At 59.3% G+C, this 57,671-nt stretch carries 36 protein-coding genes and 1 pseudogene (1 of these 37 only partly in view); 13 read left to right on the top strand and 24 right to left on the bottom strand.

Annotated elements, in window-relative coordinates; all coding sequences use genetic code 11:
- A protein-coding gene (locus tag ACODTO_RS07225; RefSeq protein ID WP_139642750.1) for a hypothetical protein crosses the window boundary here: on the top strand, positions 1 to 201 show its end. 288 nt of this gene lie to the left of the window's left edge; the window shows 201 of its 489 coding nt (coding positions 289–489); its start codon lies off the left edge, out of view; the stop codon is at positions 199 to 201.
- Between the two features lie 167 nt (positions 202 to 368).
- On the opposite strand, the gene ACODTO_RS07220 is transcribed toward ACODTO_RS07225, so the two are convergent.
- Positions 369 to 1,001 carry a response regulator transcription factor gene (locus ACODTO_RS07220; protein WP_139642753.1) on the bottom strand — a complete coding sequence of 211 codons (633 nt, stop codon included), beginning with the start codon at positions 999 to 1,001 and terminating at the stop codon, positions 369 to 371.
- Positions 1,002 to 1,689: 688 nt separating this feature from the next.
- On the opposite strand from ACODTO_RS07220, the gene ACODTO_RS07215 reads away from it, so the two are divergent.
- Entirely contained in the window at positions 1,690 to 2,418 is a 729-nt protein-coding gene (locus ACODTO_RS07215; RefSeq protein ID WP_464708910.1) for an EthD domain-containing protein, read from the top strand.
- A 273-nt stretch (positions 2,419 to 2,691) separates the two neighbouring features.
- Here the strand turns inward: ACODTO_RS07215 and ACODTO_RS07210 are convergent, their stop codons facing one another.
- The 19 genes from ACODTO_RS07210 to ACODTO_RS07120 all read right to left on the bottom strand — a co-directional run bounded on the left by ACODTO_RS07210 (position 2,692) and on the right by ACODTO_RS07120 (position 25,113).
- On the bottom strand, positions 2,692 to 3,825 hold the full coding sequence (locus ACODTO_RS07210) for an FAD-dependent oxidoreductase (RefSeq protein ID WP_139642764.1): 1,134 nt from the start codon (positions 3,823 to 3,825) through the stop codon (positions 2,692 to 2,694).
- 356 nt (positions 3,826 to 4,181) lie between these two features.
- The gene (locus ACODTO_RS07205; protein WP_489106153.1) at positions 4,182 to 5,651 is read right to left on the bottom strand and encodes an NAD-dependent succinate-semialdehyde dehydrogenase; all 1,470 of its coding nucleotides are present in this window, start codon (positions 5,649 to 5,651) and stop codon (positions 4,182 to 4,184) included.
- A 16-nt stretch (positions 5,652 to 5,667) separates the two neighbouring features.
- Entirely contained in the window at positions 5,668 to 6,684 is a 1,017-nt protein-coding gene (locus tag ACODTO_RS07200; protein ID WP_139642768.1) for a dihydrodipicolinate synthase family protein, read from the bottom strand.
- A gap of 27 nt (positions 6,685 to 6,711) precedes the next feature.
- Complete coding sequence (locus tag ACODTO_RS07195; protein ID WP_489106152.1) at positions 6,712 to 7,722, bottom strand: ornithine cyclodeaminase family protein; 1,011 nt, start codon at positions 7,720 to 7,722, stop codon at positions 6,712 to 6,714.
- A gap of 99 nt (positions 7,723 to 7,821) precedes the next feature.
- On the bottom strand, positions 7,822 to 8,781 hold the full coding sequence (locus ACODTO_RS07190; RefSeq protein ID WP_241801811.1) for a LysR family transcriptional regulator: 960 nt from the start codon (positions 8,779 to 8,781) through the stop codon (positions 7,822 to 7,824).
- 26 nt (positions 8,782 to 8,807) lie between these two features.
- Positions 8,808 to 9,593 (bottom strand): cyclase family protein, encoded by a 786-nt coding sequence (locus tag ACODTO_RS07185; RefSeq protein ID WP_464708914.1) that lies wholly within the window; start codon positions 9,591 to 9,593, stop codon positions 8,808 to 8,810.
- Positions 9,580 to 10,587 (bottom strand): NAD-dependent epimerase/dehydratase family protein, encoded by a 1,008-nt coding sequence (locus ACODTO_RS07180; protein ID WP_489106151.1) that lies wholly within the window; start codon positions 10,585 to 10,587, stop codon positions 9,580 to 9,582. Before ACODTO_RS07180 ends, ACODTO_RS07185 begins: the two co-directional genes overlap by 14 nt.
- Positions 10,578 to 11,570: a fumarylacetoacetate hydrolase family protein gene (locus ACODTO_RS07175; RefSeq protein WP_489106150.1), complete on the bottom strand. Its 993-nt coding sequence runs from the start codon at positions 11,568 to 11,570 to the stop codon at positions 10,578 to 10,580. The genes ACODTO_RS07180 and ACODTO_RS07175 overlap by 10 nt, the downstream gene beginning before the upstream one ends.
- Positions 11,567 to 12,139, bottom strand: a complete 573-nt coding sequence (locus ACODTO_RS07170; RefSeq protein ID WP_489106149.1) for a cupin domain-containing protein — start codon at positions 12,137 to 12,139, stop codon at positions 11,567 to 11,569. Before ACODTO_RS07170 ends, ACODTO_RS07175 begins: the two co-directional genes overlap by 4 nt.
- A gap of 79 nt (positions 12,140 to 12,218) precedes the next feature.
- Positions 12,219 to 13,172 (bottom strand): PDR/VanB family oxidoreductase, encoded by a 954-nt coding sequence (locus ACODTO_RS07165; RefSeq protein ID WP_489106148.1) that lies wholly within the window; start codon positions 13,170 to 13,172, stop codon positions 12,219 to 12,221.
- A complete protein-coding gene (locus ACODTO_RS07160; protein WP_464708917.1) occupies positions 13,172 to 14,224 on the bottom strand; it encodes a Rieske 2Fe-2S domain-containing protein in 1,053 nt (350 codons plus the stop codon). The genes ACODTO_RS07165 and ACODTO_RS07160 overlap by 1 nt, the downstream gene beginning before the upstream one ends.
- 48 nt (positions 14,225 to 14,272) lie before the next feature.
- Complete coding sequence (locus ACODTO_RS07155; protein ID WP_489106147.1) at positions 14,273 to 15,475, bottom strand: MFS transporter; 1,203 nt, start codon at positions 15,473 to 15,475, stop codon at positions 14,273 to 14,275.
- 123 nt (positions 15,476 to 15,598) lie between these two features.
- Positions 15,599 to 18,133 carry an efflux RND transporter permease subunit gene (locus tag ACODTO_RS07150; RefSeq protein WP_489106146.1) on the bottom strand — a complete coding sequence of 845 codons (2,535 nt, stop codon included), beginning with the start codon at positions 18,131 to 18,133 and terminating at the stop codon, positions 15,599 to 15,601.
- Between the two features lie 4 nt (positions 18,134 to 18,137).
- Entirely contained in the window at positions 18,138 to 19,241 is a 1,104-nt protein-coding gene (locus ACODTO_RS07145; RefSeq protein ID WP_489106145.1) for a WD40/YVTN/BNR-like repeat-containing protein, read from the bottom strand.
- Positions 19,242 to 19,311: 70 nt separating this feature from the next.
- The gene (locus ACODTO_RS07140; protein ID WP_139642797.1) at positions 19,312 to 20,676 is read right to left on the bottom strand and encodes a DUF1329 domain-containing protein; all 1,365 of its coding nucleotides are present in this window, start codon (positions 20,674 to 20,676) and stop codon (positions 19,312 to 19,314) included.
- 12 nt (positions 20,677 to 20,688) lie between these two features.
- On the bottom strand, positions 20,689 to 22,368 hold the full coding sequence (locus ACODTO_RS07135; RefSeq protein WP_489106144.1) for a DUF1302 domain-containing protein: 1,680 nt from the start codon (positions 22,366 to 22,368) through the stop codon (positions 20,689 to 20,691).
- A 125-nt stretch (positions 22,369 to 22,493) separates the two neighbouring features.
- Positions 22,494 to 23,618: an FAD-dependent oxidoreductase gene (locus ACODTO_RS07130; RefSeq protein ID WP_489106143.1), complete on the bottom strand. Its 1,125-nt coding sequence runs from the start codon at positions 23,616 to 23,618 to the stop codon at positions 22,494 to 22,496.
- Between the two features lie 178 nt (positions 23,619 to 23,796).
- A complete protein-coding gene (locus tag ACODTO_RS07125) occupies positions 23,797 to 24,159 on the bottom strand; it encodes a Rieske (2Fe-2S) protein (RefSeq protein ID WP_139642806.1) in 363 nt (120 codons plus the stop codon).
- Between the two features lie 15 nt (positions 24,160 to 24,174).
- On the bottom strand, positions 24,175 to 25,113 hold the full coding sequence (locus ACODTO_RS07120; protein ID WP_139642809.1) for a VOC family protein: 939 nt from the start codon (positions 25,111 to 25,113) through the stop codon (positions 24,175 to 24,177).
- Between the two features lie 330 nt (positions 25,114 to 25,443).
- Between ACODTO_RS07120 and ACODTO_RS07115 the strand changes: the two genes are divergently transcribed.
- The gene (locus tag ACODTO_RS07115; RefSeq protein WP_139642812.1) at positions 25,444 to 26,355 is read left to right on the top strand and encodes a LysR family transcriptional regulator; all 912 of its coding nucleotides are present in this window, start codon (positions 25,444 to 25,446) and stop codon (positions 26,353 to 26,355) included.
- Positions 26,356 to 26,379: 24 nt separating this feature from the next.
- Here the strand turns inward: ACODTO_RS07115 and ACODTO_RS07110 are convergent, their stop codons facing one another.
- Both ACODTO_RS07110 and ACODTO_RS07105 read right to left on the bottom strand, forming a co-directional pair.
- Entirely contained in the window at positions 26,380 to 27,180 is an 801-nt protein-coding gene (locus tag ACODTO_RS07110; protein WP_489106168.1) for a methyl-accepting chemotaxis protein, read from the bottom strand.
- A 57-nt stretch (positions 27,181 to 27,237) separates the two neighbouring features.
- A pseudogene (locus ACODTO_RS07105) lies at positions 27,238 to 27,399 on the bottom strand (HAMP domain-containing protein); the annotation flags it as partial.
- A 1,305-nt stretch (positions 27,400 to 28,704) separates the two neighbouring features.
- Here ACODTO_RS07105 and ACODTO_RS07100 point away from each other — a divergent pair.
- Positions 28,705 to 29,862, top strand: a complete 1,158-nt coding sequence (locus ACODTO_RS07100) for an alpha/beta hydrolase family protein (RefSeq protein ID WP_139642815.1) — start codon at positions 28,705 to 28,707, stop codon at positions 29,860 to 29,862.
- A 207-nt stretch (positions 29,863 to 30,069) separates the two neighbouring features.
- Here the strand turns inward: ACODTO_RS07100 and ACODTO_RS07095 are convergent, their stop codons facing one another.
- Entirely contained in the window at positions 30,070 to 31,467 is a 1,398-nt protein-coding gene (locus ACODTO_RS07095) for an amidase (protein ID WP_257225606.1), read from the bottom strand.
- A gap of 402 nt (positions 31,468 to 31,869) precedes the next feature.
- Between ACODTO_RS07095 and ACODTO_RS07090 the strand changes: the two genes are divergently transcribed.
- The 9 genes from ACODTO_RS07090 (at position 31,870) to ACODTO_RS07050 (ending at position 54,906) form a co-directional block, all read left to right on the top strand.
- On the top strand, positions 31,870 to 32,820 hold the full coding sequence (locus tag ACODTO_RS07090) for a fatty acid desaturase family protein (protein ID WP_139642821.1): 951 nt from the start codon (positions 31,870 to 31,872) through the stop codon (positions 32,818 to 32,820).
- A 63-nt stretch (positions 32,821 to 32,883) separates the two neighbouring features.
- Positions 32,884 to 38,145, top strand: a complete 5,262-nt coding sequence (locus tag ACODTO_RS07085; RefSeq protein WP_489106142.1) for an amino acid adenylation domain-containing protein — start codon at positions 32,884 to 32,886, stop codon at positions 38,143 to 38,145.
- A gap of 164 nt (positions 38,146 to 38,309) precedes the next feature.
- On the top strand, positions 38,310 to 48,545 hold the full coding sequence (locus ACODTO_RS07080) for a non-ribosomal peptide synthetase (protein WP_489106141.1): 10,236 nt from the start codon (positions 38,310 to 38,312) through the stop codon (positions 48,543 to 48,545).
- Positions 48,546 to 48,580: 35 nt separating this feature from the next.
- A complete protein-coding gene (locus ACODTO_RS07075) occupies positions 48,581 to 50,932 on the top strand; it encodes a methyltransferase domain-containing protein (protein ID WP_489106140.1) in 2,352 nt (783 codons plus the stop codon).
- A 30-nt stretch (positions 50,933 to 50,962) separates the two neighbouring features.
- The gene (locus ACODTO_RS07070; protein ID WP_139642834.1) at positions 50,963 to 51,169 is read left to right on the top strand and encodes an MbtH family protein; all 207 of its coding nucleotides are present in this window, start codon (positions 50,963 to 50,965) and stop codon (positions 51,167 to 51,169) included.
- A gap of 142 nt (positions 51,170 to 51,311) precedes the next feature.
- On the top strand, positions 51,312 to 52,592 hold the full coding sequence (locus ACODTO_RS07065) for an MFS transporter (protein WP_139642837.1): 1,281 nt from the start codon (positions 51,312 to 51,314) through the stop codon (positions 52,590 to 52,592).
- 298 nt (positions 52,593 to 52,890) lie between these two features.
- A complete protein-coding gene (locus ACODTO_RS07060; protein WP_139642840.1) occupies positions 52,891 to 53,376 on the top strand; it encodes an Lrp/AsnC family transcriptional regulator in 486 nt (161 codons plus the stop codon).
- A 112-nt stretch (positions 53,377 to 53,488) separates the two neighbouring features.
- On the top strand, positions 53,489 to 54,298 hold the full coding sequence (locus ACODTO_RS07055) for an isocitrate lyase/PEP mutase family protein (protein ID WP_489106139.1): 810 nt from the start codon (positions 53,489 to 53,491) through the stop codon (positions 54,296 to 54,298).
- 170 nt (positions 54,299 to 54,468) lie between these two features.
- On the top strand, positions 54,469 to 54,906 hold the full coding sequence (locus ACODTO_RS07050) for a c-type cytochrome (RefSeq protein WP_489106138.1): 438 nt from the start codon (positions 54,469 to 54,471) through the stop codon (positions 54,904 to 54,906).
- Between the two features lie 181 nt (positions 54,907 to 55,087).
- Here the strand turns inward: ACODTO_RS07050 and ACODTO_RS07045 are convergent, their stop codons facing one another.
- The gene (locus ACODTO_RS07045) at positions 55,088 to 57,568 is read right to left on the bottom strand and encodes an exo-alpha-sialidase (protein WP_489106137.1); all 2,481 of its coding nucleotides are present in this window, start codon (positions 57,566 to 57,568) and stop codon (positions 55,088 to 55,090) included.
- Positions 57,569 to 57,671: the final 103 nt, after the last annotated feature.

Here is a 57,671-nt window from a genome sequence, read left to right as displayed (position 1 = left end):
ATGAAACTGGCTCACAAATATGTCTCGACCGAGACCAGCCTGAAAATGTATGACGCCTCCGCGCAAGCCTCGAAGGCACAAGGCGTTGCTAACGATGTGAGCAGCGTAACCGGCACGAGAACAGGCCAAAGCCAGACTCAAGGCACCGTCCTGACGATTTATTTCGAGGACGACGTTGTGAAGTATTACCGGATCTATTAATGGATAACACTCGTTGAGTTTCTTCCCGAAAAAGGGACGCTTCGATGCTTGTATCCAATAAGATGCGGACCACGGGTGCTGGCATTTGTCAGCACCCTGATGACAGGGTGTGATACCCCATACGTTGGCTACGGTTGCCAGCGCGATATCAATACTCGGTCGCCTGACTAACGCACGGGGCCAATGGTCTGGCGACCCGCAAAACGCGCAGCGGCCACCGCTCTGTTGGGCACGTTTAGCACACGTATCAGCGAAGAAACATGGATCCGCACTGTGAAGGGAGAAATTTCAAGCGCCGCGGCGATCTGTTTGTTGGTCTTGCCTTGAGCAATCAGTTGCCAGACCTCCCTCTGCCTGAGGGTTAACCTGCTCATGTCGTCATCCAAATCCGGCGGCATAGGATCCGAAGACTCGTATTTGACCAGTACCTCGCCACTTCGAATGCTCGAAATGGCCTTGCCAACTTCCTCTGAAGAAAGGCTCTTGCCGACAAACCCGTTTACACCTGCACTCATGACTTGCTCGACAGTTTCACCGTCATCAACTGTCGACACGACGACTACTTTGACGTGCTTTATTTCCTGACGCAATTGTGCCAAGTCTCCAACTGAACTTAACCCAGGAAGGCGCATGTCAAGAATTAATGCATCAAGGGAGCGTCCATCGACTATCAGGGCTCGTACTTCTTCAAGGCTCCCGGCTTGTTCGATCAACGCGCCAGGTATTAAGCGTTCCAACAATACCGTCATCCCTTCGCGAAACAGCGGATGCTCGTCTGCGACGATAATTCGGCAGCTCATATCACAAAACACACGACGTCCATTCGAGTAAAAACACCATCCGATGATGTCCGACTCACACGACTTAGGATATAGAACACCTGACCTAGCACATTTGTACTATGAGCTTCTGCACTGCCGTCCGGAACGGACCTGGACGGCCCTCGGAGCTTCATATTATTGATGATGGCCTTGCATTCTACGGGTTAAGACTTCACCGCGCCCCTCTCTCTTCAAAAAAAACTCCCCCGATTTAATCATTATCCTAGCCCTGCCAGACGCTGTCCCTGCATGAAAAAAATGACACATTCAAGGGTCAATTTTGAAAAAAATAATAGTGTCCGCCCGCATGGTTTTCTTTGCTTCCGCTGAGGCGGCTCAAGAGCCCGAAGGCGCATTCAACCGTAGCTGCGCGATGTGTCACAACGGCCAACTCCCGGCCTCTCCCAAGAAAGGCAATCCATCCGGATGTCGAAGTAACTTAGCCGAGCTGTACGGCGCAAAGCGCGCCTCACATGAAAGCTCGTCAAGTATGTGCCTAGGTGATACCTCCTAGCAGAAACACCGATTGGTTGGGAGGCGAATGTTCGCCTTATCTTCTATTTACACATCTAAAAACAAGGCTGCAGCGCTAAGTTCAGCCTGAAAAACCGCCTTCGATGTGTAGCAAGTTAAAAACAATTTCCCCTTATCAGACGCGAGCGCCCTCATGATCAAGATCCTAGCCGCTGTACGCCGAAAACCCGGAATGACCCATGCTGAGTTTTTGGCATACATCGAGCACGAGCATGGAAAAATCGCCAGAGCCAAACCATTGGGGGTCAAACGATATGTGCAGAATCATGTCATCGACTCTGCTTTCGGCACCGACGCCGACATCGCCTACACGCAAAACTTCCACAGAGATTCGGTCACCGAATTATTTTTTGACGACATGTCAGGTCTGATTCGCACCTTCAGCGATCCCTATACCCAACAAACCACCGGACCTGATGCAGAAAATTTCGCTGATCTTTCCCAACAAGTCGCCCAATTGATGGACGAAGCGGATACCTCCGCGGACGGTACCGGCCCCCTTCAATGGAAGGCGATGATCTTCATCAAGAAGAACCCGGCAATGACGCTGGATTCTTTTTTCACCGCCTGGGATCTGGCCCACGACGCCATTGCCGGCCAGCTTCCTGACTTCCAACATGCTCTAGGCCGGCATGTCCGTTCCAAGTATCTTCCCGAGGGTGACAGGGTAACGGCTTACTTCGGCCCCAACGTAGCGGTCTATGAAGGCGTTTCCAGCATGTGGTTTGCAAACGAAGCAGATCTTGCAATCTTTCGTCAGTATCAGAGGGCGCTGTTCCAACGGCTTTCTGATGAAGGGGTCGCAACGTCGTCCGAATCGTTTTTCGTGTACGTCAAAGAGGTTGTCATCCTGGATCGCTAGGCCCTGTGTGAAAAGTCTTGAGACGAAGGTCAGGCAAGGCGAAAACAGCCGAGGAACGGCCGCGGTCGCGCTCGACTTTACGGGTTGTAAATCAGCATTCCGAGGCTGTTTTCAGCGCAGCATCACTGAGTATCAAGGCTTTTCATACAGAGCTCAGGACAAGACCTCAGCAGGACACGCGCCGTTGGTGGGTATCCGGGCCGTCGGCCTGGTTACCACCACCGCCGCGGCAATAGCCCGACCGTCCTGCTCCAGCCGAAGGCTTGCGATCCCTCAGATCGGCTCAGCCAACGTCGCCATGGAGTCGCCCATGATCTGGGCATGTTCCTGTTTGTCGCCGCCGCCTTTTTCTATTTCGCACAACCGTGCGGAATTCTCGACCACCAATTGGCAACGCTCCCAACGTCGTGCTTCGAACCGACACAAGGCCGCCTGTAGATCGCTCGCGGCAAGCAGTTCTTCGGCGAGCACGATGGCACTCTCGATGCCAATGCCGGCCCCGGAAGCCAGATGAGGTGTGGTGGCATGCACCGTGTCCCCTATCATCACGATGCGGCCTTTATGCCATGGCAGGGGTACCAACAGATTGGCCAGCGGACGGTAATCGATATTGGCGCCCGGCTCGTACAGTTGCGGCACAAGCGTCCGCAGGATCGGCGCAGGGAACTCACCCAGCAGGCGGGCCATTTCGCTTGCCCAGTTCGCCGGATCGATCCACTCGGAAAACTCCCGGTTTTCCATGAGGAACATATACATGTGCGTGGCGGAAATCGGATTGACGCCGACCTTGGTACGTCCCAGCCAGTGACTGGGGCGGACAATCTCCGACGGCCGCTTGAGCACTGCACGCCAGACACTCTGGTGAAGGGGTTTAGGCGATGGCGCCTCTGAAAAAAACTCCTTTCGCATCCGCGAATGCACGCCGTCGGCGGCGATGACCAGGTCATAGCGTCCATGGGTCCCGTCGGTGAACGTCACCTCGACACCATCCCCATGCTCGACGATGCTGTCGAACGTCATGCCAAGGCGCACGTGAGTGCCTACTTCCCGTGTTTTATCGGCAAAAATCCGCGCCAGCACTGGACGCAGGATGCCGCCGCCACAGGGGATCTGCTTATGGCTGACGGGGGCTCGAAGCGCCAACTGCACGATCAGGTCGCCAGCCGGTGAAAACACATCGAAGTCGGTGGACAGATACCCTTCCTCGGCCACCCGTTCAAGGATGCCGACAGTATCAAGCGCTCTTAACGTAGGGCCGCTCAGCGTAATGCCAGCTCCGAGGGGGCACCATAACGGATCTATCTCGACCAGATCCACATCGACGCCCTGACGGGCAAGCTGGATAGCCGCTGTCATACCGGAAAAACCGCCTCCGACAACCAGGACTTTATTGACTGCTGCAATCATCACGCTCTCCTAATTATTCTTATTTCTATCGGGCTGACATTGCATTGCGCACCGAAGCGTTCAGCGACACTATCGACCGAGGGCTGAAACTCATGAAATTCCGGCTCCCAGGCCGGATCAAGGAAGAGCCTATCGAATTGGATATCCGCGCTGAAATCGCATTCCACAATCCGAGGTATCGCTGGCGGCGATGGCTGCCGCAGATGAGGCTGCGGAATTTCTCGGGGCCTGCCCTTGCGGCAGAACCGAGCATTGTCAGCCCGCACGGGACAGTTCGCCCACGCAGAAAAATACAGGAGGCCGATGAGGTACGGCTCCTGTAACCGCCCTCCACCGCCCCCCCGGCTACTTCAGTTTCAGATGCTTTCCAGGCCATCCCAGCAGAGATATTTCACCTCAAGGAACTCGTCGATCCCAAGGTGGGATCCTTCTCGCCCCAAACCGCTCTGCTTGACCCCACCGAAGGGGGCGACTTCATTGGATATCAGACCGCAGTTGATCCCGACCATGCCGGATTCAATGCGCGCTGCGGTGCGCCAGATACGTGTCGCATCACGGCTGTACAAGTAGGCGGCGAGACCATACTCGCTGTCGTTGGCCATCGTGATCGCTTCGTCCTCCGTCTCGAAACGCAACAGCGGCATGACCGGGCCGAAAATCTCCTCCCGGGCCAACCGCATCCCATGGGTCACGTCGGCAAGTACCGTGGGCTGGAAGAACCCCCCGCCGATTGCATGACGACTACCGCCAGACAACAACCGGGCTCCCTGCGCCAGGGCGTCATCGACAAGCGCTTGGGATTTCTGCACCGCGGCCTCATCGATCATCGGGCCTACCTGCACGCCGGCCTCGAGACCGTTGCCCACCTTGAGCCGTGCCACACGTTCGACAATACGCTCGGCCAGCGCGTCATATACCCCAGCCTGTACCAACACCCGGTTCGCACCGATACAGGACTGACCGCTGTTGCGAAACTTGGCGTGTATGACCCCGTCGGCAGCAGCATCAAGATCAGCGTCATCGAAGACAATGAAGGGAGCGTTGCCGCCCAGTTCCATCGAGCATTTCTTGACGGTTTGCGCCGCTTGCGCCAACAGCAGCCGGCCCACTTCAGTAGAGCCCGTAAACGTGAGCTTGCGCACCAACGGGTTAGCCGTAAGTTCGCCCGCGATTGCTCGGGTGTCGTTACCGGTGATCACGCTCAAGACACCTGTCGGCACCCCGGCGCGCTGGGCCAGTTCGGCGAGCGCGAGGGCTGTCATTGGTGTCTGGCTTGCCGGTTTGACGACCATCGTGCAACCCGCCGCGAGCGCTGGAGCCGCCTTGCGGGTAATCATGGCCGCGGGGAAGTTCCATGGCGTAATGGCGGCGCAGACCCCGATTGGCTCGCGCAATGCGATGATACGCTGGGTGTCTTTCACACCGGGGATCAGGTCGCCACGTACCCGCGTGGCCTCCTCCGAAAACCATCGCACGAAGGAGGCGGCGTAATCGACTTCACCACGGGCCTCGTCCAGTGGCTTGCCCTCCTCCAAAGTGATCAGCGTGGCGATGTCCTCGCGATGTTCAACCATTAACTCATACCAGCGACGCAACACCTCGCCACGACGTTTGGCCGTCAAGCGACGCCACGGACCAAAGGCCTCATGGGCGGCATCGATAGCACGTCGCACTTCGGTTTCGCGGCAGCACGGCAACTCGATGAGTACGGTTTGATCGACCGGATTACGCAGCGTATACCGACCGTGCGGCGTTTCGTTCAGCCATTCGCCACCGATATAGGCACCGGTACGCCATAGCGTGGGATCTTTCAGTAAATGATGCACGTTGGAATCCTCATGCTCAGCAAGGGTGACGCCCGATCATGAAGGCGCTATCGGGATCCGAAGTCACTGGCAGGCCTGCGGCCACCAGTCCTTGGCGCAGAGACTTCATGAGGCGATCCGGCACGCGCATCGCCGGCGCCCGAAGCGGGCCACCATTGAACCCGGCAAGCCAGTCCTGGTATTTCCACATCGTACGATTGAGCACCCCGGTGCCGCCCGCATAGGTCTGAGCGGCGGCGCCGTTGGCACTCCGCGCAGGATTGACCTTCCAGTACAGTTCCATCGCCTCCTCGAACCGCCCCGTACGTGCCAGCTCGAACGCCTTGGGGTAGTAGTCGCTCATCCAGGCGGTATTGCTGGTGCCGGAAAACTGCAGCTTCATCAGGCTCATCAAGGGAATGGCATCGCCTTCGATCGGGCAACTGATCACCACCTGATCGCGGAAGTGGTAATACATTTCGCAGATGCCTGCCGGCAGCGGGAACCCTTGCTCCGACTTGATGGCCGCGATGTTCGGACAATCGGTCAACAGGCGATGCACCAGCGCCAGCGACATGCCCGCCGGATGCACGCGCTCAAACCCCCAGAGCGGAATCGGGAACAGCATGACCGCCAGGTTCGTCGCATCACAGAACGACTTGGTGTAGTCGTAGATTTCCTGCTCGCTGGTCGGCCAGAACTGTGGAGGATAGGAGAGCAGGACGATGTCTGCGCCGGCTTTCTCGGCGAGCTTCACCGCCTCGATGTTTTCGGCAAGGGTGCCAAATGCCGCGTGGAAGAACAGAATCAGGTCTTTCCCCGACTCCCGGGCCCAGGCGGTAAACTGGGCGTTTTCCTGGGCAGAGATCGTCAACTCGCTGCACAGCAATGTGCTGCTGTAGCCGAGTCCGACCGTATGTTCGATGTCGTGGCGTATGCCGCGTTCATTGAGGCGCTTCAGGTCGGCGCTGAAGCTGGGGATGGTGACTGCCGAGCAGCCAATCAGGTTTTCACGGGCCCAGGTACGGGCATCGGCTTTTTTATAGGTGGCCATGATGATTTCCTTCGAACAGTGGAGGGTTTATTTCGAGACAGGAACAATGCTGGCGGGCAGCGCGATACCGAGGCCTTGTTGCTTGGCGCGCTCGTACAGCGCTTGTGCAATGACGACATCCTGCAGCGCCGAGCCCACCGACTTGTAGAGGACGATGTCGCTTGCATTTCGACGCGGCGTGACACCACCTGCGACCAGATCCGCCAACGCGACCAGTTTGTCGGAGATATAAATGCCAGCGCTGATAGCAGCAATGGCGTCACCGGTATCGTGAAGCACCTCCTGCGGCATATCAGCGATGATGCAGGCGGCTCGATCCATCGTGACCGGGTCAACCTCCCGTTGCTCAGGCAAGGTGGAGCCCAATGAAACCACCGTTGCACCCGCAGGCAGCCATTCCCCCAGCAATACGGGAGATTCGTCACGACTGCGCGCGGCACAGATCACCACATCGCAGTCCTGCACCGCTTCCGGTGCTGTGCTGACCGCCTGGATATCCAGCACAGACTTGAAGCTTTCAGCAAACCGCTCACGGCTCGCGGGTGTCGGACTGAACACTCGTACTCGCGCCACTTCCCGCACGGATTTAAGGCAGTCAAGCGCACCGCGCGCCTCGAACCCCGCCCCAATCACGCCGACCCGCAGGGCCCGCCGGGGCGCTAGCAGATCCACCGCCAGTGCGGCGGTAGCAGCGGTGCGCAACCCAGTCACCCGGTTGCCATCGATCAACGCACTGAGGGCCATGGTTTGCTGGTTGAACAGTGCGATCAGATAACTGGCGCAACGGGCACGCATGGACGCCGCGATCAATTTGCAGCCCATATGGCCGCCCGCGGGAGGCACGGCCGTCAAACTGCGTAGCCAGATCCCGTCGCCCCGAGCCATGGAGCGAGGCGGCACCATGGCGTCGGAGGCGGGACAGGCATACGCTTCGGCGAGCGCAGCAACGGCTGCACTCCAGTCACAGAGCGAGGCAACATCGGCATCGCTGAGAAAGAGTGTCGGGGCAATTACTGGGGGCACTGGGGAGTCATGCATCTTGCTAACCTCGCAATCGGGTATCAGCCATTGATTGACTGACACCCTACGAGGCGTCCACCACGCCGAATACTGCTAGGAATCGAAAGCAGCTATCGCTCAAATCGATGGCATGGCCAGATTGCAGATTAACCGACGTACCTCGCGGGAGGCACGGGTCACAGGACGGCGAGGAGATTCGGCAAGCACGACAAAACGCTCAAGAACGGGAGCGACAATGCGTGAGGACATCAATCGTTGATCCAGCGAACCCGGTAGCACCGAGGCAATCGCATAGCCTCCGCCCGCCGCGACGACTTCATATTGGAGCTGGACGGAGTCGGCCTCCACCGCGATGTGCAGTTCCATGGCCTGCTCGACCGCCAGGTGATCGAGCCTGGCCCTGAGTAAATGCGGGCGCCCTGGCACCACCAATGGCAATCCGGATAGCTGTTTGAGTGCGATATCCCGATGGGCGAAGATTGGATCGGTCGCGGGGCCTACCAAATGCAGGGGAAGCCTGGCCAGCAGATACGCCTCGCCGATGCTTGCTTCATTCTCGCGCAGCACCAACGCCATATCGAGACGACCGTCATGCAACTGCTCTTCGAGTTGAGCGCTCGCGCCCTCGATCAGGTGCAACCGCACTCCCGGCATCTGTGCCTGTACGGCCGCAAAAAGTGTACCGGCAAACCGACGTACCGCAGAGGGCAGGATGCCGACAACCACCTCGCCCACCGGCTTTCCACGCCGGTTGCGGATATCGTCGGCAAGGCTCTCGGCGTCCGCGAGAAGACCCGATACGCAAGGCAGCAATTGCTCGCCGAATTCAGTCAGGACCACCCCACGTCCAGTACGGTGAAACAGCCGCTCACCGCATTGTGTTTCGAGCTGGGCAATACCTCGACTTACCATGGACTGAGGGGTATCCAGCAGGACAGCCGCCTTACTGAGACTTCCAGCCGCCGCGACGCGTATGAACAAAGTCCATCGAGGATCGACAATCGTCAACCCGGTGGCCGCAGGTTGTGCGGCGGGGCCGAGTATCGAGGCAGCCCGAAGATTCTTATCGTTGAGCATGTCGTCCCCCCGTTCTTCGTGCAGGCTCACTCCTCGAAGATCGCTACGGCGCGGACGAAACCGGCCGAGGCGTGCCTGATCTTGTAGGGAAAACAGGACACCTGGAAACCGTGGGCAGGCAGACACTCAAGGTTGGCCAGTTTCTCCATCTGGCCGTAGCCGATGTCGCGCCCGGCCTTGTGTCCTTCCCAGATAATCGAGGCGTCTCCCGTGGCAGCGAAGCGCTCACGTGTGTATTTGAATGGTGCATCCCAGCTCCAGGCATCAGTGCCAACCACTCGCACACCACGTTCCAGCAGATACAACGTGGCCTCGCGACCAATGCCCACCCCGGCATCCAGATAGCCCGGCTGCCCAAACAACGCACCGGCGCGGGTGTTGACCAGGACGATGTCCAGTGGCTGCAGGTCATGACCGATGCGTACTAACTCAGCCTGCACTTGCGCGGCACTCACCACATGGCCATCCGGCAGATGACGAAAATCGAGTTTCACGCCGGGCTGCAGGCACCACTCCAACGGCAGCTCGTCGATACCGAAAGCCGGCTTACCGCCGTCAGTGGTCGAAGCGTAATGCCACGGAGCGTCCATATGCGTGCCGCTGTGAGTGGTGATCTGCAAACGTTCCGCGGCCCAGGACTCATCGCCAGGCAGTTGCGCCTTGGACAGGCCGGGGAACATCGCGGCCATCTCCGGCCAGCCCTGCTGATGATCCATGTAGTCGATCTTAGGCAGCAACGGCGGCGGGTCGGTGTATGGGTTGTTGTCCAGGGTAACGGACAGGTCTACCAGACGGCGTTTAGTCGATTGCATTTTCGGTCACTCCAGTCATCACTCGCCCACGCGCACGACGCGCCGAGGCAGCGGTATTCAAACTGTTGCGTATCAGGGCACTGGCTGAGCCGTCATGACGAAAGCCAAGGGCGCGGGCCTGAGGGGTTTTCATCGCCGGGAACTGCCCAAACAATGCTTGCAGTCCGGCATCCGGCGCGAAGCGGATCAGTGCGCGGCGCTCCTGGCCGTAGGCAGCGGCCAGGGCATCGATGACCTGGGTAATGGACAGGTGCAGCAGCGGCAACTGCCAGACCCGCGAATCACCAAGCTCTCCTGCCTGCAACTCAGCGGCACGTAACAGGTTATCCACGCAACACTTCACGGACATCCACCAGGCTTGTGCCTGCGGCGATACCGGACAGCAGTACGACTGACCTTCGGCGAAAGCGTGCAACAGATCGCTCATGTACGCCGAACGCAGTCCGTTGGGTTCACGTGGACGGGCGACAATGCCAGGCAAGCGAACGGCACGACCGTCCACCTCGCCTCGTCGGGCCAGATCGCTGAGCGCCATCTCCACCATCAACTTGTGTGTGCCGTAACTCAACTGCGGGCGCGGTACGGCACGCTCATCGAGGCGCCCTGGCAGATCGCCGCCGTATACCGCCACGCTGCTGGCATACACCAGCACTGGCGGGCCAGGCTGATCGCGCAATTGGTCAAGCAACTCCAGGCTCGCCAACAGGTTGACCTGATAGCCCAGGGAGTAATGCTCTTCGGCCGCCCCGCCCGGGATGCTGACCAGATGAAAAACCACGTCGATACCATCGGCCAGCGCCCGACGTAACAGCGCGGCGTCGGTGACACTGCCGTAATGTCGGCGCAAGCGCTGGTCCTCGGCAAACCCTACCAGCGCCTTGTCCAGCAGTATCACGGTGCTGATGGGGCGACCGCGTAGCTCACCGCTTTCGAGCAATCGCGTCACCAGCGCCCGCCCGATAAAACCATTGGCCCCGGTAATCATCACGCGCATGGCAGGTCTCCGCGCACGACACGTTGCTCTATCGCGCCGAAGACCGACTGCCCTTGCTGATCGAAGACCTCCATGCGCACGCGATCACCAAAGCGCATGAACGGCGTCTGTGGCGCGCCTTGCTCAATCATTTCAACGGCACGACGCTCGGCGATACAGGCAGCGCCAACACTGGGGTCGGCATTGGAAACGGTACCGGAACCTATCAGGCAGCCGGCCCGGAGGCGTCGGGTCAGCGCCGCATGAGCAATCAGCTGATGAAAGCCAAAATGCATGGCTCCGCCATGGGCATGACCAAACCATTGGCCGTTCCATTCCACTCGCAGTGGCAGGTGTACACGTCCGTCACGCCAGGCCTCGCCCAGCTCGTCCGGGGTAATCGCCACCGGGGCGAAACTGGAGGAGGACTTGGCTTGGATAAAACCAAAGCCGGTCTTCATTTCACGGGGAGCGAGCGCTCGCAGGCTGACATCGTTGACTTGCAGGATGAGTCGGATATGGCTTGCGGCTTCTTCTGCCGAACAGCCCATGGGCACGTCATCGACCAACACCGCATACTCACCTTCGAAGTCGATGCCGTGGGCTTCACTGGGTAGCACGATGTCGTCGTGAGGCCCCAGGAAATCGTCGCCGCAGCCCTGATACATCAGCGGCGTGTGTTCGACGCCTTCAATCGGATCGAGCGAAAAGGCCTTTTGCATTCGTTCCCCATGACTGAGGAATGACGACGCATCCAACCACTGCCAGGCTCGCGGTAACGGCGCCGCAGCGAGCTGTGGATCGAAGGCAAAGGCAGCCGCCAGCGCGCCTTCGTTCAAGGCGTCATAACGGGTGCGCAACGCGGTCTCGACGCTTGGCCAATGATCAATGGCCTCTTGCAGCGTCGCGGCAATATCACTGGCATCCACTGCCCAGGCCAAGTCGCGCGAGACCACCAGCAAGCGGCCGTCGCGGCTGTGATTCTTCAAGGTGCTGAGCTTCATACGTGTTCTCCTTGCAGCTCAGGGGCGAAGCGGCCATCGAGCAGGACGAACAGCATCCGCGCCATTTGCTCGGTACGATTGCTCCAAGCGTGATTAGTGCCTCGTTGCACGACGATGTCACCGCGCTTGAGATGCACCTCCTCGCCATCCAATACCAGCCAGACCTCACCCTCCGTGACCACGCCGTAATCAAGCGTTTCAGTACGGTGCATCAGCTTGTGTCTCGAATCAGCCTGCCCTGTACCCGCATGGGCCTGGCCGATTTCAGCGAAGGCAGCCGCGGCAGCCTCGGCACTGACCTGGTTCTGCACGCTGTCAGGCGGGATGTCCACCACGCGAATGACGCTGCCCTGTGGTGCAGGACTCAATTGCAGCGGCTTGTCGGTGGGGTCGTCGCCGTTATCCAGCACGGCCGGGCTGGCGCCGCTGTTCCAGATCTCATGAAAGACCGTGCCGGGTACCGCCTTGAGCGGGAAACTATTGGGCGTTGGTCCGCTGAGTGCGACCACCGCCAGGCCCTGGGCATCGTGCCCGGTGACCACACGTTTGAAACCTGGAAGTTGCTGCATGTTCGACTCCTCAATCAGTCTGCCGACCGGCTTGGCGAAAAATGGCGCCGCAACGGACATAGATGGATTCATGAAAAACCTAAAGATCCAAAACCAGTCGCGCGCTCCTGGCCCGTGAGCAGCAAGGCGTGAACTGGTCATTACGGGCCCTCTCGGCATCGGTCAGGAACATGTCGCGATGCTCCGGCTCACCCTCCAGTACACGCGTCAGGCAGGTCCCACAGATGCCCTGTTCGCAGGACAGGGGAATGTCGATACCGGCCTCCAGCAGCACCTGGGCCACGCTGCGATCGGCAGGCACCTGCAGGCATTGCCCGGTGCTGGCCAGTTGCACCTCAAAGCCACCCACCTCAAGAGCAGGTACAACGGCGGTGGAAAAGTATTCACGATGCAATTGCGCCTCGGTCCAGCCCTGCGCGCGCGCCATGCCAAGTACGTGCTCCATGAAGCCATTGGGGCCACAGACATACAGGTGACAGTCGTCGGCCGGTGCGGACAAAACCCGTGCGGCGTCGAGACGTTGCGCCTCCTCGCCATCGTCCACGTGGATATGTACGCGATCGGCGAAGGTCGAGTGTCGGATGTATTCGACAAAGGCCATTCGCTCAGTCGAGCGAGCACAGTAATGGAGCTCGAAAGCAGCGCCGATCTGGACCAGGCGCTCAGCCATGCAAAGTATTGGCGTAATGCCGATACCGCCGGCGAACAGCAGGCTATACCCTGCCTCATGCGCCAGCGGGAACAGGTTGCGTGGCTCGCTGATGTGCAGCCGGCTGCCCTCCTGCACTTGCTCGTGCATGGCCTTCGAACCGCCACGAGATACGGGATCGAGCAGCACACCCAGCCGATAGCGGTGACGCTCTTCGGGGTGATTGCACAGCGAGTACTGGCGCACCAAGCCGTTGGGCAGGTGCACGTCGATGTGCGAGCCGGCACTGAACGCTGGCAGCGGACGGTGATCAACCGTGGCCAGCTCGAAGCTGTAGATGCCCTCGGCTTCGCGATGCTTGTGGGTCACAATGACGTCGATCATCACTGGGTAACCACCGATTGTTCAGCGGTCGCCCGCTCAGACTCGATCAAACGACGCAGGACACGTCGGCAACGCACGGCGCCTGCATCGACCGGTAGCAGAACAGGATTAAGGCCGAGCAATTCAACCTCGCCGACCTGGCGTTGCTGCGCCTCGACCATGGGTTTGTCTTCTCCGGCGAAAATGCCGATCAGCATGTCCTGAACAAACGCATTCAACTGCACATTGTCTTGCTCGAAGCTGCGCGTATTCGCGAAGAAATAATGGGTATTGCTTGCGTCCTGCGGTGTCATCAGATGTAGGTTCCATGTCACGGGCCCTTCTTCCCTGGGACGCCCCGGCGCAGTGGCGCCGCTGCCCAGCAGCATCAGGCCAGGGGCGTGCCAGATGACTTCAGCCCAGACATCCGCCCGGGTCGGGTCCTCAAGATGCGCGCCGAAAGCCGGCGGAGGTACATCGTCAGGTGCCCACCAACTGATGCGCACGCGATCATCGGCCAGTTCCTCAACGCTGGCACGCACCCGTGACAACGCCCCGCCACCGAGCGTATCGGGGTGCAGGAAATCAACGTGACTCAGGTCCATGATGTTGTCAGACAGCAGTTCGTAGTGCGCACGGGTTGGTAAATACCCATGCCCCTTGGCGTGGGTTGGGGCTCGCTCGAGGAAAGAAAAATCAGGGATCAGCGCATCGTCGGCCCGGGTCGGATCACCAGGCCACACCCAGATCGCCCCATGGCGCTCAACGACCGCGAACGTGCGCACGCAGGCCGCCTTGGGGATGTTCCCGTCGCCATGGGGATTGTGCGTACATTGACCACTGCCATCGAAATGCAAGCCATGGTATGGACACTGAACGCTGTCGCCGACAATCTTGCCCATATGCAGCGGGGCAAAACGGTGCGGGCAGCGGTCGGCGAGGGCCTGAATCGCACCCTGGCTATCGCGGAAGAACACGATGGGTTGCTCGACGATGGTTCTTCCAAGCAGGCCACCTTGCGCCAGCTCGTCTGCCCATCCAGCGATGTACCAGGTGTTAAGCAAATAAGTCACGGTGTTCTCCTCGTTGTTCTTATCTTCATGAAACGTCGAATGCGCAGGTCAGCGATTTGTGTCTGCGGCAACCGCAACGGAAAGAGCAGAGCCACGGCCCCGCAACCGTATGCAGGCCAGGGCTACCAAGAGCTGGACGCCTGCGACGATGCCCAGGGCGGTCGGCAACGCACCGCTCACCGCGCCGGTGATAGCCAACACGGCCAGTGGGCTGATGAACTCGCCGGCGAAGAATGCCGCCGTGAAGCCGCCGGCGGCGCGGCCGCGTTGATGGAAGTCGACCTGAGCCATGATCCAAGTGATCAAGGTCGGCATCATCAGACCGATGCCCAAGCCATTGATCAGGACGGCGACCACCACCAACCCATGGCTACCGGCCGCCGCTATCAGTGCGCCGCCGATACCGGCCGTGGCGAAAGCCAGGAGCATTTTTCGATGCGCCGGAACACCGTTGAGCAAACGAAAACCCAAGGCTCCGGCGAGTACCCCAAGCTGATTCACCCCCATGGTCAAACCGATCTGCTGCGAGCCGTCGATATGCAGCAAATTGAGCAGGAAGCCAACTTGTACCGGCACGATGAACAGGCTCAGGCCCGCCAGAAACGCCAGGCCATACAACGGCGCTAGGACACGCCAGGGAAACGCCTTTCTCGCCGCTGTTGCCGCTGCTACTTCACGCGCGCGCGGCTCCCATAGCAGCCAGGCCATCAACGGTAGAAACACCAGCCCTAATCCATACAAGGCAAAAGGTGTACGCCAGCCGTGCTCGCCGAGCACGCCACCGACGGCAATGAAAATCGTCGCCGCCAGCGAGGTGGCGACCATTTGCAGGGCGAACATGCGCTCCCGCCGCGCACCGCTGTAGTAGTCACCCATCATCGTGGTACAGCAGGTCATGATCGCCGCCTCGGCCAACCCGATACCGGCACGGCTGATTACGATGGCCGGTAGTGACTCCAACCAGAAAGGCAACACTCCGCAGAGGGTGTAGAGAAGCATGGCGCCGATCAACAACGGCTTGCGCCCGAGCCGGTCGGCGATGACTCCGGCGACAGGCGCCAGCAGGGCAATCATCAGCGCCGGTAACGTCAAGGCCACGGGCACCAGCACCGCCACGCCCGGTGTCTCGGCGAAATGCGCCTGCATGCGTGGCAACACAGGCGCCAGCAGCACCGCCCCCAGTACCGGCAAGCAACTGCCGAGCAGCAGTAACAACGACTGCGACAAACCCGCCTGACGTTCAACGTTCATCATGCACCTGCGCAGGTTGGGCCGCGGAAAACGCCATGCCGAAGGCGCTCAGACCGGCGATGAAGTCAAGCCAGAGAGGCTGTTGGAATAAATACAGGCGAGGCATGGCAATGTCCTTTTTTGTTATGGCGCGACTGGATTAGCCGCTGTCTGATCGTGATCGGAAGCCGTCTTGCTCGGCGAACGCGGCACCGTGCCCGCCTCCGCCACGGGGGGAAACAGCGGCACATTCATCGAGCGGCTGGTCTCATCCAAGAGGTCAGGTGCGGCCTGTCCCTTGCTCGCCCGCTTACTCGGCAACAGGAAGTGAGCCAGGGCCGGCAGCAGTACCAACGCCCCGACCATGTTCCAGACGAACATGAAGGCCAGCAGTACGCCCATGTCGGCCTGGAACTTGATCGGCGAAAGCATCCAGGTGGCCACGCCGATCGCCAGGGTCACACCAGTCAGCATCACCACCTTGCCGGTGGACAGCAGTGCCCGGTAATACGACTCCGACAGGCTCGCGCCCTGGCGCATGTGCCCGAGCAGGATGCTCATCACGTACAACGCATAGTCGACGCCGATGCCCACGCCAAGGGCGATCACCGGCAGGGTCGCGACCTTGACGCCGATGTTCAGCCAGACCATCAGTGCTTCACAGAGGATCGAGGTAAGCATCAGCGGAATCACCGCGCAGATCGTGGCGCGCCAGGATCGGAAGGTGATCAGGCACAGCAGGATCACCGCGCCGTAGACCCAGAACAGCATTTCGCGGTTGGCTTGCCTGACGACAATGTTGGTCGCCGCCTCGATCCCGGCATTGCCAGCAGCCAGGAGGAACTGGACGTCGTTGGTATTGTTCGCCACGGCGAATTGTTCGACGTGATCCACCAGGCTGCCCAGGGTTTGCGCCTTGTGGTCGGAGAGGTAGACGTAGAGCGTCAGCAGGCTGCAGTCTTCGTTGTACAGACCGCGCGGCGCCCCGGCGGTTACCATGTTGAGCATCGCCTGGTTATTCTGCAGTTCGTACCACTTCGGGCTGCCTTCGCTCAGTCCGACCAGCATCCGGCGATTGAGCAGCGCCAGGGAATTGGTCGAATCCACGCCTGGCAAGGTGCGTAGTTGCCAATCAAGGGCGTCGACCTTGCTCAGGATGTCGTAGCGCGAGCAGGCGCTGGCCGGGGTCCTGACCATGACCGCGAACAGATCGCTGCTGGCGCCGTAGTGTTGGGTCAGAAACCCATCATCCTGGTTGTAGCGCGAGTCAGCCCGCAACTCGGGGGCGCCGGCGTCGAGATCACCGACTTTCAATTGCAGGCTGACCACGAAGCCAATGGTCGCCAGTGCCAGGCTCAAGACGATGCACAAGGCGGCCCAGCGACGTTGCGTGAACAAATCGAGGAAGCGCCAGAACCCATGGCGGTTCTGCCCGGCTTGTTCGGCATGCTCGCTCTTCAGACTCAACCGAGCCGCGCGGCGGCTGACACCCACATAGGAAAGCAGCACCGGTAGCAGGATCAGATTGGTGAAGATCAGCACGGCCACACCGATGCTGGCAATCATCGCCAAGTCCTGAATCACCTGGATCTTGATGATCATCAGCACCGCGAAGCCAACCGCATCACAGAGCAGTGCGGTGAGGCCGGCCAGAAACAAACGGCGGAAGGTAAAGCGCGCCGCAACCACACGGTGCATGCCACGCCCGATGTCCTGCATGATGCCGTTCATCTTCTGTGCGCCATGGCTCATGCCAATGGCAAACACCAGGAACGGCACCAGCACCGAATAGGGGTCCAGTTGATAGCCCAGCAACGGCAGCAGGCCGAGTTGCCAGACCACCGCCACCAGCGAGCAGAACACCACCAGCAAGGTGCTGCGTATGCAGCGGGTGTACCAGTAGAGCACCACCGCGGTGATCAGGATGGCCACGGCAAAGAACATCAGGATCTGCCGCAGGCCGGCGATCAGGTCACCGACTTTCTTGGCGAAACCGGTGATGCGAATGTCGATGCTGTCGCTCTGGTATTGACTGCGCAGCGACTCCAGCTGTTGCGACAGCCTGGTGTAGTCCAACGGCTGACCATCGGGGGTGCGCTGTAGCAGTGGCACGTGGATGATGCTCGAGGCCTGGTCGAAAGCCACCAACTGACCGATCTCGTTGGACAGCAGCACATTGCGCCGCAATGCCGCGAGGCTGGCGGCCCCACCATCGTAGTTGTCCGGAATCACCGGACCGCCATCCAGGCCCGCTTCGGTCACCGCCACCCAGCGCGTGGCCGGCGTCCACAATGACTTCATGTACGCACGGTCGACACCGGGCAGCAGATAGATCGTGTCGCTCAACGCCTGCAAAGTCTTGAGGTAAGCGCTGTCGTAAATGTCGCCCCGCTTGTTGACCACGGCGATGCGCACCGCGTTACCCAGACCGCTCAGTTCCTGTTGGTGCTCCAGGTAGTTCGCGATGTAGGGATGTTGAGTGGGGATCATTTTTTCGAAGCTGGCGTTCAGCTCGACACGGCTGGACTGCCAACCGAGCACCAGCGTGGTCGCCAGGCACAACAGCAACACCCACAGACGATGGTTGAATAGGGCTCGCTCGAGTACCGAGCCGGAACGCGGATCAAAGTCATCGAAGGCATTCGCAGGAGACGGGATGAAATGGCTAGGGGACGTCATGACCTCACTCCGAAGCGGCAGTGGATGGCTGCGCAATACGCTGCAGCCCAGTGAAACCGGCGACAATCAGGCTGCCATCGGCCGCCTCGACCAGGCTTGAAACAGGCCGCCCCAATGGCTTGCCCAGTGGCAGCAGCGCCGCCCCGACCTGCTCGGAATTGCGAAACAGCACACCGCTCTGGTTCACCAACAGCACCTGGCCGTCGGCACGGCGGGTGGCGTCGTTGAAGGAAATCGGCATGGGGACTGACAGGCGTTGGAAGCTGTCGCCCCCATCATTGGAGATAAAGGCGTTGCCCCTCAGGCCGCCCACCAACAGGGCACCATCAGCGCGGCTCTGCAAGGTGAAGAAACTGCCTTCGTAAGGGCTTTGCAGCTGATTGAACGAAACCGCACTGTCATCCGAGCGCGCCAGGTAACCCTGCTCGCCAGCCAGGAACCAGCGTGCCCCCTGGTGACTGATGGCGTACAGATGCATCCCGTTCGGGTTGGCGATGTGTCCCATCCGTGACTTCCAGGTGGCGCCACCGTCGGCAGTCCATAGCGCCAGTCCGTAGGCCCCCACGATCAGGCCGTGCTGTGCATCGATGAATTCGAGCGCCAGAAAGGGTTTGTCCGCGCCCTCGGCAACAAGACGTTCGGCACTTTGCACACGTAGCAATGCGTCATCCGGATTGGCAGCGGTGGCCTGGTCGGCCTTGGCTGCCTCCAGTTCGAGCTGCGCCGCGCGTGCACCGTCCAGTTGCAACGTCCAGTGCTCGCCCCCATCACGCGTAGCCAATACCACCCCGGCATGGCCGACGGCCCAGCCATTTTGTGCATCGACGAACTGCACCGCCGTCAGGCTGACCGATACCGGCACGGAGGCCTGGCGCCAGCGCAGCCCATTGTCGTCGGAAAGCAGCACCAGGCCCCGCTCGCCTACGGCCACCAGGCGTGTACCGGCCCGCGCCAGATCGATCAATACGCTCTTCTGTGCAGCCGGCACCACCATGGCCGGGGTGTTCAGCGGTGCGCCCACGGTATTTGACCCGGCCAGGCACTCGCTCATGGCAAAGGGTAAATACAAGGCCAAGAGCAAGAAGCCCGCCTGACTGATTCTGTTCATAGCCACCTCGGAATAACACTCACACCCCAAGGGCAGACCGACAGGCCTACCCTTCACGCTCAGCCCGGATTTAACGCACGCCACGTCCAGCCATCGCCGCAGGCGAGAACTCCGAGACCTTGTAGCGATCAACCGCGTGATACTGCTCTGGCAATCCGGCGTAGAGGTTCTGAACGAACCACGCACCGGAGGTCAGGTCATAGAATCCGGCAGACAGCTGCACCAGGCCTGGCAGGTCGGGCAATACGGAAGGCAGCGACCAGAGGGTCTTGGCCAGTTGGCCGCTGGCATCCCAACGGTCGCCGAGCAGGGCTTGCCAGGTGTCTTCGTCGAGGTAGTAACGGCCCTTGGGCAACTGGTGGCGCTTGCCAGCAGCCAAGGTTGACTCGACCACCCAGACACGATGCAACTCCCAACGAACGTAATCCGGGTTCAGATGGTGCTTGCCTAACAGGTCCTGTGGCTGGGCAGCGTTCTGCGCCTTGTTGGTGTTGTAGGGAACGTACATCTCCTGCTTGCCCACCAGTTTCCAGTCGAACCGGTCCGTTCGACCTCCCCACACGCTCAGCTCATCGAAGGACATAACCCCGGCGGTGGACGGCGTAGGTGTATCGCAGCAGGCGTTGGGCAGCGTGCGCACCCGACGCTGGCCACTCAGATAGACATGGGCCTGGGATTTATCGCCGTTGATGTTCTCACGCCCCAGGATCTGCTCGCCGGCACGAATCGCCGGGCCGAGATTGACAAAGTGCACAAGCCAGTAATCGCCCGAGTAGTTCTCAGGACCGCCCTCCTCGAAGTAGTAGGGCATTTCCTGGGTCAACAGACCGTCACTCGTCATCACCTGATTGCCATCGGCAGTCATCAGGTAGTGACGAAAATGCGCCGCCACCGAGGTACCGCGCCAGTTCAGCAGGTGGTTCCAGATGGCTTCGGTACCGTTCTGCGGAATCGGAAACGGGATCCCGCCATAGGCACCGTCGGGGATCAGGCCGGCGCTGCTGTTCACCAGTTTCGCGCGGGTCGCATTCTTGAACGTGTTGTCATAGACCCACTGCGGCGCGGCCGCCGTACGCCGGGTCGGATAGACATCGATGCGATAAGTGTCCGGGAAACGTTTGAACAGTTCCTTGGTACCGTCGCTGAGCTTGTCGGCGTACTTGGTCAGGTTCTGCGCGGTAATGCTGTACAAGGGTTTGTCTGCCGCAAACGGATCGCCGCGCTTGCCGCCCGGAACATAGGCCGGATCAACCTTGGTGTAGCCACCGTCCCAGGCCGGGATGCTGCCATCGGCATTGCCGGCTTTCTCGGCACCGAAGGGGGTCAGGGTCTTGCCCAGCGCGGCCGCCTGTTCGGCGCTGGCGGCCAAGGCCATCGGCGCGGCAGCGGCCAGCAGGGTTAAGCACAAGGCCTTTAGAGTGAACTGAATGGTCATGCGCAAATCCTCTTAGAACGTGGTCTTGACGGAGAAAGCCAGGTAGTCCCGGTCCTTCAACGACTGCTTGTAGTTGAACTGATTGGCGGCGTTGAGACTGGTGTCCTCGGGACCGTAGAAGTGGGTATAAGTCAGTCCCACAGTCACTTGGTCCAGGTAGGTGGCAGAGACGCCAATGTTCATGTCCCCTCCTCTGTCAGGACCAAACCCACTGATCACGGCCGACTTGCCCATGGGGAAATAGCTGATGCCCAGCGGCACGCTGATATCCACGCCAGGGAAGAACTGGCGATAGGTCGGCGTGTAGACCAGTTTCAGGCCCAGGGCGTCGTCGGTGGCGTTAGGGTCAAGAGCTGCGCGGTTCCTGGTCACGGCCAGCAGGCGGTTCCAGGCCACCTCCCCTACCAGGCTGGCTTCATTGGCGACAAAGGAAGGACCCAGGGACGCCAAGACGTTGAGGTTGACGTGGGCCGTCCGGCCAACGGCATAGAGGGCGTCATCGTTGTTGTCCGCCTCGACGCCCGGCAGGACGGTCTGGGCGTTGGACACCAACGGCATGTTCCAACGCATCGATGCCTCGCCGGCAAAGCTGTACTCGTCGACGGAGGTCGCGAAACTGGCTCCCAGGACACGGATATCTTCCGGGTAAACCCAGGAGTATTCGCCGACTTGCCCGGTGCTGAAGTTCGGCCCGGTGGCATTCGGCTTCAAGTACAGCGTTGGGGTTTTCTCGTGATACTGGAGCGCATACAGACCGTAATCCGTCGTCCCAGTGTTGTATTTGAGCTGCAGGCCGCCCTGGCCGGAGTTCCTGGCCTTCTTGTCCTTGCCATGGAAAAACGCGGCCGGGCTATTGGCATTACCGCCAAGAAAATCGGGGAACGGCCCGCCAGTGATCAGCCGCTCATTACCGTCACCAATGGTATCGCTGGTGGAGAAATAGCTGCCGGCGCCCGGCAAGCGAGTGGCTTCCCACTCCAGCTGGTAGAAGGCGCCCAATGACACATCGTCAGTGAGTTGGTAGGTGGTCGAGAGTTGGTTGATCGGCCGGGTGATTTCCTTGAACTGAGTGTTGGGTACCGATTGCGCCTTGACCACGTCCACCGGTGCCATGGCACCGGCGATGCCGTTGCCGCCGAAGAACAGACTCTCCCCCCAGATCAGCCCGTGACGCCCCGCGCGAACCGATAAGGTACGATCGGCCAATTCACCGTTCCAGTAGACGAAGGCATCCAGCAGTTCGCCGTCACCACCGTGCAACTGACGGGTATCGCTGGTGAACTCGTCGAAGCCCACCGAACGTTGGTTGGCACTGGCCGCGTCGTTGTTGTCGTTGCGGTCCTGGTAAACGGTGTCGTACCAAGCGGCACCGCTCAGGCGGGCACCGAAGTTGTGATAACCAATATCCAGTTCGGAAAGGATATCCAGGCGATTGGAGATCAGCCCCTTGCCAAAGTTATGATCACCGTCATTCTGATTAAGCGCCGTCTGGCCCTCGCTGAGTTTGCTGCTGGGGTTCTTGAGGCGCCACGCCGCGCTGAACTTCAGCGTGTTGTCCCAACGCAAGCTGAGATCGGGGTTACCGGTATCGATCTGAAACGCCTGGGCAGCCGAAGCACCAAGCCCCAGGCTGGCCGCGAGGGTCAGGGTGAAGGGGACGCGCCGCGAGGCAGCGATCTTGCGAGTAGCCATCGAAGTAACCCTCTTTATTGTTGTTGTATGTCAGCTTTTCTGATGAACAGCGCCCGCCGTCGAGCAGGCCAAGCCTGCACGGGCATGAACATCCTTGGGAAAACGAAATCAGTCCTGCCGGCGCCTCAGATGGGCTCTGCCGTGATCTCGAGCATCCGCCTGACCAGGCCGATCCGATCGAAGCTGCGGTCGTGGGCAATTTCCTTATCGCCTGCCAACACCGAGCTTTCGCTGATGAATTTGCAACGCTCATAACGGCGCGCCATAAAGCGTTCGAGCTGCTGTTCGACGCTGCCACCGGCAACCAGCTCTTCGCCTAGCACAACAGCATCTTCAATGGCCATGCCAGCGCCTTGGCCCAGGTGTGGCGTAGTGGCGTGCACCGCATCGCCAATCAGCACGACACGACCGCGGTACCAGGGCTCGTTGACGAACACCACCTCCAGCGGCTTGTAGATCACCCGTTCGCTGTCGATTATTTGCTCGCGCAGCTCGCCGATCAGGCCAGTGAAACCACTCAGGCGCTGGCGCATCCGAGTCGCCAGCGTGGCGGCCTCCATCCTCGGGTTGGAGGGCTCATGGGAAGTCACGAACAGGTACATCTGGTCGCGCCCCAGCGGCACCAGCCCGGCATTGCCGGCGGCTCCCTGAAAGGTGGCCAGATGATCGATTCCAGCGGCGCGCGGAAAGTTGTAGCGCCACACCGATTGGCCGGTGAATCGCGGCAGGTACTGCTCGCCGAACAGCAAACCACGCATGTGGGAGTACAGGCCATCGGCACCCACGACCAGGTCATAACGGCCACGACTGGCATCGGTAAACAACACATCAACGCCCTCGCCCACCTGCTCCAGCGACTTGACGCTCAGGCCCAGACGGACCGGGACGCCAAGGGCAGCAACGGTTTCGCTGAGGACCTGATGCAGAGCCAGCCGCGAGATGCCGACGTTGGCTGGATACTCGGGGCCAGCCAGGCGCTGACCGGGGATTCGCGCCAGCTGTTCACCGTCCGTGGTATTGATGGTCACATCCTCAAATGCGTAGGCGGCGCCGAGGTAGCCGTCCAACACACCCAACTTGGCCATCTCGCGCACGACGTTACTCTGCTGGATGATGCCAACGCCGTAGACTGTCCACTGGGTCTTGAGCTCGACAAGATCGACTTCGATGTTCTTGCGACGCAAAGCGATCGCGGCACATAGACCACCGATACCACCACCGACGATAAGCACCTTTTTCACTGCGTTCATGCTCGTCTCACTCTTATTCTTGTTATTCACGCTAGCGTTCTGCCGGAGCGGTCCCAGGCTTCACTACCGGCTGTTTCTGCACACATTCGCTACCGCGTTGTGTTCACTTTCTCGGCAAAGCAGGCGTTTGACTAATCGCATGTAGGGATACGATGTATCAGCTAGCGCGATACGTTAACTAAGGTTCACACACTTCCAATTGACCCGCTTCGAGCACCAGCCAATCGGCCTCTGCATGCCATTGCAGCGCACTCAGGCGCTCCCCCAGGCAAGGCCCGTAGACACACAGGCCACTGTCCGGAAGGAACCGGGCACCATGGGCGTAACAGACGATCTGACGACCATCGACACTGAGAAAACGATCCTTGCGGTACTCCAGGCGCACCTCCAGGTGCGGGCAACTGTTGCGATAGACCCGAACCTCACCACCATGGCGCAGGGCGAACACACTGTCCTTTCCCGTGCCCAGAGGATCGAACCCGCGTGCCTGGCCTTCCACCAGTTCATCCAGGCGACAGAGCACAAAGGCGTCGTGACTCATGGGCGACATCCGCACTCAGACCTGCTTGGGCGGCGGACCGCTCGGGAACCATTTTTCCCTTGACGTGAACAGGAACAACTGCGAGTTATCCGCCGACAACGGCGCCTGGCGTGCTTGCCAGGCATCATCGTGTTTGTCCATGTCTGCGTCGTATTCGATGTGACAGCCCAACGGACTGTTGAAGTACCAGAACCAGTTGGAGCCAAAGAGGTGGCGGCCCGGCCCCCAGAAGCTGGTCCAGCCTTTCTGCTCGAAGCGTCGCCCGGCCAGCAGTACTTCCGTGCCGCTGCCCATGTGAAAGGTGAAGTGCTCGCAGCCCTTCATATGGGGTGGCGTCTGGATCATGAACAGGCAATGGTGATCATCGGAACCGGCCGGACGCATGAATGGGCCCGCACCCACGAAGGTATCGGTGGTCATGAAGCCCAGGCGTTTGTAGAAGGCCTCGGCCTTGGCGGCATCCGGCACGAAATACACCACGTGGGAGAGCGTCCGCGGCAAGGCCTTCATGTCGGGATTGATGCCCGGTTGGTTGACCGGACGCTGAGGGGCATGGCCCGGCGCATTGGTCAGGTCAGCCGGCGCAGTGTATGGACGCCGCACACTGATCTGGAAAGCAATGGCAAAGCCCATGTCGTCGACACTGTGCACGGAGCCGTTGGCACCGCGAGTCACCGGGCGATCACGCCCCAGCTCATCGGCGATGGCATCCAGGTCAGCCGCGCCGGCCACGCCATAAACGGTTTCACGAATCGAGGGCGCGGGCCCGATGGCTGTCGGCAGACGAGTATCGTCAGCTCGACGGATAATCACGGCAGTGCCATCAAGGGCTTCAAAACGGCCGCCCTCGCTGTCGACATCGACAGCTTGCAGGCCATAGTCACACAGGCAATGGGTACAGGCTTGGATGTCGTCGACGCCAAAAATCAAGGCATCAAGGCCGATAATGTTCATTGTTACCACTCCATTTAAATTTTCAGCGCAAGGCCAACACTCACTTACGGCAGCAGTGCCGATGCGATGCGCTGCGCTGCCAATGCTGGTTCCTGGAGTCGATAAAGCGTCACGGCCAACCGACTGCGTGCCGATACTGACGCGGGGATAATCCACTGACTAATCGCTTGTCGGGATGCGACCTATCGGCAAATGCGATACCTGCCTGCACCAAGCCAACGACGGGGAAGCTCGAACATTCATCGGTCACTTAGCCCCTTCGAGGGACTTGACGCCGTGATAGGAACGCCGGAAGGTATTTACAAAATAAATACAAAAATCGAGACCGCCATGCGCTTCAACCACCTGGATCTCAACCTCCTGGTGGCGCTGGATGTGTTACTGGAAGAGCAGAACATCACCCGCGCCGCCGAACGCCTGCACATGACCCAATCCGCCACCAGCGGTGTACTGAGCAGGCTGCGTGTCTATTTCGAAGATGAACTGCTGGCGCAGGTCGGCCGCAAGATGCAGCCCACGCCCTATGCCCGTGAACTCGCGGCACCCGTGCGCCAGATCCTGCTGACGATCCAATCGTCGATCACCGCCAAACCGGTGTTCGATCCAGCCACCAGCAAGCGTCATTTCCGACTGATCACTTCGGACTACCTGATCAGCGTCCTGTTTGCCCGGGTGATCCAGAAGATTTCCCTGGAAGCTCCGCACATTACCTTCGAATTGCTTGGACCCGGCGACACGTCCACCGAGCTGCTGATGCGCGGCGAAGCCGACATGATGATCGTGCCAGAGCGTTACCTCATCGAAGGCCACCCATCGCAGCTGTTGTTCGAAGAAGAGCACGTTTGTGTTGTATGGGACGGCAACACCCAAGTGGGCGATAGCATCACGCTTGAGCAGTACATCGAGATGGGCCATGTGTCCGTGATCTTCGGCCGCAACCGGCAACTGAGCGTCGAGGAGTGGCTGATGAGCCAATACGGCATCACTCGTCGCATGGAAGTGGTCACCCATGACTTCAACACTTTGCCGCAGTTGATCGTCGGCACCCAACGTGTTGCCACCATGCTCCAGCGCATGGCCAGGCTCTACGCCAACTACCTGCCGCTGCGCATCCTGCAACCACCGGTGAAAATTCCGGTGATGCGTGAGTTCATGCTCTGGCACCGAACCATGGACGGGGATCCGATGCATCGTTGGCTGCGTGCGAAGATCAGCCAGATCATCAACGAACTGGAGCAATAGTTGCTCCTGTCGTTCAGCAACGAATCAGGTGCGGAAGTGCCGGACGGCCGCATTCAACTCTCCGCTCACCTGTTGCAGAGCGGCCGTTGATACTTGCAGTTGCAAGCTTCCCCTTGCACTGCCCTCGGCCACTTCGCGCACCCGTGTCATGCTATGGCTGACTTGCTCGGCCACCACGCTCTGCTGCTCGGCGGCGGCGGAAATTTGCTGGTTCATCTGCTCGATACGTGACACCGCCCGGGTGATTCGCGCCAATGCGTGAGAGGCTTGGGCGGCAAGCGCCACCGTTTCATCACTGAGCACATGGCTGCCTTGCAGACGCTCGGCGGCTTGCTGGGCAACACCACGCAGACGAGCGATCAGCCCTTCGATTTCCGTGGTTGAATGCTGGGTGTGCCGTGCCAGGCCCCGCACCTCATCGGCGACCACGGCGAAACCGCGCCCCTGTTCACCCGCACGTGCAGCCTCGATAGCAGCGTTGAGCGCCAACAGGTTGGTCTGTTCGGCCACCGCCTTGATCACATCGAGCACCCCGCCAATCGCTGCACTCTCCAGCAGCAGCGCCTGCATGGCTTGCGCACACCCCCTCATCTCCACCGCCAGCTGGTCGATCTTGCCAGCCGCCTGACGCACCAGCTCATCGCCCTCACGGGCCTGTTCGTCGGCATGTGCCACCGCTTCACGGGCCTCACCGGCGTTACGGGCGACTGCCTGCGCCGTCGCGGCCATCTGCTGCATGGCGGTGGCTGCCAGTTCGGTTTCCTGGTGTTGTTGTTCAACACCACGACGGTTGCTCTGACTCACATCGGCCAGGCTGGCGGCCATACCGTCAAGCGAGCCAACACCACGGTCGATGCGCCCGACCAACCCACGCAGGTTGCCCAGCATACTGCCCACTGTGCTCAACAGCTGGCCCAATTCATCGCGACGAACGCGGCCTGACGGCGGCTGACTCAGATCTCCCGCCGCCACGCGTTCGGCCAACTGCACGGTCTGACGCAGAGGCTGCAGAATCGACTGGCGGATCAACAGGCTGGCGCCCATGCCCAAGGCCAGCGCCAGCACGGTGATCAGGCCCAACTGACGAGACGCGGAGCGATTATCGTCTACTACTGCTTGCCTCTGCTGCTCGTCAGCCTGAGCCAGCAACTTGCTCACCTGCTCGGTTTGTGCGTTCATCGCCGCAGTGCTTTGTGCGCTTTTTCCACGGCTGTCGACGAACTCGATAAAGGCCTTGCGGTAGTCGCCCAGGGCCGTGCTTGCCTCTTGCAATGACTCGCCTTGCTGCTCGCCAAGATCAAGCGTTTGCATGGACGCCAGAAGGTCACTCATGCTCATTTCCCAGTCACTGCGGTAACGCTCCTCGCCGTCGAGCGAGTAGTACAGTTCACTGTCGCGCAGCTTGGCCAGCTTGTCCCGCAACGCGGCGGTCTGCTCAAGCAGTACCATCTGCTCACTGTTCGGCGGCGCCCCCTGCCCCAAGCGAGTGTTGAGCCCGTCCAATTGATCGAGGAACAGCAGGGTAAAACTATCGCCGGCCGCGCGCGCCAGCGACTGCATGCGCAGGCGCGCTTCGCGGGCCCGACGCAACGAGCCGGCATAACCGAGAAACTGCTCCAGATAAGCACTGGTAGCCGTGCGTACAGGGGCGCTCGCGGGGTCATTGGCTGGCTCAACATCGAGGTGCTGGCTCAGTTTTTCCAGCGTCTCGCGCACCTGGTCCAGGTGCTGCGAAGCAAGATCCAGAGCGAATTCTTTCTCGGCGATGCGGGCGCGCAGGATCAGTGCCTGAATCGATGACTCCTGACGTAGTTGCTCGCCGCGTTGCTGCAGCACGCCCAGAGAACGAAAAGCGGTGACAGCCACTCCCAGCGTCACCAGCAGTACTAGTCCGAAGCCCAGCGACAGCTTGGCCCCCACCGATAGATTGCCGAGCACACGGCTCAGTGCAGACATGCCCATTTCCTTGCACAGGAGGGAATAGAACGCCGTGACGAACGGTGTCAAAGCTCATCAACGGCGGGATCGAGTAGTGCCGACCGCCAACGGCGGCACGGTATGCGGCGGACTTTAATGAATCGAATCTCGACAGCACCAATCGCATCCTTCGCTAGGAACAATCGCCAAGTACGATGACAGGTGTCTGGATTTACGGCTTGAAGTGTGAGCGTCGCGTTCATTGACCCGATGCAATCCACACAAGCCATCGTCGTTTGCGATACCTGTCATCCTGACTCGCGATTGGCCAGATAGCCCACCTGCCCTTAGCCTGCTTCAAACCGCCCTGCCCGGACCCAATTGGCCTGGACCTGGCTGCCTGCCTTTGCTTGCACAAGGACAATAACAATCATGTTCCGCTACTTCCCAACCAACTACGTGTGGAATCTATCCGTCGACCTCGCCATTGAAATGGGTGCCCGCATCGGCGAAATCGAAGAGATGTGCGCGCCGCTGCAGGAAGCGGCCAAACAACCGGATGCCGCCGGTAGCAAGGCCTTCCGTGAAACCTGGGCAAAAATGGCGGACAAGCTGTGCGGGTTGGCCGAGGAAGACGAAGCCAAAGGCCGACGGTTATCAGCCGGGGAAAAATACAACCGCGCTGCCACCTATTACCTGAGCTGCGAACGCCTGCAAGCCCATGGCGCTCCCGGCCGCACGGCGCTGTACCAGCGTTTTTTACAAATCTTCCAACGCGGTATCGAACTGTCGCGGGAAAACTGCGAGCGCGTTGAGATCCCCTACGAGGGCAAGCACATCTCCGGGCTGCTGGTACGTGCCGAAGGCGTAACTGGTCCAGCGCCGATTCTGGTACAGGTCAATGGCTTGGACTCCACCAAGGAAATGAAATACCGGGTCGGTCTGCCCGCCTGGTTGGCCAAGCGTGGCGTGTCGTCGTTGATCATCGACCAACCCGGCACCGGTGAAGCACTGCGCCTTCATCACCTGACCGCACGTTTTGACAGCGAACATTGGGCCAGTCGCGTAGTGGACTGGCTGGAAACCCGCAGCGACATCGACGCCAAGCGCATCGGCCTGGAAGGCGTGTCGCTCGGCGGCTATTACTGTCCCCGCGCGGTAGCCTTCGAGCCGCGCTTCGCTTGCGGTGTGGTATGGGGTGCCAACCATGACTGGCGTGATGTGCAGAAGCGTCGCTTGGAGAAGGAAGGCAGCTTCCCGGTTCCCCATTACTGGTCGCATGTGGCCTGGGTATGGGGTGCCAAAGACACCGATGAGTTCATGGCCATTGCCGAGAATGTCCACCTGGACGGCATACTGGATCGCATCAAGGTCCCCTTCCTCGTCACCCACGGTGAAAAGGACTCACAGATTCCTTTGAAGTGGGCGCACCGCACTTACGAGCAGTTGGTCAACAGCCCAAAACGCGAACTGAAGATATTCACCGAGCGCGAAGGTGGGGTGCAACATTCGAGCTTCGATAACAGCATCAATGCCGGCCAGTACATTGCCGACTGGGTGGCCGAAACCCTGAACGGGCACACTGTCTGATCAACCGCGGCAGTATCCCGACCCTGTTTGTAATTCATTCGTCCGCACGCGTGGAAAAGTAAGGCTGAACCGCAAGCGATCTCAAGCGCAGCTGATCGCTCATGATTGCGGTCGCCTGTTTTCCGCTGCGCAGCGATCCGGCAAACAACCTGATCGAGTGTCAGAGCGCACATGGTCGTATCTGGCTCTCGATCTGGTTGTCCAAAGTCAACCAGGAATCGCTCGCCGCCATCCCGTCAGTTTGCTCTCCAATACTTTGGCCAACGCCAGGATACGGTCCTCCTTCCAATTCGGCCCGACGATCTGAATGCCGATCGGCAATCCCAGATCCGGATCCAGACCTACCGGTAACACCACTACAGGCGAACCGGAAAGACTGAAGGGAAATACATAGGAGTAACGTGAGCGCTCGTCCAACGACTCGCCCGGTTTAAATGCAATATCAGGGAAAACCGGGCAGACCAAAACATCATGCTCCCTGAAGAACCGACTCAGACCGCGGCGAAAGGTATTGATATACGCCAGCTCGCCTTTGAATTGGTCGACACTCAACTCGGTCGCCCTACTCGCTTTGACCAACCCGTCCAGGCAAGGCGACAATTGATCGCGCCCCAAACCGGGAAGGAACTTGTCCCAAGCCCTGCCCGCATCACCTCCGGACAGGAAGATATTCCACAGGCTGTCACAGGCCAGATCCATGCCTTCCGGGCAGGCCTGGCTCACACTCTGGACCACTGGTTCCAGCAGCCCCGCGATCCTTTGCATCGCGTCGACTATGGAGGGCCTGACCGTCACACCCGGCAATTCATGGAACATCGCCACCCTGATCTGCTCGATAGCCAGTTCATCGTCGAACGGCACATCGACGGTATCCGGGTCATGCCCATCGGGCCCGGCGATCAAATAGCCCAGGGTCTTGACGTCATCGACGTAGCGGCCCAGAACACCATAGGCCGAAGTCATGTGGATCAACCCGGTGCGCTCCATCGGATACTGCCCGGTCAGCGGCACGCGACCGTGGGTCAACTTGAGTCCGCAGATGCCATTGAAATGGGCCGGTATACGCAAGCTTCCACCCGCATCCGAGCCCAGGCCTCCCGGGCTGCAACCGGCGGCAATAGCGGCCGCCTCTCCTCCGCTGCTGCCCCCGGGGGTCCGGGAAAGATCGAAAGGATTGTGGGTACGCCCATACAGGAAGTTTTCCGTTTCAAAGGACATGCACAGCTCGGGCACATTGGTTATGCCCAGGATCAGCGCACCGGCCTGACGCAACCGTTGAACCACCGTGGCATCGCTGACGCTGGCCGGCCCATGCCACTCGGGCATACCGCAGGACATCTTGAACCCCTGGACATGACAGACATCCTTGATGGTGATGGGCACCCCTTGTAGACGCCCCAGCGGCAACCTGGCCGCTACCCGGCGATCCGTCTCGTCCGCTTGCTCAAGCAGTTGCGCCGCATCCGGCTGCTGGACGATGGCGTTGATCAGCCCATTGTTTTCGGCGATTCGGTCCAGATAAAACGTAACGAGTTGTCGACTGGTTGTTTCCCCCGCTGCGATGGCTTGCGCCATGCCGGAAATACTCAGCGAGTCAAAATCCATTATGAACCCCTTGCATTGAATGAACTTCAGACTAAGGGAAACGGCTCTGGATTCGTAGCGCAGAAATTGAAGTGCTCGGCGGCGCTATCGCCGCCACACAGGACAAGACTGTCGGGCTTCAGGATTTTTTCTCTCAATAGGATCGAGAAAAAGAAAAAATATTTCTAGAACGCTGCTGCCGACCTCGAAAAAAGCAAAAATCCTCTCACGGAGAAACAGATAATAGTTCCACACGATTTGCATCGACACACCCCTTATTGAAGTGCTCATAAAAACAAGGGTTCGAAAAACCTAACTGTAACGGCACTTGGCTGGAACAAACCTTCGCAACATACCGCCGCCCCTCAATCTGGTTCCCTCGGGAAAGCTTCATCGTGCAGAAGAACGTCACAAGGAGTGGACATGCTTCAAAGTAAAGTATTCAGGTATTCCCGCTGGGATATTGCGTGTTGCCTGGTGATCCCTTTCCAAATCAGCGTTTACACCCTATTGGCCTACCATTATCAAAGCCTGTCGCTGATCGCGCTGTTGGGCATGGTCCCCGTCCTGTTTGCCCTTTCCCTGCAGAACGCCGGTGCCAACCACAATCACTACCACACTCCATTCTTTCGCATTCGCTGGATGAACACGCTGGTGCGAATGGGCTTTTCCATGACGGAAGCGCCTAAAACGCCCTATAACATCGGCCATGGCATCCACCACGCCACCCATCAGTCATGGAACGACAAATCCATTCTGGCGATCCTCGGCCTGAAGCGCCCGCTCACAAAACAACTTATCAGCTTCGCTCTGTTCATCTTCGAATCGCTGGGACTGAAGTACTTCACCTTGTTGATCCTGCTTAAATACTGGCCTATCGAACGCGTCGCAGCCCTTGCCTCCCCGGAGGATCCGGAGTTAGCGACTCGTGCATTAAAGAAGCTGCTGGAACCGTCGAAACTGAAGGCCGCGAAATACGACCTGGCGGCGTGGTTCCTGTTCCGCCTGGTACTTTGCCTGATCGACTGGCAGTTTTTTTTCTTTTACTTCATTCCGGCCACTTACGTCATCGACAGCCTCAGACAAGGAGAAAATTATTTTCAACACTGGGGCGCAACAGACGCCTACGACCCGAAACGCGACTCCGTCAGCTGTTATGGAAAACTCTACAACCTGCTGACCTTCAACCTGGGTTATCACCAAGAACATCATTACAAACCCGGCCTGCATTGGCTAAGACTTCCAGAACTGACCAAAGAACTCCCCAGCGACCGGCATACCGTGCCTTATTCGCACTACTTCAATTCCCCCTTGATGTTTCCGGAACGCGCCGTCCAGCTCAGTAAAGAAAACACGGCCAATGCGTCGTCCTAATCCCTTGTCGACCAGCAGGACCCCGCTACCACCATCGACACCGCGAAACTTCAGGGCCGTCAAATGAACAAGCCAACTACGCAAACCTTTAATACTTTCCTGGAAGTTGTTCGCTATAGAGCGGCTCAACATTCAGGCAGCGCTGAGCACCTGGCCTTTACTTACCTGGCTGACGGCGAGTCGGTAAGCGATAGCATGACCTTCGCTCAACTGGATCAGAAAGCCCGTAGCCTGGCGGCCCACCTGCAACGCCGTACCCAACCCGGGGACAGGGTGCTGCTGGTGTATCCCCCTTGCATGGAATACACCGTTGCCTTTTATGCCTGTGTCTATGCCGGGGTCATCGCGGTTCCGGCCCTGTCGCCGGCCAACGCCAAGACGCTGCCTCGACTGCATCTGCTGGCGCAGGACTCACAACCGACCCTCGCCCTGACGCTCGACACTGTACTCACCGGACTCGAGCGCATGGCCACCACCGGTGGAACGGACAACCCACTGGGCGACCTCATCTGGCTGGCCAGCAATACCCTGGAGGATGCGAGCGCGCAGTGGCGCAGTCCGCCGACCGTTGCGAGCGATATTGTGTTCTTGCAATACACCTCGGGATCGACGGGCGCGCCGAAAGGCGTCATGGTCAGCAACGCCAACCTGCTGGCGAATGTCGAACTGTCGAAACAGACGTATCGGATACGCGAACAGGACGTCTTTGTCTCCTGGCTGCCGCCCCATCACGACTTCGGCCTGATCGGCGCGATCATACTCCCGGTCTATATGGCCAGCCACTGCGTGCAGTTCCCCCCGGCGGCGTTTGTCATGCGCCCCTACCGCTGGCTGAAATTGATCTCCGATTACCGCGCCCGGATCACCGGCGGCCCCAACTTTGCCTTCCAGCTCTGCGTTCAGCGCATCACCGAAGAACAGAAGAGCTCTCTCGATCTCAGCTCGCTGGAAATTGCCGTCAACGGCGCGGAACGTATCCGTCCGGCAACCCTGAAGGCGTTTGTCGAGGCATTTTCCGACTGTGGCTTGAAACCTCACGCCATGGTCCCGGCGTATGGCATGGCCGAGTCCGTGCTGTTGGTGACCGCCAACATGCGAACCCCTGTCGGACAGCTGCCACTTATCCGCAGTATCAGCAAAAGCGCGCTTGAAGATGGCCAGGTCAAGCCTGAATTACATGCCGCGGATGCGGTGGAGATGGTGGCCACGGGCAACGAGTTCACCGGCGATCATCAGGTCGGGATTTTTCATCCGCAGCGCTCGGTGCGACTCGCTCCGGAACAGGTGGGTGAAGTCTGGATAAGAGGTCCGTCCACCGCCTTGGGTTATTGGCAACGGGAAGAAGAGAGCCGCATTTTCCATACCCAGGCTGAAGGTGAGGAAGGTCGCTGGTTGCGTACCGGCGATCTGGGGTTCATCAGCGACGGCGATCTCTATATCACCGGCCGGTTAAAAGAGGTCATGATCTTCGGCGGTCGCAATATCTACCCTCAGGACGTCGAGATGACGGTCGAGGCCCTGGACCCTGCGTTTCGCGCCAATGGCTGTGCCGCGTTCTCCATCGAGGACGGCGAGACCAGTCATCTGGTGATCGTGCAGGAGTTGGAATCCAGGCAACAGGCCGATACCGACAGGCTGATTTCCCGCCTCCGGGCTGAATTGGCCGATCGTCACGAAATCTTCGACCTGTCGGCACTGCTGCTGGTCAAGACCGGCGTCATACCCAGGACCTCCAGCGGCAAGATCCAGCGGGGCCGCTGCCGGCAGCTGTTCGATGCGGCACAACTGCCGACGCTCTGGTTCTGGAGCAGGGATGACGAAACGCATGAGGCGCAGGCTCAGGACAATCCGCGCCATGCGGAAATAGAGGCGCAGTTGTTATCGATCTGGCGGACCGCGCTGGATCGAGAGGACATTTCCAGTACCGACAGTTTTTTCGTCCTGGGCGGGCACTCACTTCTGGCCACGCAGATGGTGATGGAGGTGCGCAAGCAGTTCAACATTGAACTCCCCCTGAGCACCCTCTTCCACTCGCCGACACCGCGCCTGCTGGCAAGGGAAGTCGCCGCTGCGAAAGGCCCATCCAGTCAATCCCTGCCGGCCATCGCTCGCTCGCCACGCCAAGGTCCACTGCCACTGTCCTATGCGCAGCAACGTTTCTGGTTTCTCGACCAGTACCAACCGGACAATCCGTTCTATTCGTTGCCCCTGGCACTGACCATCGACGGCCCCCTGGACGTGCAGATTGTCCAGCAGGTCCTGAACCTTATGATCGCGCGCCACGCGCCGTTGCGAACCCTGTTCAAAAGCGAAAGCGGCATGCTCCAACAGCAGATCCTGCCGACGCTGGAAATCCCGCTGACGGTGGTCGATTTCAGCCAACAGGGCGACAACGCAGCGCCTGAAATCGCCAAGGCCATACGCGAGGAAGCCTATAAACCGTTCAATCTGGAACAAGGGCCGCTGATTCGCGCACGCTTGCTGCAAAGCGCTCCACAGCGCCATGTCCTGCTGCTGACCCTGCACCATATCATTTGTGACGGCTGGTCAAGCAAGGTGCTGCAAAGTGACTTCTCGGCCCTCTACGAGGCCCTTGCGCTAGGTCATCCGCTTCCACTTCCCGCGCTGCCCATCGAGTATGCCGACTACACCGTGTGGGAGCAGCAGAATCTCGCCGGGCCTTGGCTTGAGGAGCAACTGAATTTCTGGCGGACACACCTGGCCCACGCCCCGACCTCCCTGGATTTGCAGACAGATTTTCCACGCCACGAGAATACCGGCCAGGAAGGCGCTGTGCGCGAATTGCAAGTTCCATCGCCACTCGTTCGACAGCTCGAAACATTCGCCCGAGCACAAAACGCCACGCTGTTCATGGTCATGGTGACCGCCATGAATGTCTTGCTGCGACGCATGACGGGCCAGAATGACCTGTGCATCGGCGTCATGTCGGCGAACCGCCCGGAGGGCACCGAAGGCCTGGTCGGCAACTTCATTAACGTGGTGCCTTTGCACAGCCATATCGAGGGCGACGAGGATTTCAGCAGCCTGGTGAAATCCACGGCCCAACAGTTACTGACGACTTACGACCGACAAATCCCGTTCGAACTGATCCTCAAGCACCTGGCCCCACCGAGGCAGACCAGTGGCACCCCTTATGCCCAGCTCGTGATGAATTTTCACAACGAAATAGCCGAGCACGCACAGCCCTCGGGGTTGCAAAAGAACGGCGGTATCACCCTCGTCGGTCATCACCCGAACACAGTCAACCACGCAGCGTTCGAGCTGAAAGTGGAAGTGCACGCGTCAGCAGCGAACCTGACCGTGGCGGTCGAATACAACAAGGCGCTGTACGCTGCTTCGACCATCGACCGCCTGATGAATCACTTCTTCGTCGTGCTGGCCGGTGCGACTGCACAGCCACAGTTGCCGGTCAAAACCTTGCCCCTGCTGCAAGACGCCGAGCGGCAACAGTTGATCACCCAGTGGAACGACACCAAACGGGACTATCCCGTCGGACAAACGCTGCACGAGCTGTTCCAGCAACAGGTTGAACGCACCCCCGAAGCCATCGCGCTGGTCTTCGAGGAGGAGCAACTGAGTTACTCGCAGCTCAATGTCCAAGCCAACCAGCTGGCTCGTCATCTGCTCGACTACGGCGTCAAGCTCGACTCGCGGGTTGCGCTGTGCATCGAGCGCAGTCCGCAAATGGTCGTTGCGCTACTGGCCATCCTCAAGGCCGGGGGCGCTTATGTGCCCCTGGACCCCGGCTATCCGGCCGAGCGCCTGGCGTACATGCTGGAAGACTCGAAACCTGACGTGCTGGTTTCACAGGAGAACATGCGGCACTGCTTGCCTGAACATTCGGTACCGACCCTCTGGCTGGAGACCGAACAGCCAGAGATCGCGAAGCACCCATCGCACAATTTGAATATCGGTGACGCCGATTGCCTCGCCTATTGCATCTACACCTCCGGTTCCACAGGCCGTCCGAAAGGAGTGATGAATGCCCATGGTGCGGTGGTCAACCGGTTGCAGTGGATGCAAGAGCAGTACGCATTATCGAGCAACGACCGGGTCCTGCAAAAGACGCCCTTTTCGTTCGATGTATCGGTCTGGGAGTTCTTCTGGACCTTGCTCCAAGGGGCCCGGTTGGTCATCTGCAAACCCGAGGGTCACAAGGATCCGTCCTATTTGCAGGCCATCATCCGTGAGCAGGAAGTGACCACCGCGCACTTCGTCCCCTCGATGCTGCAAGCCTTCCTCAAGTCAGGGGCATCGCCATCCGCGTTACGCCAGGTATTCAGCAGTGGTGAAGCCCTGCCGGTGGCCGTGGCCAATCAATTCCTCGAATATTATCCACACACTCGGTTGCACAACCTGTACGGTCCGACCGAAGCGGCCGTGGACGTCACGTACTGGGAATGCCAGCCCGGTTACCGTCACCCACTCGTACCGATTGGCCGTCCCGTGGCCAACACTCGGTTGTACCTTCTCGACGACACGCTGCAGCCCGTTCCCGTGGGCGTCATCGGCGATCTCTACATCGCCGGCGTGCAGCTTGCTCGAGGCTACCTCGAACGCCCTGACCTGACGGCAGAGCGTTTCATCCCGGACCCTTTCGATAGCCATGGTCGGCGGATGTACCTCACCGGGGACCGCGGGCGATATCTGCCATCGGGCGATATCCAGTACCTCGGACGTGTCGACGATCAAATCAAGATCCGAGGTTTTCGCATAGAGCTGGGCGAGATCGAAAATGCCTTGCTGCAGTGCACCGGTGTGCGCGAAGCCGTCGTCGTACCCAGGGATGATGCCTTTGGCGGCCAGTGCCTGGTGGCCTTCATCGCCTCCAGTGCGGGCGAGATCAATAGCGCGGAGCTACGCAAACAACTTGGCAAAGTGCTGCCCGACTACATGCTGCCGAGCTTTTTCGTGGGTCTCGACGCATTGCCGCTCAGTGCCAACGGCAAGATCGATCGAAAGGCGCTTGCGCCTCACGTGCATCACGCGGACACACCGGCAGAGGAATACCAGGCCCCTACCACCGCCACAGAAAAAACCCTGGTCGCCCTATGGCAAGAGACGTTGAAAGTCCCGCGAATCGGGATCAACAACAGCTTCTTTGAACTCGGAGGGCATTCCCTGCTGGCCGCGCAGATTCTCGCCAGAACCCAGGAAATCTTCTCGGTCAGCCCTCCCCTGAAGCTGTTGTTCGAGTCGCCAACAATCGCTGCCATGGCGGTTTATGTGGACCAGGCAACACGAATGCCACGGTCGTCGCCTCCGCCGATAAGGCGCCTGGCGCGAAACCAGACGGTTGAGTGAGCGCCCGACTCCACAGCCGACCCACGGGTGCCGATCACCGATCGCCCCTAAAAGAATGCCCTAGTGCCCCTGTTCGGATTCGATTGTTCTCGATGCATGCGCCACGCGAAGCGCTCTATCAAGACCCGGCGAACCCTGACAGGGAATCAGAGAGAGTTTGAGTCATGTCAGCCGATCAATTCAGTACTTCCTTTGCTCAGCAACGCCTGTGGTTCCTTGAACAATATGAACCCGGCACCGGCCTGTACAATATTCCGGCAGCCTGCCGGATCAGGGGGGTACTGCGGCTCGATGTCCTGGAACGTAGCCTCAACGCCGTCATCCAGCGGCATGAAGCGCTACGCACCCGTTTTGCGGTGGACGACGATCTGCCTGTGCAAATCGTCTCCCGCGAGGCGCCTGTGAAGATCACGCCTGTCGAGCTGACAGCACTCGTCGAACAGAACGTCACGCTACAACAGTTCATGGACGATGAAGCCGCCAAGCCTTTCGATCTGACGACCGCTCCGCTGATCCGGGCCACGGCCGTCAAGGTTCAGCCCGACGAACACATTCTGCTGCTGACTGTGCACCATATCGTTGCGGATGGTTGGTCCATGAGCATCTTGCTGAACGAACTCAGCAGCTTCTACGACGCCCAATTGCACGCCACTGCGCCCGCGCTGCCAGCGCTTGAAGTGCATTACGCCGACTACGCCGTCTGGCAAAGGGAATGGCTGCAGGAAGAAGTGATGCAGCCGCAACTGGACTACTGGGAAACCCAGCTCAAGGATGCGCCGAGCGTCCTCGAACTACCGACCGACCGTCCCCGCCCTCCTCGGCTCGATTACGCCGGCAACCGCGTCTATTTCAGCCTTCCCGTCGAGCTGGGGACACAACTCCAGCAACTCAGCCAACGTCATCACACGACCGTGTTCACGGTGCTTATCTGCGCCTTCAACACACTTCTTTTTCGCCTGGGCAATCAGTCCGACATCAGCGTCGGTTACCCGGTCGCCAATCGCAATAACGCAGAAATCCAGCCGCTGATCGGCTTCTTCGTCAATACCCTGGTGCTGCGCAGCCAGATGCGCGCGGAACAGCCCTTTGCCGACTACCTGCAACAGGCACAATCGACACTGCTCGAATCAGACCTGCACCAGGACATCCCCTTCGAACGCCTGGTGGAGGCACTGCGTCCAGCGAGGGAACTCAACCACTCGCCGATCTTCCAGGTGCTGTTTTCCTTCTTCAACCAAGATGTGGCGCAGGCACTGACACTCAGCGCAACGACCTCAAGTGCACTGACGCAGAACAGCCGTTTTTCCAAGTTCGACCTGTCGCTTGAAATGAACACCTGCCAGGGAACCCTGGGAGGCTTCTTCGAGTACCGGACCGCGCTGTACGACCAGGCCACAATCGAGCGCATGAGCGGCTATTACCGCGTATTGCTGGAGTCCATCGTTGCCGAAGCCAACACCCGTATCGGCGACCTTGAGCTTCTACCCCAGCAAGAGCGACTGTCTCGGCTGGCACCCGCCGCGACGTTGGCTGACCCGCGCGCCGTAGACCAATGCGTTCATGATCTGTTCCTGGCCCAGGCGCAGCTCACCCCCGATGCGATCGCCATCCTCTGCGCCGGGCAACAAGTCAGTTACCGTCAGCTTGAGCAGCAAGCACGTACCATCGCGGCGCGGCTGGTGGCGCTGGGCGCGGGCCCCGAAACCTGCGTGGCGGTATGCCTCGATCGCTCGATCACCATGGTGGCAGCATTGCTCGGCACCTGGATCGCTGGCGCGACCTATATCCCGCTGGACCCCGGCTATCCCCATGCCCGTCTGCTGCACATGCTCCAGGACTCCGGCGCGAAGGTGTTGCTCAGCGAGAAACAGTACGCCGAGACATTCATCGACGAAGGACTGCACATTGTCCTGCTCGATCGCGCTGAACCCGAACCGCTCTACTCCGATAACCGCTATCCCGTCACCGCCCGGAACACGGCGTACGTGATCTATACCTCGGGCTCCACCGGTTTGCCGAAGGGCGTCCAGGTGCCTCACCGGGCGGTCGTCAATTTCCTGCTCTCCATGACTGAGCAGCCTGGCATCAACGCCCAGGACCGGCTGTTGGCGGTGACCTCGATCTCGTTCGATATCAGTGTCCTCGAACTTTTTCTGCCGCTGATCAATGGGGCCAGCCTGGTCCTGGCCGAACGTGATGCGGCAGCCGATGGCCAGGCCTTGATCAAGTTGGCCATCCATCAGAATGTGACCTTCATCCAAGCCACTCCCTCGACCTACTGGCTGATGCTTGAAGCCGGTTGGCCCAGCACGCTGGCACTCAAGGTGCTCTGTGGTGGAGAGGCCCTCGCACCGGCGCTGGCGCGCAAACTGCTGCAACGCACCGACTCGCTGTGGAATATGTATGGGCCAACCGAAACCACGATCTGGTCGGCCATCAGCCGCGTGACGGACGAAACCAGCTCCATTGGCCGTCCGATCGCCAATACCGTGCTGCGTGTCCTCGATGAAGGTTCCCGCCTGTGTGCCACTGGCAGTCCGGGCGAGTTGCACATTGGCGGAGAAGGTGTCGCCCGGGGATACCTCAATCGTGCGGATCTGACCGCGCAGAAGTTCGTACCTGACCCCTATGGATCCGCGGCGGGAGATCGTCTTTATAAAACCGGTGACCTGGTCAAGTGGCTACCCAACGGCGAAATCGAATTCCTCGGGCGCATTGATCATCAGGTCAAGGTCCGCGGCTTCCGCATCGAACTGGGTGAAATCGAAGCACAACTGGTCAGTTACCCCGATGTGCGCCAAGGGGTGGTGATTGTCCGTGAGGATCAGCCGGGAGAGCAGCAGATCGTGGCCTACCTGCTGGTCGGCGAGCAATACTCGGCAGATCCGGCGCAACTGCGTCAGCACCTCGCGCAGACCCTGCCGGGGTACATGATCCCGTCACATTTCGTGGTCCTCGAACAACTGCCCCTGACTCCCAACGGCAAAATCGATCGCAAGCGCTTGCCAGCGCCTTGCGTAACGCCACCCGGCGATAGGCATGTCCTGCCCGGCACAGCCATGGAAAAGGTCGTGGCCGATATCTGGCAGCAAGTGCTCAAGCTGGAGAACATCGGTATCACCGATAATTTCTTCGACCTGGGCGGACACTCGATACTCGCCACCCAGGTGGTTTCCCGGCTGCGCAAAGCCCTGAATATCGATCTCACGGTGCGCACCCTGTTCGAAGCGCCGACCATTGCGCAACTGGTCGAATGCCTGGGCTCGGAGTCGGTTCGACAGGCCCCGCCGATTCTGCCGTATTCGCTGCCTGGAAGGCCTCAACTGCTGTCTTTTGCCCAGGAGCGCCTGTTCTTCCTGAATCATTTCGAGCCTGCCAGCGCGGCCTACAACATTGCGCTGGCCCTAGAGCTGAGCGGCGAGCTGGAAGTGGCGGCGCTGCACCGATCCCTGGACGAGCTGATCCATCGGCACGAGTCATTGCGCACCACCTTTGCCCTCAACGAGGACGGAAAGCCCCAGGCACAGGTTCATTCCGAGGCGCTGGGTCAGCTGGTCTACAGCGATCTGCGTCATCACCCAACGCCGCGTTTGATCGCTCAAACCCAGGCCAATGCCGAAGCGCAACAGCTGTTTTCCCTGGAAGAGGGCCCGTTGTTACGGGCATCGTTGCTGCAAATCGCCGACCAGCGACACCTCTTGCTGTTGACCCTGCATCACATCATCGGTGACGGCTGGTCGGTCGCGGTCCTCGCCCGTGAGGTCATGGCTCTTTACCAGGCCTTTACCCAGGGGCAACCCTCGCCCTTGCCGCCACTGGAAATCCAGTACAGCGACTATGCATTCTGGCAACGAGAATGGCAGGCGCCCATCGAGTTCGACGCGCAGATCGCCTACTGGGCCCAGCACCTGGACCAGGCCCCCACCACCCTGGAACTGCCGACCGATCGGCCGCGCCCGGCGATTCAGACCTACCGCGGCCAAGTCATCAGTCGGTCGCTGGACAAGTCACTGTCCGAACAGATCGACGCGTTGAGCCAGGCCCAGGGGGCCACCCCGTTCATGACCCTGTTGGCCCTGTTCAATGTGCTTCTGAACCGCTACAGCGGCCAGCAAGACATTGTGATCGGCACGCCGATCGCCAATCGGACCCGCTCCGAGGTCGAACCACTGATAGGCCTGTTCATCAACACCCTGGCCTTACGCACGCGGCTTGAAAGCAACCCGACCTTCAGCGAGCTGTTGGAGCAGGTTCGCAATACCACCCTCAGCGCCTACGCCCATCAGGAGTTGCCCTTCGAAAAAGTCGTCGAAGCCCTGGCGATTCCTCGTGACATGAGTCGCTCGCCGCTGTTCCAGGTGCTGTTCATCCTGCAAAACACCCCACTGGAAACACTTGCCCTTCCGGGCCTGGACATTGGCAGCTTCCCAGTCGAATCAACGACAGCCAAGTTCGATCTGACCCTTGAGCTGACGCCCTCGGCCCAGGGCTACCAGATGCGTTGGGAATACAACTGCGACCTCTTCGACACCGACACCGTCGAGCGCATGGCCAGCCACTTCGAAACACTGGCCCGCTCGGCGATCGACAATGCGCAACAACCGATCCAATTGTTGCCAATGATCACCGCGCAAGAGAAGCAGCGAATCCTCCTCGACTGGAATGCAATGCACCGCCCCTATCGTCCCCTGGCGGTCCATCAGTTGTTCACCGAAATGAGCGAGCAGTGCGCCAGCTTGCCGGCGGTGGTATTCGGCACCGAGTCGATGACCTACCTGCAACTGGAAGCCCGCTCCAATCAATTCGCCCATCACTTGCAACACTCGGGCGTCCAGCCGGGCATGCTGGTGGGAATCTGCCTTGAACGCTCGATGCATGTACCCGTGGCGATTCTCGCCATTCTCAAGGCCGGTGCCGTGTGCGTGCCTATGGACCCGAGCTATCCGACCGAGCGTTTGCGCTTCATGGCCCAGGATGCCCGCGCCCACCTGATTGTCACCCAGACCAGCCTGCTGCCCCGTGTCGAAGGTTGCAGCGATACCGTTATCTGCATGGACCAGTGTGCGAGCGCCTGGGAGCAAGCTTCGTCAAATCCAGCCAGGCAGCAGAACCTGCTTGATCTGTGTTATGTCATCTACACCTCGGGGTCGACCGGCCAACCCAAGGGCGCAGCCCTGACCCACGAAATGCTGACCAATCTGGTCCAGTGGCAGCTCACCGAATCGCGCCTGGGCCGGGGCGATAACACGCTGCAGTTCTCGCCGCTGAGTTTCGATGTCAGTTTCGACGAGTTTTTCTCTACGTGGGCCAGCGGCGGCACACTGGTCATGGTCAGCGAAGAAACCCGCCGGGATCCCGTCCTGCTGCTGGAGCTTATCCAGCAACAGGAGATCGCCCGTCTGTTCATCCCATTCGTCGCCCTGCAAGGCATTGCCGACGCCGCCAGGGACCTCGATCAACTGGCCTGCCTGAAGGAGATCGTCTGCGGCGGGGAGCAACTGCAAGTCACTCAGGAAGTCGTCGAGCTGTTTCAGAAATTGCCCGATGCCTTGCTGCACAACCAGTACGGCCCCACGGAATCGCACTTTGTGACCGGCTACCGGCTCAGCGGCGACGCCTCCCAATGGCCAGCCCTTCCGCCTATCGGCAAGCCGCTGTTCAACTCGCAGATGTATGTACTTGATGCCAGTCTGGAGCCGGTTCCCGTCGGGGTGCGGGGTGACCTCTACATTGCCGGTGTACACCTGGCGCGCTGCTATTGGGAACGCCCTGACATCACCGCAGAACGCTTCATTCCCAACCCCCACAGCCTCACACCGGGCGCTCGAATGTACAAAACCGGTGACGTCGCGCGTTACCTGCCGGATGGCAACATCGAGTATCTGGGACGCTCGGACCATCAGGTCAAAATCCGCGGTTTCCGTATCGAGCTGGCCGAGGTCGAACAGGCTCTGATGGCCCTCGATACGGTGGCCAGCGCGGCGGCGGTCGTCAGGGAAGATCGTCCGGGACTCAAGAAACTGGTGGGCTACCTGGTCGCTAAAAGCGACTGCACCCCGGTGATCGCGGACATCAAAGAACAACTGAAACGAACGCTGCCGGACTACATGGTCCCGACCGCCTTCGTCATCCTCGAATCCTTGCCCCTGACCCCCAGCGGCAAAGTCGAAAAACGCTCCTTGCCGCAACCCGAGGCCGACGCTCTCGGCGATAACTACGTCGCCGCCCGAAGCGAGAGCGAGCAACAGCTCGCCGCTATCTGGGCCAGTGTCCTCAACCTGCCACGGGTCGGTATCACCGATGACTTTTTCGAACTCGGCGGACACTCTCTGCTCGCCACCCAGGTCGTCTCGCGCATTCGTAAAAAAATGAACGTTGACCTGGCGCTGCGCACCCTGTTCGAAGCCCCCACGATCGAACAACTGCTGCTGCGTATCAACAGAAGCCCGGCATCGGCCCTGCCGGCAATCGCTGCCGCCGGCACGGGGTCGGGGATCAAAGCTGCGTCTTTTGGCCAGGAACGATTGTTTTTCTTGAATCGCCTTGACCATTCGAGCACGGCCTACAACATCCCACTGGCCCTGGAACTGAACGGCGCGCTGCACGTACCAACGCTGCGTCAGTGCCTGGACGAACTGATCCGGCGCCACGAGCCCCTGCGCACGACCTTTTCCCTTGGAGAAGACGGCCAGGTGGTGAGCATCGTTCACCCGCAGGTCGCCGACGTACTGGTCTATACCGACCTGTGTCATGCCCCACAACCGCTTTCGCTGGCCCGGGACCAGGCACGCAGGGGCGCGCAGCAATTGTTCTCGCTGGAGAACGGCCCACTGCTACGGGTATCCCTGCTGCGGGTAGCGGAACAGCAACATGTCCTTCTGTTTACCTTGCATCACATCATTGCCGACGGCTGGTCGATCGCGGTGCTCAGCCGTGAAGTCAGCGCGCTCTACCAGGCGTTCAAGGCGGGTCAGGCCTCCCCCCTGCCGCCCCTGGAGATCCAGTACAGCGACTACACCCTCTGGCAACGGGAGTGCCTGGCCCCGAGTGTATTCGAGGCGCAGGCCGATTACTGGCGCCAGCAACTGTCTCGGGCCCCCGCCAGCCTCGAGCTGCCAACCGACCGACCGCGCCCGGCGATACAGACCTACCGCGGCCAAGTCATCAGCCGGACGTTGGCCCCGGCCCTGTCCGGGCAGATCGACTCCTTGAGCCAACGCTTGGGCGCGACGCCGTTCATGACCCTGCTGGCCCTGTTCAACCTGCTATTGAGCCGCCACAGTGGCCAACACGACATCGTCGTCGGTACGCCCATTGCCAATCGGACCCGTACCGAGGTCGAACCCTTGATCGGCCTGTTCGTCAACACCCTCGCCCTGCGCACGCGGCTCGAGGGAAACCCAACCTTCCGCCAATTGCTGGAACAGGTCAGAAACACCACCCTCGGCGCCTACGCCCATCAGGACCTGCCGTTCGAGAAAGTCGTCGAGGCCCTGGATGTTCCCCGGGACATGAGCCGCTCACCGCTGTTCCAAGTGATGTTCGTCCTGCAGAACACCGCGCCCGAGGAGTTGCGGCTTCCTGGCCTGGACGTCCGCAGCTTCGACATCGGCGCCACCGCCGCCAAGTTCGATCTGAGCCTGGAACTGACGCCTTCGGCCGACGGCTACCAGGCGCGCTGGGAATACAACAGCGACCTCTTCGAGGCCGCCACCCTCGAACGCATGGCCACGCAGTTTCAAACCCTGGCGGAATCTGTCGTCCAGAACGCCGAGAAACCAATCGCCAACCTCGATCTGCTCTGCGCATCGGAAAAAAACCGGATGCTCGAGCACTGGAATGCAACCGATGTGAGCTTCCATCCGGTGGCGGCGCTTCATCACCTGTTCGAACAACAGGTCGAGCAGACCCCAGGCGCCATCGCGGTCAGCTTTGAAGGGCAACATCTCTGCTATCGGGAACTCAACGAAAAAGCCAACCAGTTGGCCCATCACCTGATTCAACGCGGCGTCGGGCCAGACGATCTGGTCGCAATCTGTCTGGAGCGAAGCGTCGAGATGGTCGTCGGTCTGCTGGGGATCCTGAAGGCCGGCGGTGCCTACGTGCCGATCGATCCGCACTACCCCGACGAGCGTATCGCCTACATGCTCGAAGATGCCTCGCCGGTCATGACCCTGACTCAACGCAGCCTGATCGATCGGGTCGTATTGCAAAATACCGACAGCCTGTGCCTGGACTCGGACGCGGCGTTTGCCCTCCAGCCGAAAACCAACCCCGGGCGCTCGCTGGAGCCGGCCTGCCTGGCCTACTGCATCTACACCTCGGGCTCGACGGGCAAACCGAAAGGCTCATTGAACAGCCACCAGGCCATCATCAACCGAATCCTCTGGATGCAGGACGCCTTCCCGCTGGACGCCACTGACCGGGTGCTACAGAAGACACCGTTTTCGTTCGACGTATCCGTCTGGGAGTTCTTCTGGCCACTGTCCGTGGGCGCTCGCCTGCTGCTGGCCAAGCCCGAAGGACACAAGGACCCTGGCTACCTGGAAGCGCTTATCGAACGTGAAGGTGTCACCACCGCGCATTTCGTCCCTTCGATGCTCAGCGCTTACATGGCCTTTACCCAGGCCGATCATAGCCGTGCACTGCGCCGGGTCTTCAGCAGTGGCGAGGCGCTTTCCAGTTCGGTGCAAAATGAATTCTTCAAGCGCTACCCGGCGACGCAACTGCACAATCTGTATGGCCCAACCGAGGCCGCGATAGACGTCACCCATTGGCACTGCCAGCCCAATGACACGCGTGATGCCGTACCCATCGGCCGACCGATCGCGAACACTCGCACTTACATTCTCGACGATGCGCTGCAACCCGTTCCCATCGGTGTGACCGGCCAGCTTTACCTGACCGGCGTACAACTGTCCCGGGGCTACCTGAAGCGTGCGGACCTGACCGCCGAGCGGTTCCTGCCCGATCCCCACGGAACACCGGGCAGCCGGATGTACATGACTGGCGATATTGCCCGTTACCGTGCCAGCGGCGATATCGAATACCTGGGACGCAACGACCAGCAGATCAAGCTGCGCGGCTTCCGCATCGAGTTGGGTGAAATTGAAATGCGGCTGTGCGCTCACCCGCAAATCAGCCAGGCCGTCGTCAGCATGCACGCCAGCGAGCCCGACAACCCGACCCTCACGGCCTATTTGGTTGGCGTTGCCGGGGACCAGCCGAATGTCGCTGAGCTGAGAGCGTTTCTGGCCCAGACGCTGCCAAGCCATATGGTGGATATCTCATTCCTGTTTCTTGAGCAGTTGCCATTGACCTCGAACGGCAAGATCGACCGGCGAGCACTCCCCGCGCCTGTCATCACGTCTCAGCCGCTCCCTGGCCAACTGTGCGCGCCGACCACGCCGCTCGGAAAAAGCGTGGCGACTATTTGGAAAAACACGCTGAAACTCGACGCCATCGCCTTGAACGACAACTTCTTCCACAGAGGCGGGCACTCGCTGCTGGCGATGAAGATGATCGATCAGGTCAACCGGGAACTGGGACTCGCCGCCTCCGTGCGCGACGTTTTCGAGTCAGCGGATCTGGGTACCTTCATCGACAGAATCAGCCAGGGGCTCGGCGAACGGAACTCGACCTGTATCAGGCTCAAGGGAGGGACGCACAAACACCTGTTCCTGGTGCATGCCGTTGGCGGTGTGGTGTCGCCCTACATCAAGCTTTCACAGCTGTTGCCCGATGACATGAATGTGCATGCCTTCCAGGCCAAAGGCATTGAAGGCGGCGCTCCCGTCTTCCAGACCCTGGAAGAGTTGGCCATGACCTATATCGCAGAGATGCTTGAGGTCCAGCCCGAAGGGCCGTACTTGCTGGGTGGCTGGTCAATGGGCGGGGTGATTGCCTTTGAGATGGCCCGTCAACTTGAAAGGCAAGACCGGCAAGCGCACCTGTTGCTGATCGACGCACCAGCGCCAGGCCGTCCAGCACAGGCGCAGACATGGCCCTTGGGGGCCTACCTGATGGACATGGCCCGCTCACTCTCGGTCAGCCTGCCATTCTCGGCCAGCGAGATGAGCCAACTGATTGAACATCCAGACCGGGACCCTCTGGCTATTACCGCGGCACGGCGGATCGGCTTGATCCCGGACAGCATGGACGACCACCAGCTGACGCGACGACTGCAGGTCTTCCAGGCCAACCAACAGGCCCTGGCGGATTATCTTCCCGAAGCCGGGATAAACAGCGACCTGACGTTACTGCACACAGAAGAAAGTGCCGAACTCCGGAACCAGTGGCGACCTTGGTGTGAGCGGTCGTTCAAGACGCATGCCTTCAAGGCCGACCACTACAGCATTCTGGAAGCTGCCACGCCGTATATCTGCAAGCACTTCAATTAAACACGAACAAACAAGATGGTTTGATAAGGAATGCCATGACCAACTTCAACGCTGATGTTTACACCCCGGCCAGTGTGCAAAGAGCCTCCGCGAACATGGCCTATGGCTTGAGTGACGTCGCTCATCCAAGCCCACTATTCCTGGAGACCCCGTACAGCGAACTCTGGAGCCGAAACGTCGGTTCCGCAGTTGTCAGCCTCTCGATCACGGCAGACGCCGCCTTGCTCGTCATTGCGTGTAAAAACCGCAACCTGAAGGTGCTGTCCCGTGACTGCGAGTTGCTCTGGTCCCATCGGTTTGCTGATGAGATCACCGCCACGGCCATCTCTTGCGCTCATCACATCGCGGTAGGCACGCAACGGACGTCGGATGGAACGGGCACGGTCTCTCTCTTCAATGCCGATGGACAGGAGCTGTTCAACGCCGTACTGGAATCGCCGGTCCACAGTGTCAGCTTCTCGGCTGATGGTGCTCGCCTGAGCCTTCGCTGCAAAAACCAGACGCATCACATCGCCACGCGAGTGGAGAACACTTATCAGCTCAGCCAAACCCGGCAACCGCATCTGGAAGACGCCAGCCATACCGACACCTTGTGGGCGCTCAAGGACCGGGCGCTCGGCGGGCAGCATCAGGATGCCCGCACTTCCAGTGTCGCGGTGTCCCAGGGCGGAACGGTTGCGATAGGATCGCTGGATGGCAAGATCCACCTCCTCAACCGCCAAGGCAAGCAACTCTGGTCCCGGCAAGTGGATGGCGAGGTCTGGGCCCTGGGCATTTCGGAAAATGGTTCGATCATCGTTTCAGGCTGCACCGACGGCACCGTCAAATTGCTCGCCAACCACGCCCATGATGCCTTTAACGAACAGATCAGCATTCAACAGTCCATCGCCGAACGTCTGGACAATGCCGCCGAGCAACGCCATGCGGTCAATGAAACCCTCGCCAGCCTGAGTCAGATGGGCCTGACCGAGTATGCCGCAAGCTGGCTGAACGAAGGAGCGCTGCAGCTGGGCCAGGACAACCTGGATGAACTCGCCATCAAACTGCTCAGCGAGGACGTACAACGCTTCCCCAAACACTACACCAGCCATTTTCTCCTGGCCCAGGCCCACCAGAAACGCCAGGAATGGCATCAAGCCGCACGGCACTTCACCTGGGCCGGCCAGGATGAACGGATGAAACTGCAGAGTTTCACCCTGGCCGGAGAATCCTTTCTCAATGCGGGTCTGCCCTCCGCAGCCAAATCCGCGTTCCGGCGAGCACGGGAGCTGACCGTCACCGAAGAGGCGAAAAAGACGCTCTACACCTTGGGCCGCATCCATGAGGAACAAGGCTCTGTCACTGAAGCCCAGAAATACTACGAGGTGGTGTTCACCCTCAACCCCAATTATCTCGATGTCTGCGCCAGGCTGCAGAGTCTCAATGCCCCATCCTCACAGCACACTTCCCGCCCCAACCCGGAAGACACGGACTGGTATGGCAGCCTGATTCACGAACTGCTCAGCCCGGTCTCGCAGCGCGGTTTCGACCTGGCCCCTGAAGACGGTGTCCCACATCCTCGGACCACGGAACTGACGTCAGTGGCCGAGCATCGCAAGCGCTTGCTGTCGATCATTTCCGAGTACGCTCTGGACAGCCAGGACAAGGTCGCCGACGCGAAGCTCGACTACGACGTCGCCGCCTATATGCGCTATGACTGTTCCGTCCCTGAGGACGAGGCGAAGAAGTCGCTGGAACTGGTCAACATGCTCGATTGCATCAAGCATTACGGACCGTTCAGCAAAAGCCTGGACATCGGCGCAGCCACCGGCCGCTACCCGACCCTGCTGGCCCAGCAAGGCATCCAGGCCTTTGGCGTCGATCTGGAACCGATGGCGGTGGAATATGCCCGGCAGAAGAGCAACGGTGCACTCAATCCGAACTTCCACCAGGGCGATGCCCGGGCACTACCGTTCGAGAGCACCCAGTTCGATCTCATCACGTGCATGATGGGCACCGCGGCGCACTTTCCCAGACAAGACGTTCCCACCGTCCTTTCAGAAATTCATCGCTGCCTGGTGCCCGGTGGGTTCTGTGTCATCTCGACCTGGGACATCGAATGCCCGCACCTGACCTACCTTTCCATCTACTCCCATGAACAGAAAGAGTTGATGCGCCAGAACGCGATCAGCCGCGCCGACGCCAGCAAGATGGCCACCGCGCAAGGCTTCGTCGTCGAAGAGATCAGGAGCCTGGGATTGTTCCCGGAATCCCTGGGCTATGAGCTCGACCTGCAGCAGGACGGCCCTTACAGAATCAAGAACCTGCTGGACATGGATCTGGCCTTCAAAGCCAAATTTCCAAACCTGCATGGGCAGATGTACATGCTGATTATCAGGAAAATCTAACAATCCCTTCCATTCCAAGGTAATGCAACCATGACCACTGAAGAAAAAGACCACGGCGTTTACCTGGTCGTCGCCAACGCTGAAGAGCAGTACTCCATCTGGGCGGCCGACCTGCCGCTGCCAGGAGGCTGGCACCTGGCGGGAAAACGCGGAAGCAAATCCGAATGCCTGGACTACATCAAGGAGGTGTGGACCGATATGCGGCCACTGAGTCTACGGCAACGCTTACAGGCTTGAGTCGATTGCCGCGCACAGGGGTTCACAACTATCGTGGCCCCTCTGCAGGCGTCGAGATGTTCAACCGGTGACCTGCTCTCCAGCCCCGAATCCCCCAGGTGCGGATTCCAGGGGCCATGTCTTTATCTAAAGGAATAGCCTGATGTCCGTGCGCAAAAGTTTCGCTGAAAAGGCAGCCATTTCAGACAACCGCGCCTCTCTTCTGCTACTGCTCATTGCGTTCGTCGATGCCGCCGGCCGTGGGCTTTTTCTCGCCGGAGCCACATTCTTCTATACCCAGGTCGTTGGCCTGAGTAACGTTGAAGTCGGTATCGGCCTGGCCTTGGCCGGTCTATGCGGCCTGGTCTGCGCGGTGCCCATCGGGCGCCTGGCGGATCGCCTTGGCGCCGCTCGGGTCCTGGCGTTTCTGCAGGTCTGGCGAATGGTCGGTTTTTTAATCTATCCCTTCGTCGACGAGTTCTACACGTTTCTACTGATTGCCTGCTTTATCGGCTGCGTCGAGCAAGCCGTCTGGCCCATCATTCAGACCCTGGTAGGGTCCGCGGTCAAAGCGGATGCCTATGTGAAGACAATGTCCAAGGTGGCGATCGTCAGGAATGTCGCCTACATGCTGGCCGCCGGTGTCTTTTCCATTGTGGTCAGCTTCACCAGCGGTCCGGGGGCAGTGATTGGCCTGCTCGTCGCCAACGCGCTGGCGTTCCTGTTTTCCGCCCTCTTGCTGGTGACCGCCAAGCTGCCTCACTCCACAAAGGATCCGGTGGATACCCAACGTGTAGCGGCGCCTGCACACCCGTTGAAGAACCTGAATTTCTTATCGCTCTCGCTGTGCAACGGCATTCTGTCGTTACATCAGGCGGTCATGACCATCGCCATTCCTTTATGGTTGCTGACCAAGACACAGGCACCGAAGTCACTGATCGGTATCATTCTGGTGATCAACGGCATCATGGCCATCACCCTGCAACTGGCGTTCAGCAAGCGCGGCAACGAGGTGGTCCATGCGGCACGCAAGCACTTGTATGCTGGGATCACATTGGCACTTTCATGCGCGATGGTAGCGTTCACCACGGCGGAGCAACCCTCCTACCTGGTCGCTGGCATCCTGCTATTTGCCTGTGTGGTAATGACGTTTGGCGAGTTATGGCAATGTGCGGGCGCCTGGGGCATTTCGTATTATTTGGCCCCAGCCGAACATCGTGCCTACTACCTGAGCGTCTATGCGCTCGGAGCCAATCTGATGACCGTGATTTTTCCTGGGATATTACCCATTGCCGTCGTAGAGGGCGGCTCCGCCGGGTGGATCGGCCTGGGGATCATCTTTGCCTTGGCAGGCATCGCCACCCCGCTTCTCGCCCGATCCGCGAGCCGTCGAGCCGTGACTGCAATGACCCCAGAGGTGAGCGTGGGCGGCGCGCAGGCTTGACAGTGGGAATGTTCTGATAGGTGCGCCTATCCGTTGAAAACCGAGCACAGGGGGCACAATGTGTCCCCGGCATTGCCACACGGATAGCAATTCGCGTCGCACGGTCTCTCATAAATCCCCTCTACGCGCCATGTCTGCAATGTTGTTGGCACGACATTTTGTAACCTCCTAGTGACATTCAAGCGCACTTTGGCCACTGCCTGGCCGCCCTTTCAAAAAATTTGCATCATCTAAAAATCAATGGCATCGTAATCAGCCAGGACGCTCTTTGCCGGCCCATTTTAGAAAGGATTCTATTTTGAAAAAGAACTCTACGGCGCTCGATGCAATAGATTTAAAAATCCTGAGCATAATGCAAACTAATTGCCTGACCACCACGTCGAAACTTGCGGAAGTTCTTTCCATGAGCGAGACGCCCTGCTGGCGCCGCCTTCAGCGTCTGGAAAAAGAGGGCTTCATCCAGGGCTATCAAGCCATACTGAACAAGGAAGCCCTGGGGTTCGAAGTCACCGCATTCGTTCATCTTTCTGTCGACTCCCATACCGAAGAAGTGACCAGGAAGCTTGAGGAAAAAATCACCTTGTGCCCTGAAGTCGTCGCTCTTTACAACGTAACGGGGGATTATGATTTTTTGGTGAAGATCGTCTGCAAGAGCATTGCCTTATATACAACATTCATTGAAAAAACGTTGCGCAAAATTCCTTGCATCACGCAAATCAAAACATCGATCACACTTCGCGAAGTGTATGACTCAAAAATAATCCCGTTGTCCGCCTACACTTAAAAAGCATTCCCCCTCCAAAATGGCCTTGCGGCCAGTAACTCACTACCCGATCAAGCTCTATCAACACGCCGTCCTTGCATTAAAAACATAACTTTCAAGGAGTTGAATTGTCATGCCTACATTGGATAACGCTTTTCACAGTCTGCACCAGAATGGTCTGTTGGTCTTGGCCAATGTGGCCGATGCAGGTGGTGCGCGCATTGTCGAACGTTTAGGGGGCAAGGCAGTCGCGACCAGCAGCGCCGCCATGGCCTGGTCGCATGGTTATCAGGATGGCAACAAGCTGCCTCTCGACCTGCTGGATGCCACCGTCAAGTCGATGGTGCGGGTGCTCAGCGTACCGCTCACGGTGGATATCGAAGGCGGCTACTCGGATGACCCGGAGCGGGTCGGCCAGGTGATTGAGGCCGTCGTCGCCGCAGGGGCGGTCGGGATCAACATCGAAGACGGCCTGGGCTCTCCAGAGCTGCTTGTCCGCAAGATCGACGTCGCGAGAAGAGTGGCGGACCAGGCGGGCGTCAAGCTGTTCGTCAACGTACGGACCGACGTCTACCTGAAAAACCTGTTCCCCGCCGAACAACGCCTGGAGGAACTCCTGAAGCGCAGCGCACGCTATACCAGCGCCGGGGCGGATGGCCTGTTTGCCGCTGGCGTGGTCGATTCGAACGAAATTGCCACCGTCTGCCGCGAGACCAAACTGCCCGTCAACCTGCTGTCCCGGGACGGACTGCCCTCCCCGGACGAATTGAAGCGCCTGGGTGTCAGGCGGCTCAGCGCGGGTTCCAGCATCGCCGAGTTTCTGCACGGTGCCATGGGAGCACTGGTCCGTAGCTTCCTGGATAACGGCCAACTCGACACTCAAGCCTTGAAAGCCCATACATACGGCGAATTGAATGCGCTGATGGCGGCGAAGAGCGAGTAACGCTGTCCTGCGGACGAGGCCACACGCCAACGTTCGATTTGTACGTCCACCACTCCCCCTGACACTGGGAAATCCCAGGGCAAAAAAGAGCCACTCATTTAAGTGGCTCTTTTTTGCAGTTCCAGGAAAACCAGCAAACCCCTCCTCCTTCTTTGACAGGACGTCCCTCCATGCAACGGATCGTGATGTCGGCAAATAACAGCCCATCGACCCTAACCCGTAAAATAGGCAATCACCTGGGCTTGTCGCTTTTGCTAGGGTGCTTATCACTTACTCAAACACCCCTATCCCTGGCGGACAACACCAACGGAAAAAGTCTCTACCTGCAGAGATGCGCCATGTGCCACGGATCAGATATCAAAGGCACAGGACCATTGGCTGACAAAAGCACCCCTCCGACGCCTGACCTGACCACCACCGCTTTCAAAAAACGACTCCATGATTATCCCGGCGTTATCGTTTCATCGGTCATCCTTCGTCCCAATGGAAACCTGATTCCAAAAACCCTGCGGGAGAATGGTGTGAAGCTACCGCCCCACGCTTGGAGCGTTCAGGACCTGCGGGATTTGAATCAATACATGAGCGGTGTGATTTCGAAAAATCGATAAGCCACAGGAATCCCGCAACACTGCTTGCTTGATCCAAACGATGTCGAGGCGTGCTTGAGTCGGAAGCTTCAGGGCTTGTCGAAAATCTCAGATGCTGCGGATCGGACCGCGCAGGCTACGCGACGAATGCGATAGTCCGACGTCCCCACGCAGAGTGTGAGGACGATCGGAGCCGTGGTAGCTATGGCGCTTGCGTTTCAGGCTGAAGGCTCGTTGGGTATTTTCGGGCCCGTTCAAGCATGGTCTTGGTATCCGGTAGTCCAATAGTCTCCGGGCCGACAAAACCGGTTTTGTTACTGTTCTTGCCAATTAATTTAGGGTTGATTGCATCGAACAGGAAACTGAAACCCTGTTTCAACTGGCTCTGGGCGATGCCGTGACACCCCATGCAGCCGCCCATGGTTTGGCTATGAGTGGCGTTGTCGAAATCCGGCACCCTGATGTTACTGAAGTTGCGCATATGGGTAAGGACGTGATCTGGCGGAATCGGGAAGACGTTGCTACCGCGAAACAGTTGAATCCCCGGTTGGCTGCTTTCGACCATGATGTTGGCCAAATAATAATCCGGGTCGGTTTCCTCACTCGACGGAATGGCTTGCACGCCTTTGAGTTGGTAATACTTCCAGACTGAATTGTTGAATTCGCCACTGCCGTTCATCAACTGTTTGACCTGATCGTTTACTGCCTTGACTTCGGAGAAAACGGTTTGCGGCTGCACCACACTGATGGGGCCGGCCTGCCCGTCTGGAATCCCCTTACTGCCGGAATAGATGGGCGGCATTACGAAGTTGCTGGCGGGCAGGGTCACCTGATGAATCCCGTTGCCGTCGGAGAATGTTGCCACCGGCGGCTGATTGTTTGAGTCGGGATAGGCGATACTTTTGTAATTGGCGACGTAGTAAAGCCCGGTCGGTGAGTTGCTATCCGGCAAGGTCAGAGCATCCTGATGCTCGAACGTGGCGAAGATGAACGTCGGATAGTTGGGCGTCTTGTGGATGATATGCAAGGCGATCAACGCATAGGTTTCGTTATAAGCCACTGGATGCTGATCGTCGCCGTGATACGTCACCACAGTTGCTGTGTGGTAGCGCCCTTGTTGAGCGCGCGGAATGTCCGCCAGTTTGCGCCATGTCGCCTTCACCTCCAGCGCGCCATCGGGCAGCACGACATTGGGTGGAAAGGCGGGCAAGGTTCGCGCATATTCGTAGATCACCGGGTTGGCCTTGGCTTCGAACAGAAGCTGACTGTCATTCGAAGGAGCAAAGTTGTCCCCGTTCTTGGCCGGGTTGGGAGGGTTGACCGGGAAAAATATCGCGTTCTGGCCGATCTGGGTCGCCTCGTCGAGGTTGTTGTAATGGGCAAAACTGGCACCCGCCGCTAAAGGGATACCCTTGGGGAAATTGATGTAGCTGTATTGTGGAAGGGAAGCGAACGGACGCGTAGGTCCACCTGCCTTGTTCGGCTCCATTGCCGGAAACAATTCGGATCGATGGGCGAACGTCTGCCATAACAAGGGGATGGGCGGTTGCGGCAGCTTGCCCGAATCAGCGAAGCTGGCGGCGGGATTACCGACGCCGCGGTTGGCCGGCAGCGGCGTGTTGGCTGTATTGTTCAGGGCAATGAAGCTGCGCCAGGCAAAGGTTGCATAGTCGGTGTGGCTCAGGCCTGTCGCCAGATCCGTTGGCAGTTGCGGGTTGTTGGTGGTCAGGTCGTTTGCGGTGATGGCGTAGGAAACGCCCACTCCTGAGGGGTATGCCTCGAACGAAGGAAACGGGGCGGAGAAATACGGCGACCAGTTCACTCCATCGGTTGAGTAAAAGGTATTGGCATTGCTGGTGATGAATAAGCGTTCATCGATCATCGCTGCACTGTTCAGGAAACCCTTGGCCCCCTTGCCGATGATCCCATTCACCGTTTGCCGGGGTTCCCAATTACCGGCGCGATTATAAGAGCGTACATACATGGCGCCGCTCTCAAACCCGTAATAGGTCCATAACTTGCCGTTGTAAACGACCGGAACCATCGTCAAAATATCGGTGTTTTCCGCGAACGCCTGACTCTCCCTGCTCCAATTAACACCGTCATCCGAGGTGACGTAGTAGATAGCTTTGCCTGAGTTCTCACTGAAAAAAACGAACAGTTTTCCGTTGTACACGACAGGCTTGTTGTTAATGGCCGTATGAACAGTACTGATCGGACGAGGGGAAGACCAGTGTATGCCATCTCCGGAACTGATGGTCTTCAAGCGGCTCTGGGGATCGGCAAAGGTCAATACCAGTTTCTGCTTGAATACACTTACCGAGACATTGCCGTAGACGCTGTCCACCGGAATGGTCTGGGCCTTGGACCAGTTTTTTCCCTCTGCCGAAGTAGCGAAGTTGATATTTCTTATGTCGTTGTTTTCTGCCCAGAACATATAGATATTACCTTTGAACGACTGCACGGCCGGTACGAAATATGCCGAATGCCCGAATTTCACCGTGCTCGTCGAAGAAGGCTTGCCGCTTGTCGCGTCCGGACTGTCGAAAACATCGACTTCGATCCCAACTGCTTGTCCTTGTCTAGGCGTGGCGACAATCACACTCTCCCCATACGCCGTCGAGACCATCACCCAACTGCACAAGCACAGCATTACGTGGCGAAGCAGTGTTGTAACTTTCATCTCTGTCATTCCTTTGAGTGTTTTGCTACAGGCACGTAAAACCCAGACCCGATTTGCTTTTCCCATACCCAAAAGGCGATAGGCAGACAGCGAATTGCCAGGT

Source organism: Pseudomonas sp. FG13, from assembly GCF_057809755.1.
The sequence above is the reverse complement of the archived record's forward strand: the minus strand, read 5'-3'. Positions and strand labels throughout refer to the sequence as shown.

Bases quoted from the DNA above. Each gene is read 5' to 3' on its own strand.
- ACODTO_RS07185 (WP_464708914.1), bottom strand. From the start codon at position 9,593: ATGCAATCGACTAAACGCCGTCTGGTAGACCTGTCCGTTACCCTGGAC.
- ACODTO_RS07170 (WP_489106149.1), bottom strand. From the start codon at position 12,139: ATGCAGCAACTTCCAGGTTTCAAACGTGTGGTCACCGGGCACGATGCC.
- ACODTO_RS07135 (WP_489106144.1), bottom strand. From the start codon at position 22,368: ATGGCTACTCGCAAGATCGCTGCCTCGCGGCGCGTCCCCTTCACCCTG.
- ACODTO_RS07220 (WP_139642753.1), bottom strand. From the start codon at position 1,001: ATGAGCTGCCGAATTATCGTCGCAGACGAGCATCCGCTGTTTCGCGAA.
- ACODTO_RS07070 (WP_139642834.1), top strand. From the start codon at position 50,963: ATGACCACTGAAGAAAAAGACCACGGCGTTTACCTGGTCGTCGCCAAC.
- ACODTO_RS07130 (WP_489106143.1), bottom strand. From the start codon at position 23,618: ATGAACGCAGTGAAAAAGGTGCTTATCGTCGGTGGTGGTATCGGTGGT.
- ACODTO_RS07180 (WP_489106151.1), bottom strand. From the start codon at position 10,587: ATGCGCGTGATGATTACCGGGGCCAATGGTTTTATCGGGCGGGCGCTG.
- ACODTO_RS07150 (WP_489106146.1), bottom strand. From the start codon at position 18,133: ATGACGTCCCCTAGCCATTTCATCCCGTCTCCTGCGAATGCCTTCGAT.
- ACODTO_RS07190 (WP_241801811.1), bottom strand. From the start codon at position 8,781: ATGCTCAACGATAAGAATCTTCGGGCTGCCTCGATACTCGGCCCCGCC.
- ACODTO_RS07065 (WP_139642837.1), top strand. From the start codon at position 51,312: ATGTCCGTGCGCAAAAGTTTCGCTGAAAAGGCAGCCATTTCAGACAAC.
- ACODTO_RS07055 (WP_489106139.1), top strand. From the start codon at position 53,489: ATGCCTACATTGGATAACGCTTTTCACAGTCTGCACCAGAATGGTCTG.
- ACODTO_RS07155 (WP_489106147.1), bottom strand. From the start codon at position 15,475: ATGAACGTTGAACGTCAGGCGGGTTTGTCGCAGTCGTTGTTACTGCTG.
- ACODTO_RS07100 (WP_139642815.1), top strand. From the start codon at position 28,705: ATGTTCCGCTACTTCCCAACCAACTACGTGTGGAATCTATCCGTCGAC.
- ACODTO_RS07175 (WP_489106150.1), bottom strand. From the start codon at position 11,570: ATGAAGCTCAGCACCTTGAAGAATCACAGCCGCGACGGCCGCTTGCTG.
- ACODTO_RS07200 (WP_139642768.1), bottom strand. From the start codon at position 6,684: ATGGCCACCTATAAAAAAGCCGATGCCCGTACCTGGGCCCGTGAAAAC.
- ACODTO_RS07095 (WP_257225606.1), bottom strand. From the start codon at position 31,467: ATGGATTTTGACTCGCTGAGTATTTCCGGCATGGCGCAAGCCATCGCA.
- ACODTO_RS07145 (WP_489106145.1), bottom strand. From the start codon at position 19,241: ATGAACAGAATCAGTCAGGCGGGCTTCTTGCTCTTGGCCTTGTATTTA.
- ACODTO_RS07140 (WP_139642797.1), bottom strand. From the start codon at position 20,676: ATGACCATTCAGTTCACTCTAAAGGCCTTGTGCTTAACCCTGCTGGCC.
- ACODTO_RS07215 (WP_464708910.1), top strand. From the start codon at position 1,690: ATGATCAAGATCCTAGCCGCTGTACGCCGAAAACCCGGAATGACCCAT.
- ACODTO_RS07125 (WP_139642806.1), bottom strand. From the start codon at position 24,159: ATGAGTCACGACGCCTTTGTGCTCTGTCGCCTGGATGAACTGGTGGAA.
- ACODTO_RS07165 (WP_489106148.1), bottom strand. From the start codon at position 13,172: ATGATCGACGTCATTGTGACCCACAAGCATCGCGAAGCCGAGGGCATC.
- ACODTO_RS07085 (WP_489106142.1), top strand. From the start codon at position 32,884: ATGAACAAGCCAACTACGCAAACCTTTAATACTTTCCTGGAAGTTGTT.
- ACODTO_RS07080 (WP_489106141.1), top strand. From the start codon at position 38,310: ATGTCAGCCGATCAATTCAGTACTTCCTTTGCTCAGCAACGCCTGTGG.
- ACODTO_RS07110 (WP_489106168.1), bottom strand. From the start codon at position 27,180: ATGGCCGCCAGCCTGGCCGATGTGAGTCAGAGCAACCGTCGTGGTGTT.
- ACODTO_RS07075 (WP_489106140.1), top strand. From the start codon at position 48,581: ATGACCAACTTCAACGCTGATGTTTACACCCCGGCCAGTGTGCAAAGA.
- ACODTO_RS07195 (WP_489106152.1), bottom strand. From the start codon at position 7,722: ATGCATGACTCCCCAGTGCCCCCAGTAATTGCCCCGACACTCTTTCTC.
- ACODTO_RS07045 (WP_489106137.1), bottom strand. From the start codon at position 57,568: ATGAAAGTTACAACACTGCTTCGCCACGTAATGCTGTGCTTGTGCAGT.
- ACODTO_RS07050 (WP_489106138.1), top strand. From the start codon at position 54,469: ATGCAACGGATCGTGATGTCGGCAAATAACAGCCCATCGACCCTAACC.
- ACODTO_RS07090 (WP_139642821.1), top strand. From the start codon at position 31,870: ATGCTTCAAAGTAAAGTATTCAGGTATTCCCGCTGGGATATTGCGTGT.
- ACODTO_RS07120 (WP_139642809.1), bottom strand. From the start codon at position 25,113: ATGAACATTATCGGCCTTGATGCCTTGATTTTTGGCGTCGACGACATC.
- ACODTO_RS07210 (WP_139642764.1), bottom strand. From the start codon at position 3,825: ATGATTGCAGCAGTCAATAAAGTCCTGGTTGTCGGAGGCGGTTTTTCC.
- ACODTO_RS07115 (WP_139642812.1), top strand. From the start codon at position 25,444: ATGCGCTTCAACCACCTGGATCTCAACCTCCTGGTGGCGCTGGATGTG.